General features: G+C 72.3%; 46 protein-coding genes and 1 pseudogene. 31 read left to right on the forward strand and 16 right to left on the reverse strand.

Annotation, left to right across the window (positions count from 1 at the left end):
- Nucleotides 1–104 precede the first annotated feature (104 nt).
- The 7 genes from AB0J04_RS28230 (at nt 105) to AB0J04_RS28260 (ending at nt 6030) form a co-directional block, all read left to right on the forward strand.
- Entirely contained in the window at nt 105–566 is a 462-nt protein-coding gene (locus AB0J04_RS28230; protein WP_363171372.1) for a hypothetical protein, read from the forward strand.
- 56 nt (nt 567–622) lie between these two features.
- A complete protein-coding gene (locus AB0J04_RS28235) occupies nt 623–1012 on the forward strand; it encodes a hypothetical protein (protein ID WP_363171373.1) in 390 nt (129 codons plus the stop codon).
- Between the two features lie 170 nt (nt 1013–1182).
- Entirely contained in the window at nt 1183–1782 is a 600-nt protein-coding gene (locus AB0J04_RS28240) for a hypothetical protein (RefSeq protein ID WP_363171374.1), read from the forward strand.
- Between the two features lie 2 nt (nt 1783–1784).
- On the forward strand, nt 1785–3065 hold the full coding sequence (locus AB0J04_RS28245; protein ID WP_363171375.1) for a peptidoglycan-binding domain-containing protein: 1281 nt from the start codon (nt 1785–1787) through the stop codon (nt 3063–3065).
- Entirely contained in the window at nt 3062–3760 is a 699-nt protein-coding gene (locus tag AB0J04_RS28250; protein WP_363171376.1) for an ABC transporter ATP-binding protein, read from the forward strand. Before AB0J04_RS28245 ends, AB0J04_RS28250 begins: the two co-directional genes overlap by 4 nt.
- 143 nt (nt 3761–3903) lie before the next feature.
- On the forward strand, nt 3904–5085 hold the full coding sequence (locus tag AB0J04_RS28255; RefSeq protein WP_363171417.1) for an ABC transporter permease: 1182 nt from the start codon (nt 3904–3906) through the stop codon (nt 5083–5085).
- Nucleotides 5086–5286: 201 nt separating this feature from the next.
- Nucleotides 5287–6030, forward strand: a complete 744-nt coding sequence (locus tag AB0J04_RS28260; RefSeq protein WP_363171377.1) for a flavodoxin family protein — start codon at nt 5287–5289, stop codon at nt 6028–6030.
- A 224-nt stretch (nt 6031–6254) separates the two neighbouring features.
- Here the strand turns inward: AB0J04_RS28260 and AB0J04_RS28265 are convergent, their stop codons facing one another.
- Nucleotides 6255–7616 (reverse strand): DUF3533 domain-containing protein, encoded by a 1362-nt coding sequence (locus AB0J04_RS28265; protein ID WP_363171378.1) that lies wholly within the window; start codon nt 7614–7616, stop codon nt 6255–6257.
- A gap of 158 nt (nt 7617–7774) precedes the next feature.
- Here AB0J04_RS28265 and AB0J04_RS28270 point away from each other — a divergent pair, with 158 nt between their 5' ends.
- Complete coding sequence (locus AB0J04_RS28270) at nt 7775–8752, forward strand: TAXI family TRAP transporter solute-binding subunit (RefSeq protein WP_363171379.1); 978 nt, start codon at nt 7775–7777, stop codon at nt 8750–8752.
- Between the two features lie 23 nt (nt 8753–8775).
- Here the strand turns inward: AB0J04_RS28270 and AB0J04_RS28275 are convergent, their stop codons facing one another.
- From AB0J04_RS28275 to AB0J04_RS28290, 4 genes are read right to left on the reverse strand one after another with little or no spacing between them, the layout of a single operon-like run.
- The gene (locus AB0J04_RS28275) at nt 8776–9234 is read right to left on the reverse strand and encodes a MarR family transcriptional regulator (protein ID WP_363171380.1); all 459 of its coding nucleotides are present in this window, start codon (nt 9232–9234) and stop codon (nt 8776–8778) included.
- Nucleotides 9235–9293: 59 nt separating this feature from the next.
- Nucleotides 9294–11840, reverse strand: coding sequence for an FtsX-like permease family protein (locus AB0J04_RS28280; protein ID WP_363171381.1), 2547 nt, complete (start codon nt 11838–11840; stop codon nt 9294–9296).
- A 5-nt stretch (nt 11841–11845) separates the two neighbouring features.
- Nucleotides 11846–12601 (reverse strand): ABC transporter ATP-binding protein, encoded by a 756-nt coding sequence (locus AB0J04_RS28285; protein ID WP_363171382.1) that lies wholly within the window; start codon nt 12599–12601, stop codon nt 11846–11848.
- A 29-nt stretch (nt 12602–12630) separates the two neighbouring features.
- Nucleotides 12631–12870, reverse strand: coding sequence for a hypothetical protein (locus tag AB0J04_RS28290; protein ID WP_363171383.1), 240 nt, complete (start codon nt 12868–12870; stop codon nt 12631–12633).
- 246 nt (nt 12871–13116) lie between these two features.
- Here AB0J04_RS28290 and AB0J04_RS28295 point away from each other — a divergent pair, with 246 nt between their 5' ends.
- From AB0J04_RS28295 to AB0J04_RS28305, 3 genes are all read left to right on the forward strand, one after another.
- The gene (locus AB0J04_RS28295) at nt 13117–14394 is read left to right on the forward strand and encodes a sensor domain-containing protein (RefSeq protein WP_363171384.1); all 1278 of its coding nucleotides are present in this window, start codon (nt 13117–13119) and stop codon (nt 14392–14394) included.
- 57 nt (nt 14395–14451) lie between these two features.
- Nucleotides 14452–15111: a response regulator transcription factor gene (locus AB0J04_RS28300; RefSeq protein WP_363171385.1), complete on the forward strand. Its 660-nt coding sequence runs from the start codon at nt 14452–14454 to the stop codon at nt 15109–15111.
- A gap of 189 nt (nt 15112–15300) precedes the next feature.
- Nucleotides 15301–16524, forward strand: coding sequence for a serine hydrolase domain-containing protein (locus AB0J04_RS28305; protein ID WP_363171386.1), 1224 nt, complete (start codon nt 15301–15303; stop codon nt 16522–16524).
- A 28-nt stretch (nt 16525–16552) separates the two neighbouring features.
- Here the strand turns inward: AB0J04_RS28305 and AB0J04_RS28310 are convergent.
- Together AB0J04_RS28310 and AB0J04_RS28315 are read right to left on the reverse strand one after the other, a co-directional pair.
- Nucleotides 16553–17110 (reverse strand): annotated as a pseudogene (locus tag AB0J04_RS28310) (DNA alkylation repair protein); the annotation flags it as partial.
- Nucleotides 17111–17181: 71 nt separating this feature from the next.
- A complete protein-coding gene (locus AB0J04_RS28315) occupies nt 17182–18315 on the reverse strand; it encodes a mucin-1 (protein WP_363171387.1) in 1134 nt (377 codons plus the stop codon).
- Nucleotides 18316–18368: 53 nt separating this feature from the next.
- Between AB0J04_RS28315 and AB0J04_RS28320 the strand changes: the two genes are divergently transcribed.
- A complete protein-coding gene (locus AB0J04_RS28320; protein ID WP_363171388.1) occupies nt 18369–18506 on the forward strand; it encodes a hypothetical protein in 138 nt (45 codons plus the stop codon).
- 1 nt (nt 18507) lies between these two features.
- The gene (locus tag AB0J04_RS28325) at nt 18508–19368 is read left to right on the forward strand and encodes a carbohydrate ABC transporter permease (RefSeq protein ID WP_363171389.1); all 861 of its coding nucleotides are present in this window, start codon (nt 18508–18510) and stop codon (nt 19366–19368) included.
- Between the two features lie 13 nt (nt 19369–19381).
- Here AB0J04_RS28325 and AB0J04_RS28330 read toward each other — a convergent pair whose 3' ends face one another.
- The 7 genes from AB0J04_RS28330 to AB0J04_RS28360 form a co-directional block, all read right to left on the reverse strand.
- Nucleotides 19382–19759, reverse strand: a complete 378-nt coding sequence (locus AB0J04_RS28330) for a hypothetical protein (protein WP_363171390.1) — start codon at nt 19757–19759, stop codon at nt 19382–19384.
- A 164-nt stretch (nt 19760–19923) separates the two neighbouring features.
- Nucleotides 19924–21435 (reverse strand): glycoside hydrolase family 6 protein, encoded by a 1512-nt coding sequence (locus AB0J04_RS28335; RefSeq protein ID WP_363171391.1) that lies wholly within the window; start codon nt 21433–21435, stop codon nt 19924–19926.
- A 243-nt stretch (nt 21436–21678) separates the two neighbouring features.
- Nucleotides 21679–22887: an ABC transporter substrate-binding protein gene (locus tag AB0J04_RS28340; protein ID WP_363171392.1), complete on the reverse strand. Its 1209-nt coding sequence runs from the start codon at nt 22885–22887 to the stop codon at nt 21679–21681.
- Between the two features lie 64 nt (nt 22888–22951).
- Nucleotides 22952–25501: an ATP-binding cassette domain-containing protein gene (locus AB0J04_RS28345; RefSeq protein ID WP_363171393.1), complete on the reverse strand. Its 2550-nt coding sequence runs from the start codon at nt 25499–25501 to the stop codon at nt 22952–22954.
- A 12-nt stretch (nt 25502–25513) separates the two neighbouring features.
- Nucleotides 25514–26383, reverse strand: coding sequence for a branched-chain amino acid ABC transporter permease (locus AB0J04_RS28350; protein ID WP_363171394.1), 870 nt, complete (start codon nt 26381–26383; stop codon nt 25514–25516).
- A gap of 172 nt (nt 26384–26555) precedes the next feature.
- On the reverse strand, nt 26556–27947 hold the full coding sequence (locus AB0J04_RS28355) for an FAD-dependent oxidoreductase (RefSeq protein WP_363171396.1): 1392 nt from the start codon (nt 27945–27947) through the stop codon (nt 26556–26558).
- A 123-nt stretch (nt 27948–28070) separates the two neighbouring features.
- Nucleotides 28071–29144 (reverse strand): NAD(P)-dependent alcohol dehydrogenase, encoded by a 1074-nt coding sequence (locus tag AB0J04_RS28360; protein ID WP_363171397.1) that lies wholly within the window; start codon nt 29142–29144, stop codon nt 28071–28073.
- Between the two features lie 61 nt (nt 29145–29205).
- On the opposite strand from AB0J04_RS28360, the gene AB0J04_RS28365 reads away from it, so the two are divergent.
- The 17 genes from AB0J04_RS28365 (at nt 29206) to AB0J04_RS28445 (ending at nt 44029) form a co-directional block, all read left to right on the forward strand.
- Complete coding sequence (locus tag AB0J04_RS28365) at nt 29206–30000, forward strand: SDR family NAD(P)-dependent oxidoreductase (protein ID WP_363171398.1); 795 nt, start codon at nt 29206–29208, stop codon at nt 29998–30000.
- Nucleotides 30001–30112: 112 nt separating this feature from the next.
- Nucleotides 30113–31246: an acyl-CoA dehydrogenase family protein gene (locus AB0J04_RS28370; protein WP_363171399.1), complete on the forward strand. Its 1134-nt coding sequence runs from the start codon at nt 30113–30115 to the stop codon at nt 31244–31246.
- A gap of 110 nt (nt 31247–31356) precedes the next feature.
- Nucleotides 31357–32145 (forward strand): enoyl-CoA hydratase/isomerase family protein, encoded by a 789-nt coding sequence (locus AB0J04_RS28375; protein ID WP_363171400.1) that lies wholly within the window; start codon nt 31357–31359, stop codon nt 32143–32145.
- Nucleotides 32130–32501, forward strand: a complete 372-nt coding sequence (locus AB0J04_RS28380) for an OB-fold domain-containing protein (protein ID WP_363171401.1) — start codon at nt 32130–32132, stop codon at nt 32499–32501. Before AB0J04_RS28375 ends, AB0J04_RS28380 begins: the two co-directional genes overlap by 16 nt.
- Nucleotides 32498–33646, forward strand: coding sequence for a thiolase family protein (locus AB0J04_RS28385; protein ID WP_363171402.1), 1149 nt, complete (start codon nt 32498–32500; stop codon nt 33644–33646). Before AB0J04_RS28380 ends, AB0J04_RS28385 begins: the two co-directional genes overlap by 4 nt.
- A 21-nt stretch (nt 33647–33667) precedes the next feature.
- The gene (locus tag AB0J04_RS28390; protein ID WP_363171403.1) at nt 33668–34879 is read left to right on the forward strand and encodes an acyl-CoA dehydrogenase family protein; all 1212 of its coding nucleotides are present in this window, start codon (nt 33668–33670) and stop codon (nt 34877–34879) included.
- Nucleotides 34876–35847 carry a phosphotransferase family protein gene (locus AB0J04_RS28395; RefSeq protein ID WP_363171404.1) on the forward strand — a complete coding sequence of 324 codons (972 nt, stop codon included), beginning with the start codon at nt 34876–34878 and terminating at the stop codon, nt 35845–35847. The genes AB0J04_RS28390 and AB0J04_RS28395 overlap by 4 nt, the downstream gene beginning before the upstream one ends.
- Before the next feature lie 12 nt (nt 35848–35859).
- Nucleotides 35860–37074, forward strand: a complete 1215-nt coding sequence (locus AB0J04_RS28400) for an acyl-CoA dehydrogenase family protein (protein ID WP_363171405.1) — start codon at nt 35860–35862, stop codon at nt 37072–37074.
- Nucleotides 37071–37892 (forward strand): SDR family oxidoreductase, encoded by an 822-nt coding sequence (locus AB0J04_RS28405; protein ID WP_363171406.1) that lies wholly within the window; start codon nt 37071–37073, stop codon nt 37890–37892. Before AB0J04_RS28400 ends, AB0J04_RS28405 begins: the two co-directional genes overlap by 4 nt.
- Nucleotides 37889–38695 (forward strand): SDR family oxidoreductase, encoded by an 807-nt coding sequence (locus tag AB0J04_RS28410; RefSeq protein WP_363171407.1) that lies wholly within the window; start codon nt 37889–37891, stop codon nt 38693–38695. Before AB0J04_RS28405 ends, AB0J04_RS28410 begins: the two co-directional genes overlap by 4 nt.
- Nucleotides 38692–39522, forward strand: a complete 831-nt coding sequence (locus AB0J04_RS28415) for an enoyl-CoA hydratase-related protein (protein ID WP_363171408.1) — start codon at nt 38692–38694, stop codon at nt 39520–39522. Before AB0J04_RS28410 ends, AB0J04_RS28415 begins: the two co-directional genes overlap by 4 nt.
- Before the next feature lie 75 nt (nt 39523–39597).
- Nucleotides 39598–40224: a TetR/AcrR family transcriptional regulator gene (locus AB0J04_RS28420; RefSeq protein WP_363171409.1), complete on the forward strand. Its 627-nt coding sequence runs from the start codon at nt 39598–39600 to the stop codon at nt 40222–40224.
- Between the two features lie 97 nt (nt 40225–40321).
- The gene (locus AB0J04_RS28425) at nt 40322–40672 is read left to right on the forward strand and encodes a nuclear transport factor 2 family protein (RefSeq protein ID WP_363171410.1); all 351 of its coding nucleotides are present in this window, start codon (nt 40322–40324) and stop codon (nt 40670–40672) included.
- A complete protein-coding gene (locus tag AB0J04_RS28430) occupies nt 40669–41049 on the forward strand; it encodes a nuclear transport factor 2 family protein (RefSeq protein ID WP_363171411.1) in 381 nt (126 codons plus the stop codon). Before AB0J04_RS28425 ends, AB0J04_RS28430 begins: the two co-directional genes overlap by 4 nt.
- Nucleotides 41050–41074: 25 nt before the next feature.
- Nucleotides 41075–41395, forward strand: a complete 321-nt coding sequence (locus AB0J04_RS28435; protein WP_363171412.1) for an EthD family reductase — start codon at nt 41075–41077, stop codon at nt 41393–41395.
- A gap of 49 nt (nt 41396–41444) precedes the next feature.
- Nucleotides 41445–42977 carry a class I adenylate-forming enzyme family protein gene (locus AB0J04_RS28440; RefSeq protein ID WP_363171413.1) on the forward strand — a complete coding sequence of 511 codons (1533 nt, stop codon included), beginning with the start codon at nt 41445–41447 and terminating at the stop codon, nt 42975–42977.
- Entirely contained in the window at nt 42974–44029 is a 1056-nt protein-coding gene (locus AB0J04_RS28445; RefSeq protein ID WP_363171414.1) for an MBL fold metallo-hydrolase, read from the forward strand. Before AB0J04_RS28440 ends, AB0J04_RS28445 begins: the two co-directional genes overlap by 4 nt.
- A 99-nt stretch (nt 44030–44128) precedes the next feature.
- Here the strand turns inward: AB0J04_RS28445 and AB0J04_RS28450 are convergent, their stop codons facing one another.
- Together AB0J04_RS28450 and AB0J04_RS28455 are read right to left on the reverse strand one after the other, a co-directional pair.
- Nucleotides 44129–44878: a glucose 1-dehydrogenase gene (locus AB0J04_RS28450; protein WP_363171415.1), complete on the reverse strand. Its 750-nt coding sequence runs from the start codon at nt 44876–44878 to the stop codon at nt 44129–44131.
- 86 nt (nt 44879–44964) lie between these two features.
- On the reverse strand, nt 44965–45765 hold the full coding sequence (locus AB0J04_RS28455; protein ID WP_363171418.1) for an SDR family NAD(P)-dependent oxidoreductase: 801 nt from the start codon (nt 45763–45765) through the stop codon (nt 44965–44967).
- A gap of 274 nt (nt 45766–46039) precedes the next feature.
- On the opposite strand from AB0J04_RS28455, the gene AB0J04_RS28460 reads away from it, so the two are divergent.
- Nucleotides 46040–46654: a hypothetical protein gene (locus tag AB0J04_RS28460; protein ID WP_363171416.1), complete on the forward strand. Its 615-nt coding sequence runs from the start codon at nt 46040–46042 to the stop codon at nt 46652–46654.
- The last annotated feature ends 140 nt before the right edge of the window (nt 46655–46794 follow it).

Raw genomic sequence — 46794 nt, forward strand, 5'->3', positions numbered from 1 at the left:
AGTACGTCCAGTACGAGGACTTCCGGCCGGCACACCGAGAGCACGCACCAGACGCCGCTCCTTGACGGGCAAACGTTGCCTGCCGCGGCACTAGCCTGTGGCGCATGCACCAGCCCCGAAGGCGCGACCGGCGCTTGAGTCGCCGTACGCAGGCGGAGCCGACCCGGCGCCAGGCTGCCCGGCTCACGCTCGCGGGGGCCGATGTGATGCTGGTCGGCTACTTCTCCGCGAAGGAGAAGGACTTCGCGACGCTCATGGCGTCAGCGGCCACGGAACTGGGGGCGCGCGGCGCTCGGGTCGTCGGGCAGATCGTGCAGCGACGGGGCGTTTCGGACGGCGGGGCCCAGAAGATGGGCCTGCCCTTTTCCTCACGGACTCTGCTGAGCTACGGAAAGGTTCGCGAGGTGGCCGAGGGATGCGAGCAGGCCGACGCCGACGCGGCAGTCTTCGTCGCCTCTTTGACCGAGCGCCAGCGGCGCGCGCTGACAGCGCTGCTGGGCTGCCCCGCTGTGAGTCTTTCCGACGTCCTGGCCGCCGATCCGTACGCAAAGATGTCCACGATTTGATCGACGGCGGACGCGAAGCGCTGTCACGATGACCGGCGATCGGAATGGAGTCGCTGATGCTGTGGGGCGTGTTCATCCTGGCGGGCTTGCTTGCGCTGGCCGTTCGGTATGTCTGGCTGGCGGTACGCGTGTGGAGGGAACCGGAGCGTGCCCCGGACGCCGCGCTGTCGCTGAGCACACGCATCGGGATCGGGGGAGGGTGGGCCCTGACGCGTGGGGTCGTGGTCCTGGCCGCCCACTGGGTCTTCATGGCGATCGCCGTGATCGCGGCGACCGTCGGAGAGGGAGCCTCCGGCGACGGCAGGCCGGCCGAGCCCTGGATGGTGATCGCGCTGTCGGGAGCTGCCGGAGTCCTGTCGTGCTGGCTGCTGATGGTCCCGATAGCGATTTTCAACAGGCCCCGATTCCTGGTGGTCCCCTACCTGCGCGACCGGCGGCGGCTCTGAGAGGGCGCTGACGGTCCGGGCCCGGTTCCGGGGCGCCTTCGCGACGGGGCCGACGGCCGACAGCCGCATGATCGGCTGACAGGTTCTTCAAAGGTTCTTCATCATCTCCGCTCTACGGTCGGCCTGCCCGTCGCGTTCGCCGACGGTTCGACAGGAGAGTGGGAGAACCAATGACGACTGATCGGGTATTGCCGGCCGTGGTGGCCTCGATCGTCGCCTTCGCGCTGGCCGGCTGCGGCAGCGGCGACGGTGACTCAAAGGTGCCGACGGCCGGCGGTGGGAGCTCGTCCGCCTCGGCCACGACGACGGGCGAGCAGGGCGGCGGCGACGAAGTGGCCGCGTACGTGAAGGCACAGCGGGACTGGGTGCGGTGTCTGCGGGACAACGGCGTCGACGCGCCGGACCCGGACGAGAAGGGCCAGGTCGACTTCGGCGGCGGCGACGGAGCGCGGGCGCTGAAGAAGGATCCGAAATTCCTCGACGCGTCGCAGAAGTGCGCCGACAAGCAGGCCACTGTTCCCGAGAGCATCGAGGACGCCAACCGGCCCGAGCTCACCGCCGCGCAGATCAAGGTCGCGCGGGACTTCGCCGCCTGTATGCAGAAGAACGGCGCCCCCGACTACCCGGACCCCGGCCCCGACGGCTACCAGAGGAATGACAACTCGGGCATCCCCGAGTGGGACCAGAGCTCGGCCGGTGCGCAGCGCGCGACGCGCGTCTGCGCGCCGATCTCCGGCAACCCGACGAACCAGCCCCCGGCCAAGGGCTGAAGATGACGGAGACAGTGACGCGGGTCGACGACGCGGACGGGACGACTCCCGCGCCGCCTCCGCCTCCGTCGCGCCGCAGACGCAGGCGGCGCACGGTGCTGATCGCCTCGGCCGTCGTCGTCGTGGCGGCGGTCGCCGTGGTCGGCGCGCTCGGGCTCGGCGGCGGCGAGGACGAGGGGGCGAGTGTTCTGCCCCGGACAGGGGCCGTCGTATCGGTGACGCGGGAGACGCTGACCGAACGCACCACGGTGGAAGGCAAGTTGGGCTACGGCACGGAACTGCCGCTGCCGGTCAAGGCGACCGGGACCGTGACCTGGCTGCCCGAGCAGGGCGCGACGGTGGAGCGCGGCGACGAGTTGCTCCGGGTCGACGACCGGCCGGTGATCCTGATGTACGGATCGCTGCCGATGTACCGGAGCCTGGGGCCGGCCCCCCAGGAGGACGAGCAGGACGCGGCGGACGACCAGGACGCGGGCGGGCGGCAGCCGAGCGCCGGGGACGGCAAGTCCCCGAGCTCCTCCGGTTCACCGGCGCCGGAGGGTGCCGGAACCGGCGGGGACACCGATGTCTCCCAGACGTCGAGCGAACTGTGGGGCATGGATGTCATGCAGTTCGAAACCAATCTGGCCGCCCTGGGACACACTGGTTTCACGGTGGACGAGCGATTCACCGACGGCACCGCAGCGGCGGTCAGACGCTGGCAGAAGTCGCTCGGACTGGCCGAGACGGGCACGGTCGGGGTGGGCGACGTCATCTACTCCGCCGGAAAGGCAAGGATCGGCTCGGCCGGCGCCCGGCTCGGGTCGGCGGCCGGGGAGAACACCCTCGCGTACACCGGTACCTCCCGGAAGGTGATCGTCGACGCCTCCGCAGCGGACGCCTCGTGGGCCGTACGCGGGTCCGCCGTCACGGTCGAACTGCCCGACGGCACACCCGTGAAGGGCAGGGTGGCGTCGGTGGGCAAGCAGGCGACCACGCCGGAGGGAGGGGAGGGCGGCTCGGGCAGGACCGCCACGATTCCCGTGACCATCACCATGGAGGACCAGAAGACCATAGGCCGGTTGGAGAGCGGCCCGGTGACGGTCGAGTACGTGGGCAACGAGGCCAAGGACGTACTGGCCGTCCCGGTCGCCGCGCTGGTCGCCCTCGCCGAGGGCGGGCACGGCCTGGAGACCGCGGACGGCCGGTTCGTCGCCGTGCGGACCGGACTCTTCGCCGACGGCGACGTGGAGGTCAGCGGTCCCACGGTCCGCGAGGGCATGAAGGTGAGGATCCCGGAGTGACGGCGGTCGTGGAGTTCGACGCGGTCTCCAAGGCCTACCCCGGAGGCGTGGTGGCGGTACGGGACGTGAGTCTGCGCATCGGACGGGGCGAACTGGTCGCGATCGTCGGTCCGTCCGGCTCCGGGAAGTCGAGCATGCTCCACCTCATGGGCAGCCTCGACCACCCCTCCGCCGGTCGGGTCCTGGTCGACGGCCACGACGTGGCGAGCCTGTCGGACCGGGAGGTCTCCGCGCTGCGGGCCACCCGGATCGGCTTCGTCTTCCAGCAGTTCCACCTCTCGGTCGGCGTGTGCGTACTGGACTCGGTGGCGGACGGCCTGCTCTACGCGGGCGTGCCGATACGCCGCCGCCGTGCCAAGGCGGCGGCCGCGCTGGCCCGGGTCGGGCTCAGCCACCGTGTGCACCACCTGCCGCACCAGCTCTCCGGCGGCGAGCGCCAGCGCGTCGCGGTCGCCCGGGCGGTGGTCGGGGGACCCTCGGTGTTGCTGGCGGACGAGCCGACCGGAAACCTCGACTCGGCGTCGGGCACGACCGTCCTCACCCTGCTGCGGGAGTTGAACGCCGCCGGCACGACCGTCGTCGTCATCACCCATGACCGTGACATCGCGGCCGGGCTGCCGCGCCGCATCGAGATGCACGACGGCCGTCTGGTCGCCGACACGGCACAGAGCACGACGATCGGGGCGCCTCGGTGACGGACCGCACGACGAACTCCTCCGGGCAGGCCCCGGACCCTCGTCCCACGGCGGCCGGGGCCCCGGATTCGGAGACCCTGGAGTTCCGCGCCCGGGCGCCCACGTCCTCGGACACCACCGCTCCGGTCCCGGAGCCGGCGCGGCTGCGCGCCGCGCGGCTCCGTCCCGTGGACGTCGTACGGCTCGGCGGCACCGGCCTGCGGACTCGTCCGCTGCGGGTCTTCCTCTCCGCGCTCGGCATCGCCATCGGTGTCGCCGCGATGATCGCGGTGGTCGGCATCTCCGGCTCCGGGCGGGCGGAGGTCGACCGTCGGCTCGACGCCCTCGGCACGAATCTCCTGCGGGTCGCCCCGGGCCGGACCCTCGCCGGCGACGAGGCCGAGCTTCCCCCGGAGTCCGTGGCGATGATCCGCCGTGTTCCCCCGGTGCGACAGGTCGCCGCCACCGGCGAGACCGGGGCGAACGTCTACCGCAACGAACGCATCGCCGTCGGCCGCACCGGCTCCCTGCACGTCCTGGCGGCCGGCGCCGATCTGCTGCCGGCCGTCGGCGGACAGGTCGGCAAGGGGCGCTGGCTGGACACAGCGACGCAGGAGTACCCGGCGGTGGTCCTCGGCTCGACCGCCGCCCGGCGGCTCGACGTGTACACCCCCGGCACGCGGGTCTGGCTCGGCGAACGCTGGTTCTCGCTGATCGGCGTCCTCGATCCGGTACCGCTCGCACCGGAGATCGACAGCGCCGCTCTGGTCGGCTGGTCGGCGGCCGAGAGGTATCTCCGCTTCGACGGCCACCCCTCGACGGTGTACGTCCGCGCCGAGGACAGCCAGGTCACGTCCGTACGGTCGGTGCTGGCGGCCACGGCGTACCCCGAGAAGCCCGGCGAGGTGCAGGTCTCCCGCCCCTCGGACGCTCTCGCTGCCCGCGAGGCCGCTGAGTCGGCGCTGACCGGCCTGCTGCTCGGCCTCGGCGGTGTGGCACTCCTGGTCGGCGGGGTCGGGGTCGGCAACACCATGGTCATCTCGGTCCTGGAACGCCGCTCCGAGATCGGCCTGCGCCGTGCCCTGGGCGCGACGCGGGGGCAGATCCGCACGCAGTTCGTCACGGAGTCCCTGCTGCTGTCGCTGATCGGCGGGCTCGGCGGAACGGCGCTCGGCACGCTGATCACGGCCGGATACGCCCTCAGCCGCGACTGGCCGACGGTCGTCCCGGCGTGGGCGAGCGCGGCGGGCATCGGTTCGACGCTCGTCATCGGCATGATCGCCGGCCTGTATCCGGCGGTCCGGGCCAGCAGGCTGTCACCGACGGAGGCACTGTCCGGCACCTGAGCCGACCGGAACCAGTGACCTTTCGTACGGTGACAAAGCGGCCGGCAACTCCCGCCCAGGTCCGGCCCCTTCTTCAGGATCCTGGATACGGCCGCCCGAGTCGGTCCGCATCGCTGAGGAGAGTCGGGCGGGGACAAACGGAGATCCGCGCGAGACGCTGCCGGTGAGCCTTCCCGTCCCGCCTCATGTGAGGAGCCCGCCATGGCAGCATCGCCGTCCGCCGTCCGCCCCGCCGACGACGCCTACCGCTTCGACGACCTGACCGCCCTGTTCGTCAACTGCACCCTGAAGCCGTCGCCGCAGCAGAGCCACACCCAGGGACTGGTCGACAAGAGCCGCGCGATCATGGAAGCGCGCGGCGTCGCCACGGACGAGTTCCGGGCCGTCGACCACGACATCGCGACCGGCGTCTACCCGGACATGACCGAGCACGGCTTCGCCACCGACGCCTGGCCGGCCCTGTACGAGCGGGTGATGGCCGCGGACATCCTCGTGCTGGCCGGGCCCATCTGGCTGGGCGACAACAGCTCGGTGACGAAGAAGGTGGTCGAACGGCTCTACGGCTGTTCCGGTCTCCTCAACTCCCAGGGCCAGTACGCCTATTACGGCCGTGTCGGCGGCTGCCTGATCACCGGCAACGAGGACGGCGTCAAGCACTGCGCGATGAACGTCCTCTACAGCCTCCAGCACCTCGGCTACACGATCCCGCCGCAGGCCGACGCCGGCTGGATCGGCCCCGCGGGCCCCGGACCGTCGTACCTCGACCCCGGCTCGGGCGGCCCGGAGAACGACTTCACCAACCGCAACACCGCCTTCATGACCTGGAACCTGATGCACACGGCGGCCCTCCTCAAGCGCGCGGGCGGCTTCCCGGCCCACGGCAACCAGCGCTCCGAGTGGGACGCGGGCTGCCGCCTCGACGCCCCGAATCCCGACTACCGCTGATCGACACCGGGCAGCCGGTTCCGGGGCGTGACACCTCGGAGCAGGGCGAAGTCGCCGTGACGCCGAGGGCGGCGCAGCCGGATGCCGTCTCCGTGGCCGCGCCGCCCGTTGGCCCTCGCGAGGGCCGGACGCGGCCGCCGGTGGTGCCGTCCCCTGCTCCTGGCGGCCGTCCCGTGCTCCATGCGGCACGGGAGACTGTGGTGCTGTGGTGCTGGGTGCTGTGGTTACGCGGTCGCCGTGGCCTCGGCGTGCTCCGCGTCGTTCTCGCGGTGGAGGAAGTGCCGCAGCCGGGTGAGGGCGTGCGGGTGGATGCGGTGCCAGCCCTTGTGGTCGTAGAGCCAGGTCACGCCGAAGCCGACGACGAGGGCGGTCAGGGTTCCGACGCCCACCGTGGTCCAGGCGCGGTCGAGTCCCGCGGCGCCCTGCGCGTCGAAGTAGATGATGGCGCGGACACCGTCGGTGAAAGCTCGCTGTGGTTCGAACATGGCGAGGAACCGCCAGAACGGGGGCATCGCGTTCAGCGGGATCGCGCCGCCCGAGGTGGGGATGGAGGCCGCGATGAAGAAGATCACGCCGATGAGGACGCCAGGACCGCCCAGCACGGCCAGCATGGCCAGGGCGCCGATGCCCACCGCTGCGATCGCCGCGGTGCTGAACAGCCACAGCGTCAGCGAATTCGGCAGGTCGAGATGGAGGGCCCACGTGGACATCGCCAGGATCGTGGCGGACAGGATCGGGGCGACGCCGACCATGATCAGGCACTTGGCCAGCAGGGTCTGGCGTCGGTTGATGCGCTGGGGAGCGACGACGTGTCGCTTGGGCCCGAGTTCGTTCGGGCTGTAACCGAGGCTGCCGTCGAGCGCCGCGTGCAGGAGGTTCGCGCCGAGGAAGCCGGAGAGCATCAGCAGGATCGCGTAGAAGAACGCGGTCATGCCCATCCCGGTGCGCTCACCCAGGGGTGCTCCCGGCGCCGAGGCGATGGTGATCGGGTCCTTCAGCAGGGCCTGATTGGCGGCGGGCACCTCGGCTCCGGCCTTCAGGCCCTGCTGCAGGGCCCCCTCGGCGGCACCCGAGGACGCGGCCTGGACCGAGTTCGTGGCGATCTTCTCGCCGATCGAGGCCGCCATGGCCCCCGAACCGTGGTTGGTCAGGATCGTGACCTCGGGCTTCTCGGGGTGAGTGCCCATGAGGCTGAGCATCTTGGCGCTGTAGTCCGACGGCAGGACGATCGCCGAGAACAGCTCGTTCCGTCCGATCGCCTTCTTCGCGGCCTCCAGGGAAGTGAACGTCTTCCACTCCACCTGCTTGTGGGGCTTCTGCGGTCGAGCGGCTATGCCCTCCACGACCTTGTTGCCGATGTTCACGGGCGGGGCCTGTCCCTTGGCGGCCCCCCTGTCCAGGCTGACCAGACCGATGGGGGCGTCCCGCAGGTCGGCGCCGGGGTTCGCGATGCTGCCGTTGAAGAGCAGCGTGATGAGGGTGAGAGCGATCGTGAGCAGCACGGCCGGCGGCAGCCACAGCTTGGGTGTGCGCAGCAGGCGGACGGCGGTGACGTGCGCCGAGTGGTCGGTGGGCGTGGAAGGCATGTGTCGGTTCCTGATTTCCTGGTCTCCCGATGAGTCTAAAACTATAGCTCTAACACTAGATCGCACCACCGGTTCGACGGCAAGCTTTACGGTGAGTGAATCTAGTCATATAGGTATATGTGTAGATTTATCTCTCGTGCATCAGGACAGGAGTCGTCATGAGTTCATCCGCCACGCCCGGGGACCGGCCTGCCGAGCCGAAGATCGAGCGCTCTCTCACGCTGCATCTTCGCGGTGACGGGGGCGCGGCCGACCTGCATCGGGTCTGCGGCTGGATCGCCGAGGAGCTGGCGGACCGCTGTGGGCCGCGCACCCGGATCGCCACCTGGAACGGCCCCGGCCGCAGCGACGCCGTCCGGGCCGTGGGCAGGGGCGAGGTGCAGGTGGCCCTGGCCGCCCCCGCCGCCTTCACGGTCGTGGCGCTGGAGGGGAGCGGTGTCTACGCGGACGAGTCCTACCCCGACCTGCGGGCCGTGGGGGTGGTGCCCCGGCGCAACCGTCTGGTGGTGGCCGTGCACAGGGACCTCGGAATCGCCGCCTTCGCCGAACTGCGCGAGCGCAAGCCGGCCCTGCGGCTCGCCACCTCCCTCAACGACGGCGAACACCACGTGGGCCTGGCCGCGCACGAGGTGTTGACCCGCTCGGGGGTCGACGTCATCGGATGGGGCGGCGAACTGCTCGAGAACGAGCGGCCGTTCGAGTCGCTGGCCCATGTGAAGGAAGGCCGGGCGAACGCCGTCGTCCAGGAGACGGTCATGCTGCCGCAGCGGCAGGAGATCGGCCGCGACCTGAACTTCCTCGAGATCGAGGAGGACGTCCTGACCGGTCTCTACGAGGACTTCTGCTGGCCGGCGGCGACCATGGCGGACGACTGCCTCCCCGGCCGGGGAGGCTTGCGCACCCTCGACCTCTCCGACTTCCTGGTGCTCACCCGCGCCGATCTCGCAGGCGACGTCGCCTACGCCGTCGCATGGATCCTGGGGGAGCGGCGGCACGTGCTCGACGGTCGGCACCACCACCCGGACCCGGAGCGCGGCCCGGTCACCGGTCCCGTCGACCCCGCCGCCATGGGCCGGACCCCCGTCCCCCTGCACACCGGAGCCGCCCGCTACTACCGGGCGCTGCCCGCGTCATGACGCGGGCGCCCCGACGCGCCGCCTCACTTCTGCGGAGAGGCGAGCGTCTGCGCGAGTTCCCACAGGTCGGGGATCGCGTCGATGATGCGCTGGGAAGCCTCCGGCGGCAGCTGCTCCAGAACCTCGGTGATCGCCTCGTTGAGGCTCTCGTTCACCTCGCTGATCGCCGTGTGCATCTTGTCTGTGGGATGCAGCTCCACATAACGCTTGTCCTGGGTGTTGGTACGGCGTTCGAGGTAGCCGTCCCGGGCGAGTTGAGTGACGAGTGTGCTGACGTTGTTGGGCTGCATGCGCAGTGTGGTCGCGACCCCGCGGACGCTGATGCCCGGCTGGCTCTCGACCAGCCGCAGCACTTCGACCTGGGCGAGCGGGCGCCTTGTCTCGCCGATGGGAGGCGCCTGTCGCTGGTTCAGAACCCGGTGCAGCGTCCAGATCACTCGGATCAGCTGCACGGGGTGTTCCTGCCTGGGAAGCTCGCTCACCCCCTCAGGCTACTTCTAGCCCTAGAGCTTTCGCTGTGCGCGGCACCGCGACTTCACGGCTACTGACGGTCGGCGAGGGCGTGGACCGGTGCGGTGCGCAGCGCCCGGCGGGTGGGGAGCTCGACGGTCAGGAAGGCCAGGGCGACGATCGTGAGGACCAGGGCGGGCAGCAGCCAGACCGGGCCCGCGGGCCAGGGGCGGCCCAGGAACCCCACGCCCAGCAGGGCGAGCGGAACCGCCGACAGCGCCAGGCCGGCGCCGAGCGCGGCGGCCGCGATCATCGCGGCCTCGCGGCGCATCATCACGCGGACCTGGCGCGGCGTGGTGCCGTTGAGGCGGAGGGTGGCCAGTTCGGTGCGGCGCTGAGTCGTGGCGGCGACGATCTTGTTGGCGATGCTGAGGAGCAGATAGCCGAGGAGCACGACGATGAGGGCCAGGTTCATCCAGACCTCGGGCGGGGCGTCGCTCAGTCCGCCGTCGGCGGTGTCGGCGGCGGGCCCGACGGCCAGGCCCGGCCGGGACGCGGCGAGGGCGGCGAGGCCGCGGCTCGCCGCGGCGCTGCCGTCGGTGCGGACCAGGATGCTCTGGTCGAGACCCGTGGTCGTATGACCGGCGGCGACGTCCCTGGAGAGCACGACCGAACCGAAGCCGAGGCCGCGGCCGTACACCGCGGCGACCCGGGCGGTGACGCGGGTGCCGTCGCCGAGGACCAGGGTCACCGAGCGGCCCGGTTCCGCGCCGCGCGAGGCGGCGACGTCCGAGCTGACGGCGATCGTGTCGCCGGTGAGCCCGGTCAGGCTGCCGGACTCCACGTCCAGGTCGAGGACGTTCGCCGCGTCCGGGGTCAGGATCATCGCCGAGCCGGACTCCACCTGCTCGTCGCCGAACATCCGGTAGGGCCACACCACCGTCGTCGAACTGACCGGAGCCGCGGCCCGCACGCCCTCGGTCCGGCGAACGGCGGTCAGCGCGTCGGCGGGCAGGCCGCCGAGGCCCGGTGCGGTCAGCCGCTGCTGGGCGAGGGTGCCGTCGCGGGTCTGCTGCGCGGTGGCGGTCAGCACGGTGGTCTGCGCGAGGGTGTACGTCAGCACGAACACCACGGCCATGGCGAGGGTGCTGATGATGCCCGCGAGGCGCAGCGCGTAGCCGCGCACGTTGGACACGGCCAGCCAAGTCGGCGCGGAACCACCGGACTTCAGCCCCCGGGCCAGCGTGTCGCCGATGCCCCGGACGAGGGCGGGTCCGGCCATCGCCAGGCCGATCGCCCCGAGGATGCCCGCGATCGAGGTGGCGGAGGCGCCGATGAGCGTGCGGGAGAAGAGCGGCGCGGTGGACAGGGTGGTCGCGGCGACGATGGTCAACAGGCCCGCCCCGGTGCGGAACTTCGACGGGTTGCGGGGTTCGCTGCGCGACTCCGCGACCGCCTCGGTGGCCGGCAGGCGCGAGGTGCGCCAGGCCGCGCCGCGCGCCGACGCCTGCACGGCGATGCCCAGGAGGAGGACCGTGGCGAGCGCGGGCAGCGGGCTGAGGCTCAGCGGCAGGCCGTCCGGCAGGACCCCGCGGTCCGCCAACCGGCTCCGGAACTCGCCCGCCAGCAGATAGCCGACGGCGATGCCGGGTGCGGCGGCCACGACCGCGATGACGGAGGCCTGGGCGGCGGCGAGCCGGCGGATCTGCTTCGGGGTCGCCCCGACCGCCCGCATCAGGGCCAGGTCACGCCGCTGCCCGGAGATCGACACCGCCAGCGCGCTCGCCGTCACGAACCCGGTGATGAGCAGGATGATCCCGGACAGCGAACCGGCCAGGAGGATGAGCAGGGAGCGCGCCGCGCCCGCGCCGACCGCCGCGAGGTCGCCCCGGTCGTCGCCGGTGGCGACCACCAGCCCCATGCCGGTCACCTGCCCCCGGATGTCGGCGGCGACCGCGTCGGCGTCCGCTCCCGGCTCGATCCGCAGGGCGATCAGATCGACGGTCCCCGAGCGGGGCGGGCCGTCCCGACCGGACAGCTGTGCGGCCGTCGCGTCGGCGAAGAAGATCCCGGCGCCCGGAGCGTCGACCACCGCCGACACGCGGTGGACGGCGGCGGGCCGGCCGGCCGCCACGACCTTGACGCGGTCGCCCACCCCGACGCCCGCGGCGGCGGCCGTCGCGCTGTCCACGGCGATCTCGTCCACGCCCGCCGGCCGGCTGCCGTCGACCCGCGGGTCCCGCAGCAGCCCGGTCGACGACCAGCCGTGGCCCGCCGTCCCGGGGTCCTCGGTCGGGACGACGGCCCCCCGGCCGTCGACCAGCGCGGCGGGGAAGCCGATGTCCCCGACCGCCGTGGCGACACCCGGCCGCCCCGCCAACGCGTCGACCAGCTTCGCCGGGACGCGGCCGCGCTCCGGGAGGGCGATCGGCAGGTCGGCTGCGTGGCGGTAGTTCTGGTCGGCCGAGACGACGACGTCCGCGTCGGCCAGCCGCCCGGCCGGAAGGTGGGAACGCAGCCCGGACTCGGCCAGCACTCCGGTGGCGGTGATCAGGGCCGCGCCGCCGAGCACCGCGCAGGCCACGGCCAGCAGCGCGGCGATGCGCTGCCCGGCCATCCGTATCGCGAGAGTGAACATCGTTGCTACACCCTTCCGAGGGCGACGAGACGGCTCGCCAGATCGGGGGCCGTGGGCCGGTCGAGGGTCTCGACCACCCGGCCGTCGGCCATCACCAGCGCCCGGTGCGCCTGAGCGGCGGCCGCCGGATCGTGGGTGACCATCACGACCGTCTGGCCCAGTTCGTCGACGATCTCCCGCAGCAGGCCCAGCACCTCGTGCGCGCTGTGCAGATCCAGCGCGCCGGTCGGCTCGTCCGCGAACACGACGGCCGGTCGGGCCACCAACGCCCGTACGATGGCGGCCCGTTGCTGCTGACCGCCGGAGAGCTCGGCCGGCCGGTGCGCGAGCCGTCCCGCCAGCCCGACCCGGTCGATCAGCGCCCGCAGCCACTCCTGGTCGGGCGCCCGGCCCGCAAGCCGCAGCGGCAGCGTGATGTTGTCCGCGATGCTGAGCGAGGGGACCAGGTTGTACGACTGGAAGACGAACCCGATGTGCTCGCGGCGCAGTTCGGTACGGCGCGTCTCGTTCAGCCCGGCGATCTCGCGGCCGGCGATCCGGATGCTGCCCGAGGTGGGGGAGTCCAGTCCGGCGGCGCAGTGCATCAGGGTGCTCTTGCCCGACCCGGACGGCCCCATCACCGCCAGGAACGTGCCGCGCCGGACGGTGAGAGTCACGTCGTCGAGGGCGCGGACGTCCCCCGGATACGTCTTGCTGACCTGCGTCAGCGCGATGGCGGGCGGCGGCTGGTGCGCCGTCCCCGGGGCCGTCCCCTCAGACATCGGGCGGCCGGCGCCCGCGACAGCCGCGTTCATCGACGGCCCCGCAGCCGCTGCGCGACGAGCCCGGCGACGCAGAGCACGGTGACCGCGCCGATCGCCACGTGGATCTGGGTCGAGGCGGCGGCGTACGAGGCGACGGTGTTGCCGACCGCGCTGATCACCAGCACCGCCCACAGCAGGACACGCACCACGTCCGCGCCGGTCACGCCGGGTGCGGGCGCCTCAGAGGAGTGGGGGGTGGTGAGGTGGTAGGGGTCGGTGTACGTCATCGGGTGTTCCTCCGCCGCAGTCTTCGGGGATCCGGGACCGCCTGTCCGGCCGGCCCCGCTGTCATGCCCGAACGCTATGGATCAGCGGCCCTCGCGGCCGACCCCGCCTGCCGCCCGGTTCGGGGTACAGCAGGCTGTACCTCCGGGGTCCGCACGCGGGTTCCGCAGTGCGGGGCCGCGTCGAAGTGGGATCCGGTCCGGCGGCGAACTCGGCCGCACTCTAAGGTCGTTGGCGAAAGGGGGCCGATGAGGACCCAGCGAGAAGAGACGACCGACCGGCGGACCGGGATCAAAGCCGTCGCCCGCCAGACCGTCGGCGCCGCCGTCGCCGCGCTCGAACAGCTCGCCGGCGCCCTCGGCACCGCCCTGCCGGCGTCGGCCCTGCTGGCCGCTCTGGCGCTCGCCGCGGTGCTGTCGCCGCTCGGCGTGGGGCTGCTCCTGGCGCCCGCCGTACTGCGTGCCCTGCACGCCCTCGCCGCGCGGGAACGCGGCCGGCTCGGCCGCTCCGGCCCCGAGGTCATCGCCCCCGGTCCGGCGCCGATCCGGCTGCGGCTCGCACTGGTCGACCCCACCACCCGGCGGGAGCTGCGCTGGCTGGCGCGCCACGCGACGCTGGGGCTCCTGCTGAGCCTGATCGCCGTCGTGCTTCCGCTCTTCGCGCTCCGCGACCTCCTCTATCCGCTGTACTGGCAGCTGATACCGCAGGACACGGCCCCGGCTTCCTGGCCGGCCGGGAACGCGGCCGCGCACTCCTGGCCCGCCGCCCTCGCGGTGGCCCTGACGAGCCTGGCCTGGATCGCCGTCCTCGTGGGCCTCACCCCCGGCATGGCCCGGTTGCAGGCGGGGCCCGGACGCCGGCTGCTCGCGGCCGGCCCCGACACGGACCTGTCCCTGCGCGTCGCGGAGCTCACCGCCACCCGGGCCGCCGCCCTGGACGCCCACGCGGCCGAACTGCGCCGCATCGAGCGCTCGCTGCACGACGGCACCCAGAACCGGATCGTCAGCGTCACCGTGCTGGTCGGCGCCGCCCGCCGCATGGTGACCCGCGACCCGGCCGGCGCCGAGGAACTCCTCGAACGCGCCCAGAGCGCCGCCGAACAGGCGCTGGCCGAACTGCGCTCGGTCTCCCGGAGCATCCTGCCGCCCGTACTGGACGACCGCGGTCTCGAAGGCGCACTGAGCGGACTGGCCGCCGACTGCCCGGTGCCCTGCCGCATCGACGTCGAGGCGCCCGAGCGCCGTGCCGCCTCCGTGGAGGCCACGGCCTACTTCGTCGTGGCCGAGGCGCTGACCAACGTCGCCAAGCACAGCCAGGCCGCGCACGCCACCGTCACGGTCCGCAGCCGCGGCGGCCGGCTGCGGGTGCGGATCACCGACGACGGCCGCGGCGGCGCGGACGAGGGCGGCGGCTCCGGACTCACCGGCATCCGCCGCCGGATCGCGGCACACGACGGCACCCTCTTTGTGAGCAGCCCGCCAGGCGGCCCCACCGTCGTCGCGGTGGAACTGCCCTGCGGATCCTGACCCACGCTCAACACCGCCCGCCCGTACGGGCCTTGACGATTCCCAAGGTGAACTTTCATGCGGATAGTGATTGCCGAGGACGACCCGCTGCTGCGCGAGGGGCTGGCCCTGCTGCTGCGCGCCGAGGGCCTCGACGTCGTGGCCACCGCCGGGACCGCCGACGCGGCCCTGGAGGCCATCGACGAGCACAAGCCCGACGTGGCCATCTTCGACGTCCGGATGCCGCCGACCCACACCGACGAGGGGATCGTCGCCGCGGTCGAGGCCAGACGCCGCCGGCCCGACCTGGCGGTCCTGGTGCTGTCCGCGTACGTCGAGCAGTCCTTCGCGACCGAACTGCTCGGCAGCGGCGTGGGCCGTCTCGGATACCTCCTGAAGGAACGGGTCGGCCGGGTCGAGGAGTTCCTCGACGCGCTGCGGCGCGTGGCGGACGGCGGCACCGCCATCGACCCCGAGGTCGTCGCCCAGTTGTTCACCCGCAGCCGCCGGGACAGCAGGCTGGAGCGGCTCAGCCCCCGGGAGCAGGACGTACTCGCCCTGATGGCCGAGGGGTTGGGCAACAGCGCCGTCGCCGAACGGCTCGTCGTCACGGACGGCGCCGTCCACAAGCACATCCGCAGCATCTTCGCCAAGCTCGACCTGTCGCCCACCGACCAGGTCGACCGGCGGGTGGCCGCGGTGCTGCGCTACCTGGAGGACGTGCAGCGCCGGAACTGACGGCACGTCAACTGTCGGGCCGGGTGAGTGCGGGAGGTACAGCTGGCTGTACCGGGGTACGGGGGGCAGCACCACCGGGAACAGGCCCGCTGGCCTGATCGTCCGTCACAGGCGGAGTCCCTAGCGTGGTGGTCGCACCGCGAGGGCGGTGCGAAGACCGCGTCACCCACCGCAAGGAGCCAGCGCCTGATGAACGCCACGACCACCGCCAGGACCCGGATCGCCTCCCGCATAGTGGCCGCGAGCGTGGTGGCCGCGCTGGCCGGCACCGCCACCATGACGGGCGCGGCAGCGCACGAGTCGGCGTCCGCGACGAAGTCGACACCTCTCGACCAGCCCGCGCAGGGCGGGAAACTGCAGGACGCGGTGGACGCGATCATGAAGACCGGCACCGTCGGCGTCGTGGCCGAGTCGACGGACCCGCGCGGCCACCGCTACGCCACCGCCGGGGTGACCGACACCGCCACCGGGGCCCCGGTGCGCCCCGGCGACCGGTTCCGCATGGCCAGCGCCACCAAGACCTTCGTCGCCACCGTGGTGCTGCAACTGGTCGGCGAGGGACGGCTGTCGCTGGACGACACCGTCGAGAAGTGGCTGCCGGGAGTCGTCTCCGGCAACGGCAACGACGGCAGCAAGGTCACCGTACGCCAGTTGCTCCAGCACACCAGCGGGCTGTTCAACTACACGGCGGACTTCCCCCTGCTCGCCGACGTGGACGGCTTCCAGGCCAACCGGTACAAGACCTGGACCGACGAACAGCTCGTCGCCATCGCGATGAGGCACAAGCCGGACTTCGAGCCCGGCACCAAGTGGTCGTACTCGAACACGGGCTACATCCTCGCCGGAATGATCATCGAGCGGGTCACCGGCGACACCTGGCAGCAGGAGGTGACCCGGCGCATCGTCCGGCCGCTGGGCATGCGCCACACCACCGCGCCGACCACGGACATCAGGATCCCCGGCCGCCATCTGCACGGCTACTCCGACTTCGGCGGCTCCGGCGAGACGATCGACACCACCGAGTTCAACCCCACTGCCGGGGGCGCGGCCGGCGCCATGATCGGCACGACCGCCGACCTGACCCGCTTCTACGCGGCCCTTCTGGGCGGCCGGCTGCTGCACCCGGCCGAGCTGGCCGAGATGAAGACGACCGTGCCAACCCCCGACCTGGACGTCGTATGGCCCGGCGCGGGCTACGGTCTCGGCCTGCTGCGGGTCCCCCTCAGCTGCGGCGGCTCCTACTACAGCCACCCCGGCGACCTCCCCGGCTACACCACCCGCGACGGCATCAGCGAGGACGGCCGCAAGATCGTGGTCCTGAACACCACCGGCGACGGTGCCCGCGACCTCTCCACCGAGCAGGCCCAGAACGCCCTCGTCGACCGGGAACTCTGCGCCCCGCGCAAGCAGTGACCGAGGATCGGGCCCGAGGGCGCGCCGATCAGGCCACCGGCTGGTCGTGCCGCCGGCGCACCATCTCGGTGATCCAGGTGGGCGCGAACGGCGACGTGCAGCCCGGGGACGTCGGGTAGTCCTTGAGCACCTCGAGGCGCTCACCGATGTCGATCGCGCGGGTGCGGTGCTCGGGGTGCTCGATCCCGATCTGAGCCAGGCAGTGGTTCATCGCCCACTGGAGGCGGTCCGGGGCATCCTTCAGCTCCGCCTCGATGACGTCGAGGAGCCCCGCGAGGTCCAGGCCCGCGGGCTTCTTCGCCACCCGCTCGGTGGTCAGCGCCCAGCCGGCGCTCGCGACCACCGGATCGGGATCGGCGAACCAGACCGGACGCAGCTCTTCGGCGTGCGGGCTCTTCTTCACCACGTGGTTCACGAGCCAGTCGTGCACCTTCGGCGTGCGCGCCCGGCGCAGCATGCCGTCCAGCTCGTCACGCTCGAACGCCTTGGGCCGGCAGATCAGGAGCGCCAGCAGCTTCGCCGCGGTGTCGTCCGTCGCCCAGAGCCCGCGGGCCAGGTCCTGCTGCGTCTTCAGCCGCTTCGCGAGCGTCGCCCAGGCGCTGATCCGCTCCGGCCAGGATCCGGCGCTGGCCGCTCCCGCGAAAGCGTGAACCGAGGTCAGCGGCTGCGGAGGGGGAGATCCGGGTTGCCCGGCCAGACGGCGGACGCGTCGTCGCGGTGGGGGTCGGGCAGGCGGACGGGGCGGACGGGGACGGGGCGTTCGCGTCCGTCCGCGACGGCCGTCCACGGGGCCGGGTGGCCGGAGTAGCTCGCGGTGGACAGGACGAATACCCCGTCGGCGTACACCTCGACGTACTCGCCGACGGTGAGGATGCGCAGGGCGGCCGCGGGTTCGGCCAGCACCGCCCGGCCGAGCGGGGCGCCGTCGAGCCCGGTGACCACGAGTTCCCTGCCGTCGCAGCCGACCACGAGGGCGGGGCTGCCGCCACCGGGTGCGTCGGTGCGCAGGGTGACCTCGACGCGTCCGGACACGCCGATGTCGCCGACCGCGTGCAGAGCGGCCTCGTCGCTCTCCTCGCCGAGCCAGGCGTCCAGGCCCGGCCACCACTCCAGACGCGGCGCCGCGCCCGCGGGCGTGACCAGCAGTTTCGGCTGCGCGAGCATGCCGCGGCAGCGGTCGCCCGCGTCGGTGAGGCCGACGCGGCGCGGGGTGGTGTGCAGGACGACGCGGGAGCCGTCGAGCGCGGCGATGACGCGGGGGGCGTAGGCGCCGGACGGGCCGAGGGGGCCGCGGCGGGTCCAGGGGCCGCGCAGGCCGGGCGCGGTCCAGGCCTCGAAGCCCCGGCTCGCGCCGATGGAGCCGAGCAGCAGCCAGCTGCCGTCGTCGAGGCGTTCCAGGACCGGGCACTCCAGTTCGTCGACGTCGCCGGGCGAGACGAGCGGCGGATGGACGGTCCAGTGCTCCAGGTCGTCGGAGGTGGCCCAGGCGACACCGCCGCTGACCTCCACCGGCAGGGAGGCGTCACTGGCGCAGACGACCATCACCCAGCCGTCCGACTCGTCGTCGCGGACGACGAACGGGTCGCGCCAGCCTATGCGTTCGCCGGTCCGGTACCAGCGCGGGTCCGCCTCGGCGACCGGCCCGGCGCCGTGGCGGCGCCAGCCGGTGCCGTCGGTGCGGTCGGAGTACGCGAGGCCGACGGACTGGAGGGGCCAGCCCTCGGGGGTGAGGCCCACGACGCCGGTGTAGAACATCGCCATCCCCGCGCCGCCGTGCCGGAAGGGGTGCATGGTCCAGACGGCCTGCTGGCGGCGGCCTCGACGAGGACGCCACCCGCACCGTGATGTACCAGGCCGTCACCACCGCCTTCGACCAGAACAACATCGGCCAGGCGTCCGCGATCACCGTCGTCTTCTTCCTGGTCGTCGTGGTCCTGACCCTCGTCCAGCGCCGAGTCGTCCGCCCCGGAAACGAGGACTGACATGAGTACGAGCATGAGCGCGGGGACGACCCGTCCGCGACTGCGCCGGTTCCTCGACTACGCCGTGCTGAGCGTGCTGGCGTTCGTCTTCGCGCTGCCGGTGATCTACCTGTTCCTGGGCAGCCTCAAGCCCTCCGACGAGGTACTGAACGGCCTGTCCGGCTTCCTCCCCACCCACCTGTCCTTCGACAACTACTCCGCCGTGTTCGACGCCCTCGACTCCGACAGCACCGGCTACTTCTGGCGCTTCATGGGTGTCTCGCTGCTGCTGGCGTTCGTCGTGGTGACCGGCGGACTGTTCGTCAACTCGATGGCGGCGTACGGACTTTCGCGGCTGAAGTGGTGTGGACGGGAGGCGGTCTTCCCCCTCGTCCTGCTGCTGATGCTGGTGCCGTTCGAGTCGGTCGCCGTGCCGCTGTTCTACCTGTTCAACGACCAGCGGAACACGCTCCTCATCCAGGCGCTCCCGTTCATCGCCAACGCCTTCTCCATCTACCAGCTCCACACGTTCTTCCGCACGATCCCGCCGAGCATCGAGGAAGCCGCCCGCATCGACGGCGCCGGACCGTGGCGCACCTTCTTCGCCGTCATCGTGCCCATGTCGAAGCCGGCGTTCGCGTCGGTCGCGATCCTCACCTTCCTCACCCAGTGGGGCTCCTTCCTGTGGCCGGTCCTGATGGTCTCCGACCCCTCGGTCCGCCCGCTCCCGATGGAGATGAGCGTCTTCCAGGGACAACTGCCCCCGGACTGGGGTCAGATCCTCGCCTTCGGCGTCCTTCTGGTCCTGCCCGTGCTCGTGGTGTTCGCGTTCTTCCAGCGCTGGTTCGTCCAGGGCGTGGCCAGCTCCGCGGTCAAGGGATGACAGGCGTCTGGCCCTAACCGGCGGAGCAGAGGCCGTTGATCGGGCAGAACATCACCCAGGTGAAGTTGTAGCCGGTCCGGACGGTCACGGGATTCGGCGTGGGACCGTCGTTGACGACGGATCCCGGGTCGGGGGTGGCGGTGAAGGCGACCGTGGTGCCGACCTCGAAGGTCGCGGTGCAGGGGCCGCTCGGGTAAGGCTGTGGCTGGTCCTCCGCGTACGGGTCCCATGCCGACGTATGGCAGTTGATCCCGGCAGGCCGGCTGGTGACGGTCCCGCCGCCCCAGCCGTCGGTGACCCACGGACAGCTCGGCGGTGGACTGAGCCTGAGCCGGCGCTGCGGAGGCGATCGCGGCGGCCGTGGCGAGTGCGGTGACGACTCCCGCCGCACGCCGGGCGCCGATTCTGTTCTTCCTCATGGGAGGCTCCTCGGATCGGACCGGATCGACCCCTTCGACCAGCCTATTCGCCTCCCCCGGGACCTGCTGCAGGAGGGCGTTCGGCGCGGCGGCCCCTCCGGACCGCCGCCGCGCCGCGCCGCCGTCGTGGGCGTGTTCAGTCGCCGTCGATCAGTGCCTCCGCCAGTTCCGGGGAGAACCGGCCGGCCGACGGCGAGCCCGTGGGGCAGTGGGCCGGGTCGTCGCCGTCCGAGTCGCCCGGGTTCTTGATCCACAGCAGGTACTCGGCGCCGCCCTCACCGGCCCGGGAGGTCGCACCGAGTCTGCGCCCGGCCGGGTTGCAGAAGCCGACGTGGCCGCTGCTCGGCGCACCGGGGATCACATAACCGCCGTTGCCGTTGCGGGAGGTGTCCACCACCCACCGTACGGTGACGCCGAAGTCGGCCTGGAGCCGGGCGGCCAGCCGGCCGGCGTAGTCGTTGGAGACGGCGGTCGAGTCGAAGTTGGAGACGTTGACCGAGACCCCGCCGGCGAGCGCCGCGCCGGAGCGGTTGAGCAGCTCGGCCATCTTCGCCAGGCCGATCCCCTGGGCGCCGGTGGTGGTGTCTCCGAGGGTCCAGGCGGCGTTGCCCGCGTCCAGATAGGTCCGCACGAACCCGCCCTGTTCCCGCAGCCGTTGGTTGGCGTACCAGAGCATGTCGAAACGTGCCTCCGCGCCGCCCTGCATACAGGCGTCGTCGGCGGCCTGGGCCACCGCGTCGGGCTCCAGGACCACGATCGCGGGGCGGCCGCCGATGCCACGCGCGAACTTCGACATCCACGCCTTGTACAGCTCGGGGGAGCCGGCCCCGCCCGAGGAGGCTCCGCCGCAGTCACGGCCGGGGATGTCATAGGCGACCAGCACGGGCAGCCGGCCCTGTGCGGCGGCCGCGCCGACGTAGTCGCTCACCTCCGCCTCTATGGCGGTCGCGCCGTTGCCGTCGGCGTCCCAGTCGCCGTACCACTTCACCGTGTTGTGGTCGGCGATCGCCGTCTCGATCTTGGCGACGCGACCGTCCTGCGCGTTGTCCCGCACCCAGGTCGCCGCGTTGTTCGCCGGGTCGGTGTAGAAGCCCTCGCGGGCGGTGGAGGTGGTGAGCGAGACGTTGTCCAGCACGATGTCGGTGGCGAGCGGCTGACCGCCGAGCTGGAAGGTGATCTGCCCGGTGGCCTGCACGGTGGAGGTGAACGTCCACTGGAAGTGCCGGCTGGTGGTACCGAGGGCGACGGTCCGGTCCAGCGGTGCGGTGTAGGGGTCGACGCCCAGCTGCACGGTGGTCCGGATGTTCGCCGCTGCCGAGGACCGGGCGTCGAAGGACAGGGTGTACGCGACGCCCTGGCGCAGCTCGACGCCGTCCTGCCCGATCACCGCGTCCCACGGGTCGGCCGTCCCGGTGCCGACGGAGGCCAGCAGCGCTCCGCCGGAGGGCGCGACGGAGGCGTTCGGGGAGTTCCACCAGTCGGCGGTGTCGGTGGTGAAGGTCCCGTTCCGCGCCAGTTCCCCGTAGACGGCGTGGGCCTCGGCGGCCCGGGCCGCCGGCGCCGGACCCGCCGGCGGCACGGCGGCCGCCAGCAGGGCGGCGGTCAGGAAGGGAGCGGCGGCCGTGAACGGCCGTGGTGTCACACGCATGGTCAGAATCCCTCTGCAACCCTCTGTGTCTCGGCTCGCCGAAGCCGACCGAACACGGCGGAGGGAGCACCGGACGGTCCCCCCCGTGCACTTGGTCGTCTCCAGGCTCACGGCCCACTCTGGAAGCACTGGGTGATCGCGGTCAACTCGGGGACGACCGTGAGTCAACTGGAGCTTTCGGCAGAGGCGTTGGCGGCCGGCCGGACAGCGAGGGAGCCTTCTGACGCCGAACGGCGAGCACCCTCAGTCGCGGGCCGGGGGCGTGTAGAAGTCGCCGACGGATGTCCAGACGCCGTTCTTCACGACCACGCGCTGCACGCTGCGCGTGCCGAGATGGTCGCTCGCGCTGAACCTCATCACCGGCGACACCCCGGGATCCACCGCGGACGCCTTCTGGTACGCCGCCGTGAGGGCCTGGGACGTGACCGGCCCCTTGACGGTCTTCGCGATCTCGGCGAACACCTTCGCGTTGCTCCAGCCCCACAGGGCGAGGAAGCCCGCGTCCTGGCCGGGCTCGTACTTGGCCATCGCGGTCCGGAACTCCTTCACCGCGGGGTCCGGGTCCGAGGGCGCCTTCACCAGCTGGACCGCCTTGAGGCCCTCGGCCGCGTCCTCGGCCAGGGCGACCGTCGACTCGGCGGCCACCGGCGCGTAGGCGTAGGTGGGCAGGGAGAGCCCCTGGAGCTTGGCCTCCTTGAGGAAGGCGGCCGCCTCGGGGGAGGTGAGGATCAGGATCACCGCCTGGGTCTTCGCGGCCTTCACCTTGCTGATCACCGGTGTGTAGTCGGTCGTCTGGTACTTGACCGGCAGCCGCTCCACCTCGACCGACGGGTCGACCTTCTTCGCGACGGGCTCCACCTGCTTGGCCACGTTCACGAACGCGGCCGGGTCGCTGTGCACGACGAGGATCTTCTTCGCGCCGTCCTGCACCGCCCACGCGGCGATCGCCGAGGCCTGGTCCTCGTAGAGGGTCTGGGTGCCGAACAGGCCGGCGCGCGGCGGCTTGTACCAGGACTCGGAGCCGCCCACCTCGTTGAGGATCGGCACCTTGGACTGGTTGAGGACGAACGGGAAGGCCGCCTCCGCCTGCGAGGTGCCGTTCGCGTTGACGATGGCCACGACCTTGTCCTGACCGACCAGTTCGCGTGCGATCTGCACCGTCTGCTGGGGGTCGGCCGCGTTGTCCTTGACGGTCCACTTCACCTTGCGGCCGTTGATGCCCCCCGACGCGTTGAGCATCTTGAAGTACGCGTCGGCGCCCGCCCGCTCGGCCACGCCGTACGTGGCGGTCGCGCCGGTGAGCGGGAGCCACGCGCCGATGTGGATCTCGGAAGAGCTGCCGCCGGCTTCTGCGGAGTCCTCACCGGCACACGCGTTGGCGGTCAGCGCCACCACGGCCAGCAGGGCCGTCGCTCCCGCTGCTCGGCGGAATCTTCTTATTGTCCGGAACACGGTCCACCTCGTTCACCACGGGAGATCACAACAGGAGTGCACATCACGAGCTCACAACAGGAGTTCAGTTCACTGGGGAGGGCCGGGCGGAGGCCGCCGCGGTCGGGGCGGCCGTCAGGCCGCCGCTGAAGTACGCCGCTTCCGCCCGGGCCGCGAACGCGGGGTCGTCCGGCCGCCCGTGGGCCGCGACGACGCCCTCGTGCAGTACGGCCACCTCGTGGCAGACGGACATGGCCCGGCTGAGCAGTTGTTCGAGCAGTACGACGGTCAGGCCGTCGTGGGCGAGCCTGGCCAGCCGGTCGTACACCTCGTCGACGAGCGCGGGCGCCAGCCCCAGCGCAGGTTCGTCGACGATGAGGACGTCCGGCCCGACGATCAGGGCCCGGGCGATCGCGAGCATCTGCTGCTCGCCGCCGGACAGCCCGCCGGCGGACGCGGACATCCGGTCGCGCAGCCGTGGCGGCAGCCATTCGACGGTCTCCTCCAGCCGTTCGCGCAGCGGCGCACCGGTGATGCCCGCCGCGTACGCCGCGACTTCGAGGTTCTCGCGCAGGGACAGCGTCTTGAACAGGGCCCGCCCCTCGGGCGCCAGGCTGGTGCGGATCACGCCGCCCGCCTCCCGGTCGCCGTGGGCCGGTTCGAGCGACCCGTGCAGGATGCCGGCCAGCGTGCTCTTGCCCGCTCCGTTGGCTCCGGCGATGCCCAGCACGAGCCCCTGGCGGACGTCGAGGTCGACGTCCCGCAGGGCGACCACGCCGCCGTACGCGTGGCCGACGCCGCGCAGGCGGATCATGCTCCGGTCGCCCACGCGCTCGGGCGGCCGTGTCCTGCCCTCGACCGTCCCCAGGTACGACGACCGCACCTTCGGGTCGTCCAGAACGGTGTCCGGGGCGCCCTCGCCGATCGTGCGGCCGAAGTCGAAGGCGAGCACGCGGTGGGCGACGGAGAAGAGGTCGTCGAGGACGTGGTCGATGACGACCACGGCGGTTCCGTCGGCCTGAAGCCTCCTGATGTGCCCGGCCAGCAGGGCCCGTTCACTCGAGTCCAGGCCGCCGAACGGCTCGTCCAGGACCAGCAGTTTCGGTTCCCCGGCCATCGCACGGGCGAGGTCGAGACGCTTCTGCAGGCCGAACGGCAGCTCACCGGGGCGGCGGTCGGCCATGTCCGCGAGACCCACGGAGTGCAGCAGCCGCGCGACATCGGCCCGGTCCCGGGCGGTGATCCGGCGGCGGGTGCACAACACGTTCTCCGCGACGGTGAGTTCGGAGAAGACCTCCGCGTGCTGGAACGTGCGGCCGATGCCCAGCCGCCGCCGTGCGGTCGCCCTGGCCCTGAGCAGCGGCCGTCCGGCGAAGTCGGCGGTCCCGCTCACCCGACCGTTTCCGGTCAGCCCGGACAGCGCGTTCAACAGGGTCGTCTTTCCGGCCCCGTTGGGCCCGATGACCGCCAGGATCTCGTTCTGCCGCAGGGACAGCGAGGCGTCCTCCAGGGCCTTGAGACCTCCGTAGGCGACCGACACGTGCTCCAGGTGCAGCAGAACGGGCCCGTCGTCCGTGGACTCGGACGGTGACCGGGGCGACTCGACCGGCGTGCGGTCCGCCGACGCTTCGACGGGCGACGGCGACGGGACTTCCGCGTCCGGCGCTCGCAGCACCCGCCGCAGGACGATCCGCGCGGGCCTGGCGAGGAACGGCACGACGCCACCCGGCAGGAGGAGCAGCACCGCGATGAGCACGAGCCCCTGCACGACCGGCTGGGGCAGTCCGACGGCGGACGACAGCGAAGGGTTCCACGTGAGATAGACGCCGCCGGCCACCGCGCCGACGATGGTGCCGACCCCGCCGAGCACGCACGCCGCGATCAGCGAGATGCCCAAGGTCAGCGAGAACGGGTCCGGGCTGACGAACCCGGTGAGCAGCCCGAGCAGCACCCCCGCGAAGCAGGTGGCCGCCCCGCTCACCGCGAACGACAGCGCCGACTGCGCCTCCGGCGCGATGCCGATCGTACGGGCGGCCAGGGGGTGCGACTTGGCGGCGACCAGGCGCATCCGCAGCCCCGAGGCGGCGGCCGGCACGGCCAGCGCCAGCACCACGGCGGCCGCTCCGACCGCGAGGTACTGGGCGTCGGCGCCGCCGCCCGCGAGGGTGCCGAGGCCCAGCGCGCTGCGCAACTGGATCACCGGTACGCCCTGGTCGCCGCCGGTCACGCTGCTCCAGCGGTTGATCAGCTCCAGGGTGACCGTGGTGAACGCGAGGGTCAGCAGGGCGATGTAGAGCACCGAGAACCTGGCGCCCGCGTACCCCAGGAAGGCGCCGAGGGCGGCCCCGGTGGCGACGGCGCAGACGACCACCGTCTCCAGGGACCAGTCGTGGCCGCTGCCGTACGCGGCGAAGTAGGCGCCGATGGCGAAGAAGGCGGGGTGGCCCACCGACCAGATGCCGGACCAGCCGGCGAGCAGGCCGACCGACAGCACGACGATCGTGTACACGGCCGCGAGCCCCACCGAGTACATCTGGTACGCGGGGATCGCGCCGGCGGCCATGAACGCCGTCAGCACCGCGCCGGCGGCCGGGCCCAGGGCGGCCCGCGCCAGGAGGGAACGGTTGAAGACCATGGATGCGACCCCTCAGACCCGTTGGAAGGTGCGGGTGCCGAACATGCCCTGCGGACGGATCAGCAGTACCAGCACGGTGAACGAGAACACGAACGTGTCCCGGAAGCTCGCGGAGGCGTAGTTCGCCGCCAGGTTGTCCAGGACGCCGATGGTCAGCCCGCCGAGGACGGCTCCGTACATGCTGGTCAGGCCGCCCAGGAAGATGCCCGCGAAGGCCCGGAACAGGGGCGCGACGAGCGCGGTGGGCACCAGGCCGGAGCGCGGTGCGTACAGACAGGCGGCGAGTGCGGCCAGGCCCAGACCGAGCGCCCAGGAGATCCGGGCCAGGCGCTGCGCGCTCAGCCCGACGACGCGGGCGGTGTCCGCGGACTCGGCCACGGCGCGCATGGCCGAGCCGAGCGTGGTGCGGGAGAACAGATAGCCCACCAGCGCCATCGCGACGGCGGCGACGGCGATCGTGACCAGGCTCTGGACCGGCACCGCGGCGCCCGACCAGCGCACCGACCCGTCCACCAGGTCGGGGAAGGCCCTGGGCTGGTCGCCCCAGATCGATCCGGCCACGCTCTCCGCGATCAGGGACACGCCCATCGTCACGACGAGTGCGGAGAACAGCTGCCCCTGTCCCAACGGCCGGATCACCGTCTCACGCACGACCAGGCCCGCCGCGACGGTGATCGCGACCGCGGCGAGGATGCCGACCACGGTGGCCACGCCGCGGTCGTGGAGCGAGACCGCCACGTACAGGCCCAGGGTCGCGAGCGAGGCCATCGCGAAGTTCACGACGTCCGTGGCCCGATAGATGATCACCAGCCCGAGACCCATCAGGCCGTACACGGCTCCACTGGCCACACCACTGACCAGGACAAGCAGGAACTGACTCACAGTCCCTCCCTCGGGGAAGAGCGCGTTCGCGCCACGCATGCGGAAAGCATGATCACCTCACGAACCATCGAGTTAAAGTGAACTCAATTCAGTAAGCTAGACACTGGGATGCCGGACGGGCAAGCCTCGTGCACGGGATTTGTGCCGAGCGGCAGCCGAAGCCGGCCGGAGCTCAGCGTGCGAGGGCCGTCGGCGACCCGGCGAGGGCGGTCCGCGCCGCCGTCAGAGCGAAGACCAACGCGGGGGCGAGGCCGCCGGCGTAGGCCCGACGGTAGAGGCCCCCGGCGTCCGCGCCGGCCGCGAGGAGGCCGGGAACCGGGCGTCGGCCGTCCGGGTCGGGGGTCGTCGAGAGAACGTGCGTCGCGGCGTCGATCAGCAGGCCCCCGAAGGTGAACGTGATCGCCGGGGTCGCCTCGACGACATAGAACGGCGGCTCGTCGAGCGGCCGACGGTCGAGCAGTCGGCCCGGTGTCGGCCCGCCGTTCGCGTCGGCCGTGCCGGTCGCGCCGGCGCCGCCCACGCAGTCGTTGAACTCCTGGATGCGGTCGCGGATCGCGGCGCCGGGATAGCCCCATTCCTCGGGCATCGAGGCGAAGTCCTCCAGGCTGTCGGCCACCGCGCTGCGGGCGCCGGCGCGATGGCAGAGCTGGAACTTGTCCACGCCGGGGATGCCCTCCACGTACGAGGCGCTGATCCACTCGCGGTGCACCCGCGCGTCGGCGACCAGCAGCCCGCGGGCCTGCGGCCGTTCCAGCAGCGCCATGGTGGTCAGATGGTCCCCGATCGTCTCGTCGACGAAGCGCTCGCCCGTCGTGTCGAACAGCAGGGCGTGCTCGCTGTAGTAGAGCGCCAGTTCGACGAACCGCGCGGGGTCGGCGAGCGGGACTCCGGCCGGCATCAGGTGGCCGTAGAACCCCGCGTCCTTCTCCCCGAAGGCCGCGCCCGCGGCGCGCCCGAGGACGAGGCCGTCCCCCCGGCTGTGCGGGTTGGCCCGCAGCCCGATGTCCGCGGCCTGAGGATGGACGAGCTCGGCGCGCAGGCTCGGATCCCCCTGGAAACCGCCGGTCGCGAGCAGGGTCCAGATGGCCTCGATCCGGCGCACGGATCCGTCCGGCAGGAGGCAGTCCGCGCCTTTGACCACGCCGTTCTCCGTCACGAGGGAGCGGGTCCAGGTGCCGGTCAGCACGTCCTGGCCCCGGTCGCGGATCAATCGCTCGCACGTGTCGAGGTAGTGGTTCGTGTCCACCTGGTGCCCGCGGCCGAACCCGAGCACGGGCACCGGCGGCCGGCATTCCACGCCGAGCGACCGGATCCAGCTCACGCCGTCGGCGAACCCGTCCACCAGGGCGGCGGCCAGCTCCGGGTCGCCGTCCGGGTTGACCCGGCGCATCTCCTCGAAGGTCGGGGTCGTCCATACGAAACCGGCGAAGCGCGCGGAGCCGCCGGTGCGCTCCGCCTTCTCCACCAGCACCACCGAGCCGCCCTCGGCGGCCACTCGGGCGGCGGCCGTCAGGCCGGCCATGCCGCCGCCTATCACCAGCAGATCCACTGTCTCCGCATTCATAGCGGGTCACACCGCCTTCGCGTCGCCGAGTAGTGCGACAAAACGCTAATTGAACTCACTTCTGGAGTCGAGGGGCCGGTCGGCAGTGGGTGCGACAGTACGGGTTTCAGTCGGACGGACGGTTCAGTCGGGGAACAGCACCGCGCGCCCCCGGACCCCGCCGGAGCGGAGCCTGTCGACGGCCTCCGTCGCGTTCGACAGCGCGAACCGTTCGACGCCCGCCTTCAGCACCCCCTCGCACGCCAGGGCGACCACGGCTTCCAGTTCGGGCCGGGTCCCCCAGAAGGGCAACGAGACCCGCGCTCCGGGAGGGAGCGCTCCGGGTTTGCGGACCGTCAGCTCCCCGCCGCCGCTGCCCACCACCGCCAGTTCCCCGCCCGCCCGCAGTACGTCCACCGCCAGCTCCAGGCTGGAACGACTGCCGACGAAGTCCAGCACGGCCGCCGCGCCCACTCCGCCCGTCCGGCCGCGCAGGACCGCCGCCGTGTCGGGCCGCGGCAGCGTGCCGAAGTGCGCCCCGCACTCGTCGGCCAGGGCGAGGGCCTCCTCCCGCACGTCCACCGCCAGAACCTGCGCGGTCGTCGTGGCGCGCAGGATCTGGACGGCCAGATGCCCCAGCCCGCCGACGCCGACGACCACGACGCCGGCGCCCGGCTCCTGGCCCAGCGTGCGCCGGACCGCGGCCACGGCGTGGTACGCGGTGAGCCCGGCGTCGGACAGGGGCGCCGCCTGGGCGGCGGCCAGGTCGCCCACCGGGACCAGCAGCCGTCCGGACGGAACGAGCAGCAGGTCGGCCATCCCGCCGTCGCGTCCGAGTCCCGCCCCGGTGCCGGCGCGGTCCGCGTCCAGGGCGGCGCGCCGGTCGCAGTAGTTGTCCGCGCCGATCGCGCAGCGCGCGCAGCCTCCGCAGCCCCAGGGGCCGTGGACGACCACCCGCTCGCCCACCGCGGGCCCCCCGGCCAGCGGGCCGCGTTCCACCACCCGGCCCGCGACCTCGTGCCCGAGGGTGAACGGAAGCCGGTAGGGGAGATCGCCCGGCCGCGCGTCGATGACATGGAGGTCCGAACGGCAGAGGCCGGCCGCCTCCACCCGGATCAGCACCTCTTCGCCCGTGGGGGTGGGCCGCGGCACCTCGGTGAGGATCGGCGGACCGCCCCAGCGGGTCAACCGGACCGCTCGCGTCCTGTCTGTTGACATACGTGAGACAGTAACAAAAATGAAGTCAGTTCAGTAACTGACCGTGGGGTGGTGACCGTGCATGGACGGTGAGCACACGAGGCGCTTCGGCGGGCGGATCGCGCTCGTCACCGGCGCGGGATCCGGCATCGGTGCGGCGGTGGTCCGGCGACTCGGCGCGCAAGGCGCCGAGGTCTTCGCCGCGGACGTCGACGGCCCGGCGGCGGAGGCCCTCGCGAAGCAGGTGCCGGGGGCGCACTCCCTCGCCGTCGACGTGGCCGACCCGGCGCAGGTCGACGGGGCCTTCGACGAGGTCGTACGACGGCACGGGCGGCTCGACGTCGTGGTCCACGCGGCCGGCGTCGACGACCCCACCGCCAAGGAGTGGATCGCCGAGGCCCTGGTGGCGGACCGGCCGCCGGACGTGACGGGGCGGCTCGGCGACGACGCCTGGGGGCGCGTCATGCGCGTCAACCTGGACGGCGCCTTCCACGTCCTGCGTGCCGCCCTGCGGGTCATGACCCCGCACCGGTCCGGAGCCGTCGTCACCGTCGGCTCCTCCTCGGTCTTCGACGCCCCGGCCGGCTATCCGCACTACGCGGCCTCGAAGGCCGGCGTCCATGCGCTGAGCCAGTCGGTCGCCAAGGAGGCGATCGCGTTCGGCGTCCGCGTCAACACGGTCGCGCCGGGGCCGACGGAGACGGGCATGGCCGCCCGGACCCCCGCGGCGCTGCGCAGGGGTTTCGCCGATCCGCGGGTGCGCCCCTACGCGACGCCGGAGGAGATCGCCGACATCGCGCTGTTCCTGGCCGGTGACGAGGCCGCGAACCTCGTGGGGGCGGTGCTGCTGGCCAACGGCGGACGGTTCACGGTGTGAAGGGTCCCTGGCGTGTGTCGGCTGCGGGCTGTCCGCGGCTGGTCGCGCCCCGCGGCGGAGCCGCGGATCGATACAGCCCCGCGCCCCTGGGGTGCGACCGAGGGAGGTTCGGATGTTCCGGCTCGATGCCGATCCCGTGCTGTTGCTGGAGTCCGACGAGCGGCGCGAACTGCGCACGGTCCTGAGGGACCTGCTGGCCGAAAGCTGTGGGCCCGAAGAGGTTCGCGAGCAGGCCGGGAGTCCGCGCGGATACGACCAGGCGCTGTGGGGCCGGCTCGCCGGCGAGATCGGAGTGCACGGGCTCGCCGTGCCCGAGGAGTACGGCGGCGCCGGCTACACCTTCGCCGAACTCGCCGTGGCGCTGGAGGAGACCGGGCGCGTGCTGTGCCCCGCACCCCTGCTGGCCAGTGTCGTCCTCGCCGGGCAGGCCCTGCTGGACAGTGGCGACCGGCGGGCCTGCGCGCGCTGGCTGCCGGGCATCGCCACCGGTGCGCTCACGGCGACGGTCGCCGGATTCCTGCACCCCGCCGACGTGACGGCCGAGCACGGTCCCGACGGCTGGGTGCTGCGCGGAGCCGCCGATTTCGTGCCCGACGGAGCGGGCGCCGACCTGCTGCTGGTCGAGGCCCGCGCACCGGACGGGAAGCGGCTGTTCGCCTGCGAGCCGGACGGCGCGACCTGCGACCGTACGGGTCGCCGGGTCCTCGACCCCACACGCCGCCAGGCGCTCGTCCGCTTCCGCGGAGCCCCGGCCGAGCCGGTCGGCGAGCCCGGGCGGGCGGCGGAGGTCGTCGATGCCGTCCTCGACGCCGGGCGGGTGGCTCTGGCGGCCGAGCACGTCGGCGGCAGCGCGCAGGCCCTGGACGCCGTACTCGCCCATGTGTCCCGGCGAACTCAGTTCGGCCGGGCCATCGGCTCGTTCCAGGCGGTCAAGCACCGGCTGGCCGACCTGCTCGTCGAGGTCGAGGGCGCGAGGTCGGCCTCGGCGTACGCGAGCGCCTGCCTCGCCGCGCGGGCGGGAGGGCTGCCGGTGGCGGCGAGCGCGGCGGCGGTGGCCTGCACCGGCGCCTACCGGCTGGCCACCACGGAATACGTCCAGCTCCACGGTGGGATCGGCTTCACCTGGGAACATCCGGCACACCTTTATGTGCGCCGGGCTCGGGCCGACGAAGCGCTGTTCGGCACGGCGGACGACCATCGCCTGCGGCTGGCCGGCCTGCTCGGCTTCGCCGGCCGCACCGACTGACCGGTCGCCGCCTGCCGGTCGTGTGGAGCAGCGACCCCGTCCCGGTCCATTGACACGGGCAACCACTGCCCGCAGAATCGAACTCAATTCAGTTCAGTTTGGAGGAGCTCATGGCAGTCGAAGACGAGATCCAGTTCGAGCGGGACGGACATGTCGCGCGGGTCTGGCTGAACCGGCCGCACAAGAAGAACTGCGTGACCGTGCCGATCCTGAACCGGCTGGACGAGATCATCACCGAGGTCGACGCCGACCCCGAGCTGCGCGTGCTGGTACTGCGCGGGCGCGGCAACACCTTCTGCTCCGGGTTCGACCTGGACAGCCTCAAGGCCGACTTCGTCGGCAGGTCCAACGCGATCGACGTCGCCGTCCTGTCGGCGAAGGTCTGCGACCGGCTCTACTCGATGAGGACGCCGTCCATCGCCGTCCTCGAAGGCCATGTCACCGCGGGCGGCTTCGAGCTGATGATCTCCTGCGACTTCGCCATCGCCGCGGACGACGCCCTGATCGGCGACTTCCACATCCGGCGCGCGCTGTTCGGCGGCGCCGGACCGATCTACCGGGTGCCGCGCATGATCGGCGTCCGCAAGACCAAGGAACTGATGCTCACCGGCAAGCTGCTCACCGGGGTCGAGGCCGCCGAGTTCGGCCTCATCAATTCCTCCGCGCCCGCGGACAAGCTCGACGCCACCGTCGACGAGTTCGCCGACCAGCTCATCGACAAGAGCCCGTTCACCATGTGGATCACCAAGATGACCATCGACCGCAGCCTCGACGCCGACATCCAGTCGCTGATGGTCATGGAGCACCTCGCGGTCGGCGTGATGCTCAACTCCGAGGACGCGGCGGAGGGCGTGGCGGCGTTCCTGGAGAAGCGGGAGCCGCAGTGGAAGGGCCGCTGACCGGCGGGCCGGAGACCGGGAGCCGCCTGCGCGGCTCCCGGTGCGCCGGCTGTGCGGTGGCCGCCTACCCCGCCCAGCAGGCGTGTCCGCGCTGCGGCGGACCGGCCGAGCCGGTCCTGCTCTCGGCGACCGGCGCCCTGTGGACCTGGACCGCACAGCGGTACCCGCCCAAGTCGCCGCCGTACGTCCCGCCCGCCGCCGGATTCGCGCCGTTCACCGTCGGATACGTCGAACTGCCGGAAGGCGTCCGCGTGTTGGCCGCTCTCGACATCCGGCCCGAGGACGCCGAGATCGGCATGCCGGTGACGATCACGGCGGGGGACGGCGTCCCCAGGGCCACGGGAGCCGCCGTATGAGCAACGAGGAAGTGCTCGTCTGCGGCGTTGGGATCACCTCCTTCGCCCGTACGGACGCGAGCGGCCGCAGCCTGGCCGTCCAGGCCGTACGGACCGCCCTGGCCGACGCGGGACTGCCGTGGTCCCGGGTGCGGGCCGCACACGGCGGCAGCGATTCCGCGGGCAACGCCGACACGCTCGTCGCCGAACTCGGCCTGACGGGGGTGCCGTTCACCAATGTCCGCAACGGCTGCGCGACCGGCGGCAGCGCGCTCGTCGCGGCCACCCACGCGATCCGATCCGGAGCGGCGGACGTGGCCCTCGCCGTCGGCTTCGACAAACACCCGCGGGGCGCCTTCGACCCGCGGCCCGCCGACTGGGGGCTCGACGAGGCCTACGGCCGCGACGGGCTGATGGTGACCACCCAGTTCTTCGCCATGAAGATCCAGCGGTACATGTACGACCACGGCATCAGCGCCCGCACCCTCGCGCTGGTCGCCGAGAAGGCGTACGCCAACGGAACTCTCACCCCGCACGCCTGGCGCCGCAAACCGCTCGACGCGGACGAGGTCCTGGCGTCCGGCATGGTCAACGACCCCCTGACCCGGTACATGTTCTGCTCGCCCGGCCAGGGCGCGGTCGCCCTGATCCTGTGCAACCGCGCGGTGGCCCGCGAGATCGGAGCGACGCCGGTCGCGCTGCGCGCGGCGGTCGTCCGGACCCGCCGGTTCGGCTCCTTCGAGGTGTTCAGCCCGTGGGCGCCGCCGGGAACGCCGACGAGCGTGACCGCGGACGCGGCGCAACACGCCTTCGAGGAAGCCGGTTTGGGGCCGCGCGACATCGACGTGTGCCAGTTGCAGGACACCGAGAGCGGCGCCGAGGTGATGCACATGGCCGAGTGCGGATTCTGTGAGCACGGCGAGCAGGAGTCGCTCATCCCGTTCGGGGCGACCCGCATCGACGGCCTGCTGCCGGTCAACACCGACGGCGGATGCATCGCCAACGGCGAGCCCATCGGCGCCTCCGGACTGCGGCAGGTCCACGAGGTCGTACAGCAGTTGCGCGGCCGGGCCGGCGACCGGCAGGTGCCGGGGGACCCGTCGACCGGCTTCACCCATGTGTACGGCGCGCCGGGCGTCAGCGCCTGCACCGTGCTGACCCGTTGAGAGTCCGTCGAGAGGAGGATCATGGACGGCATACCCGCCCCGGAGGAGTTCCGCGCCGAGGCCCGGCGCTGGCTGAAGAGCGTGGCGACAGCGCGCGCCGCACACCATGAGTGGGGTCGCGGCGACGATTCGGTGGCCGTCTTCGAGAACTGGACCGAGGCCGAGGAACGCGCCCACACGGACCGCGCACGGGACTGGGAGCGCACCCGCTACGACCGGGGCTGGGGCGCACTCGCCTGGCCACCGGAGTACGGCGGCCGTGAACTGCCCGCCCACTACGAACAGTTGTACCGGTCCGAGGAGTCCGGCTTCGACGTGCCGAGGCGCACCGAGATCTTCCCGGTCACCCGGCAACTCGTCGCCCCCGCCATCCGCATCTGGGGGACGGAGGAGCAGCAGCGGCGCTGGCTGCGCCCCATGCTCCGCACCGACGAACTCGCCTGTCAGCTGTTCTCGGAGACGGAGGCCGGCTCCGATCTCGCCGCCGTCCGCACCCGGGCCGTGCGCGAAGGCGACGGCTGGATCCTCGACGGCCACAAGATCTGGACCTCCGGGGCCCGGGTCGCCACCTGGGGCGTGGCCGTCTGCCGCACCGATCCCGACGTGCCCAAACACGCGGGCATCACGGTCTTCCTGGTCCGCATGGACGCGCCGGGCGTCACCGTACGGCCCATCCGGCAGATGACCGGCGGCGCCAGCTTCAACGAGGTCTATCTGGACGACGTCCATGTGCCCGACACCGACCGGCTCGGCCCCGTCGGCGAGGGCTGGCGGGTCACCCTCGCCGTGCTCGCCGCCGAACGCCTCGACTCCGGCGGGCTCGGCCTGGACAACGCCGACCGCGCCCTCGACCTCGCCCGGCACCTGCCCCGCCCGCTCACCGACGGGGAGCGGCAGCAGGCGGCCGACCTGTTCGTCCGCGCCCTCGTCCAGCGGCTCACCGGTCTGCGGGTGATGTCGGCGCTGGCGGCCGGCCGCGCACCGGGCGCCGAGGCCTCGGTCGGCAAGCTGCACGCCACCGCGACCATGCGCGCCACCACCGACCTCGTCCAGCAACTCCTCGGACCGCGCCTCGCCGCCGACACGGGGGAGTGGGGCACCTTCGCCTGGACCGAGCAGCTGCTCGGCGCTCCCGGCTACCGCATCGCCGGCGGCAGCGACGAGATCCAGCGCAACATCCTCGCCGAGCGCGTGCTGCGACTGCCCAAGGAGCCGAAGGGAGCGGGAAGTTGAGCACCACCACCGAAGTCGCCGAACTCGCCCGCCGGGTCCGCGAACAACTGGCCGAACGACACCCGGGCGCTCCCCTCGGCGACCTGCGCACCCTGCCCGGCGGCCACTCGGGGCTCACCTACTCCATCACGGCGGGACCGGTCTCCTACGTCGTGAAGGCCGTGCCACCGGGCCGGCGGCCCATCGGGCGCGACGACGTGCTGCGCCAGGCCCGGATCCTGCGCGCACTCGACGGCTCACCGGTGCCCGTCCCGGGCGTCGTCGCCGTCGACGAGACCCAACCGGCCTGGTTCGCCATGGAGTTCGTCGACGGCGAGGCGATCGAGCCCGTCCTCGACGAACACCGGCTCGACCCGGGACGGTGCCGGAGCAGGATGCTGGTACTGGCCGACGTACTGCGCGACCTGCACGCCACGAAGAGCCCGGAGACCGCTGAACCCCTGGACCCGGCAGGGGAGTTGGACAGATGGAGCCGCACCGTGCGCGCGGTCCCGCCCGAACTCCGGTCCGGGGCCGAGGACGTGTTGGCCGCCCTGGCCGCACACCTGCCCGAACCGGTCGCCCCCACCCTCACCCACGGCGACTTCCGCCTCGGCAACGCCCTGTTCGAGGGCGACCGACCGGCCGCCGTCGTCGACTGGGAGATCTGGGGCTACGGCGATCCGCGCATCGACCTCGCATGGTTCCTGCTCTTCGCCGACCACCGCAACTTCCCCCGGCTCGGCCGTGCCGTCCCCGGCCTGCCCACCGAGGAGGAGCTGCTCACCGCCTACCTCGACGGACACCCCGAACCCCCCGCCTTCGACTGGTTCCGCGCCCTGGCCCGCACCAAGATGGCCGCGATCATGGGCCACAACCTGCGCCGGCACCGCGAAGGCCGGCACCACGACCCCGACCAGGAGCGGCTGCCGCCGACCATCGCGGCGATGATCCGCGCGGCCCACGACCTCCTCGCCCGACGGCCCTGAAGGAGCGCCACCATGGATTTCGCACTCTCCCCGAGGGCCGACGAACTCCGCTCGCGCATGGCCGCGTTCATGGAGGAGTACGTCCTGCCCGCCGAGTCCGTCTACGACCGGCAGCTCGCCGAGGCGGAAGATCCCCATGAACTGCCCCCGATCATGCGCGAGTTGAAGGAGAAGGCGCGAGCCGAGGGCCTGTGGAACCTCTTCCTCGCGCACGGCGACCGGGGCGCCGGCCTCACCAACCTCGAATACGCGCCGCTCGCCGAGCTGGCCGGACGGTCGGTGATCGGCCCGGAGGTGTTCAACTGCTCCGCCCCCGACACCGGCAACATGGAGCTGCTCGCCCTGTTCGGCACCCTCGAGCAGCAGGACCGCTGGCTGCGACCCCTGCTCGCCGCCGAGATCCGGTCCTGCTTCGCCATGACCGAGCCCGAGGTGGCCAGCTCCGACGCGCGCAACATCCGCACCCGGATCACCCGGGACGGAGACGAGTACGTCGTCGACGGCCACAAGTGGTACACGTCCGGGATCCTCGACCCGGACTGCCGACTGATCATCCTGATGGGGGTCACCGACCCGGACGCACCGACGTACCGGCAGCAGAGCATGCTGCTGATCCCGCGCGACACCCCCGGCATCACGATCCTCCGCGATCTGCCGATGTTCGGCTACACCGACCGCTGCGGCCACGGCGACGTGCTCTTCGAGAACGTTCGGGTGCCGGCTTCGGCGCTGCTGGGCGGCGAGGGCGAGGGATTCGCCCTGGCCCAGGGGCGGTTGGGGCCCGGGCGCATGCACTACGCCATGCGGGCCGTCGGATTCGCCGAACGGGCACTGGAGTTGATGTGCCGCCGCACCCTGACCCGCACCGCGTTCGGCGGCCCGCTCGCCGAACGGGGCGTCGTGCGCGAATGGATCGCCCGCAGCCGCATCGAGATCGAGCAACTTCGCCTGCTGGTCCTCAAGTCGGCCTGGCTGATGGACACCTCGGGCAACGCGGCCGCCCGCACCGAGGTCGCCGCGATCAAGGTGGCTGCGCTGGAGGTGGCCCACCGGGTGGTCGACCGGGCCGTCCAGGCGCACGGCGCCGCGGGGGTCAGCGACGACACCGTACTGGCGCGGCTGTACGCCATCACCCGGGCGCTGCGCATCGCGGACGGTCCGGACGAGGTCCATCTGCGGACGGTCGCACGGCGTGAACTGGCCAAGTACCCGGAGGAGTCGGCGTGAACGCACAGGTAGGGAACGGACAGGCGCGGAACGAACGGGCGCGGAACGAACCGGTGCTGGACGGCCGCGTCGCCGTGATCACCGGCGGCTCCCGGGGCATCGGCCTCGGCATCGCCAAGGCGTACCGGGAGGCGGGCGCCCATGTCGTCATCGCCGCCCGGAAGGCGGAGGGACTGGCGGCCGCGCGCGAGGAACTCCTGCGGGTCAAGGGCGACGGCGAGATCCACGAGGTGGTCGCCAACGCCGGGGAGCCCGAGGACGCCGAACGCTGCGCCGAGGAGACCGTGGCCCGCCTCGGCAGGCTCGACGTCCTGGTCAACAACGCGGCCACCAACCCCTACATGGGCGATCTCCTCGACCTCGACCTGCCGCGCGCGGAGAAGACCGTACGGGTCAACCAGTACGGCATGATCGCCTGGACCCGGTGCGCCTGGCGGGCGTGGATGCGCGAGCACGGGGGAGCGGTCGTCAACATCGCCTCCGTGGGCGGACTCATCGTCGACCCCCACATCGGCTGGTACAACGCCACCAAGGCGGCCATGCTGCACATGACCCGCCAACTCGCCTACGAACTCGGCCCGATGGCCCGTGTGAACGCGATCGCGCCCGGACTGATCAAGACCGAGCTGGCCCGGGCCGTCTGGGAGCCGAGGGAGCCGATCCTCACCGCGAAACTGCCGCTGCGCAGACTCGGGACGGTGGAGGACGTGGCCCGCGCGGCCCTCTTCCTGGCGTCCGAGGCGTCGTCCTGGATGACGGGACAGACGCTGGTGCTCGACGGTGGCGCGACCGTGCTGCCGATCGGGGTGGAGGCATGACCCCGGTGGTGACCCCCGTGGCGGAGCTGTTCTCGCTGTACGGGCGGACCGCCGTGGTCACCGGGGCGTCGTCCGGGCTCGGCGCCCGGTTCGCCACGGTGCTCGCGTCGGCCGGCGCCACCGTGCTCGCCGCCGCCCGGCGACTGGACAGGCTCAAGGAACTCGCCGACGGCGACCCGCGCATCCGCCCCGTCGTCTGCGACGTCTCGCGGGCGGAGGACCGGGTGCGGCTCATGGAGACGGCGCTCGACGAGACCGGCCGGATCGACGTCCTCGTCAACAACGCGGGCGCGCCCGGCGCCGCACGCGCCGAGGACGAGAGCGCCGACGATTTCGCCGGGGTACTGGACGTGAACCTGGTGGCGCCGTTCCATCTGGCGCGGCTGCTGGCCGAGGCGCCGTCGTCGGTTCGTACGCAGCCGGTTCGTACGCAGCCGGTTCGTACGCGATCGGTGGTGAACGTCTCGTCCGTCCTCGGGCTGGTCTCCGGCGCCCCACTGGGAGGTGCGGCCTACGCGGCGTCCAAGGCCGGGCTCCTCGGGCTGACCCGGGAGCTGGCGGGGCAGTGGGGAAGGTCGGGAGTGCGGGTCAACGCGCTCGCGCCCGGCTGGTTCCGCTCGGAGATGACCGACGAGCTGTTCGCCGACGAGCGCTCCCGGCGCTGGGTCGAGCGCGGCACGATGCTGGGGCGCGGCGGCGACCCGGGCGAGCTGGACGGGGCGCTGCTCTACCTGGCCTCGGACGCGTCCTCGTACTGCACCGGGCACGTGCTCACCGTGGACGGCGGGTGGACGGCGCGATGAGGGTCACGGTCGAGGTCGACGGCGACGGGCTGGCCCGGGTCGAGATGTGCCGCGGGGCGGGCAACGCCGTCGACCTGGCGATGGCCCGGGCGTTGCTGGAGGCCGCCCGGGAGTGCGAGGAGGCTCGGGTGCGGGCGGTGCTGCTCACCGGGCGGGGGCGGTCCTTCTGCGTCGGCGGTGATCTGAAGGAGTTCGCCGCGCTGCCCGCGGAACGGCTGGCCGGGCATCTCACCGACGTCACCGACGCGCTCCACGGGGCGCTGCGGATCCTCGCCGGGCTGGACGCTCCGCTGGTGGTCGCCGTGCGGGGGGCCGTCGCGGGCGCCGGGCTGGGGCTCGTGGCGGCGGCGGACGTGAGCCTCGCGGCGACCGACGCCGGCTTCACGGCCGCGTACACCGCGATCGGGTACACGCCGGACGCCGGGGTCAGCTGGTCCCTGCCCCGGCTCGTCGGACCGCGGCGGGCCGTGGACCTGCTGTTGACCAACCGGCGCGTCCCGGCCGCCGAGGCACTGCAGATGGGCCTGGTGGGCCGGGTCGTCGCGCCGGAGCGGCTGAACGAGGAAGCCGAGCAGGCGGCGGGCGCGCTGGCACGCGGGGCGACAGCGGCGTACGGGGCGACCCGGCGGCTGGTCGGGCGGGCGCTCGTTGACGACCTCGACGAACACCTCGACGCGGAGGCCGGTCGACTGGCCGCCGCCGCAGTCTCCGCTGAGGGCCGGGAAGGCGTGGCGGCGTTCCTCGCCGGACGCCGGCCCGACTTCGCGGGACCCCGCTCCTCGCAGACGGAAGGCCTGCGAGGGACCCGGACGATCTTCGATTCGTAGCCGACCTGAACTTGGGTCTACTCTCGGACGACCGGGGCGGTGATCGGTGCCGACCGTGGAGGAGAGGGAGAGACGATGGCAAGGGCGCGGATCGTGGATCCGGAGGAGGGGCCCAGGTCGAAGCGCAGCGCGATCCTCGTGGCTGCCGTGGAACGGTTCGGGGAGGACGGCTACGAGAACACCAAGTGGTCCGAGGTGGCCGACCGGGTCGGCATCGGCCAGACCGCGCTGTACCACTACTTCGAGTCCAAGGCCCACTGCCTGCTCACCATCATGCGGCTGGAACTGCAGCGCTCCCACGACCAGTTCGTCGAGGCCACGGGCGGTGTGTCGGAACCGGTGGAGGAGCTGCGCGGGGCGGTCCGGGCCGCGTTCGCGGTGACCGACCAGGAGATCCGCCAGATGCGCATCCTCCAGGCCAACATGTCTTTGCTGGCCACCCCGCGGAAGTCCAAGCGGGAGGAGACCGAGCGGGTCGCGGCCCGCCAGCTGGTCCAGATGGTCGAGCGGGACTGGACGAGCCTGCTGATGCGCGGCATGGCGAAGGGCGCCTTCCCGGTCCGTGACGCGCACACGCTGGGCCTCGCCGTGCTCGGCATGATCGTCAGCGTCTGGCGGTGGTACCGCCCGACCGGGGCGATCCCCCTGACGGAGATCGGTGACTCGATCGAGGGATGCGTGGTGCGGATGGTCGCGCAATAGGCTCCGCCCCGCCTCTTGCCGGGGCGGGGCAGTCGTCTTACAGTCAAACTGAACTGAACTCAGGTTGTTTGATGGCGCCGAGGGAGAGCGATCGGCAATGGTGCTTCGCGAATACATGGCCAGAATGGACGGCCAGGACCCGGAAAAGGCCCTGGAACTTCTGGAACCCGGATTCCGGTTCCTCATCGCCCTCCCGGGCGGACAACACAGCGGCACGTCCCGCGCGGACTTCGCCGACTACATCGCCGGACGCAACGCCGCGGACCGCAGGCACGAGATCGTGCGGTACACCGTCGACGGCGACGTCGAGACGGCGTACGGCTTCGTCGTCGACCAGGGCGTGACCACCGGCGCGTTCCTGTCCGCCGTACAGGTCTCGCCCGCCGGGCTGATGGCCCGCTACCAGTCCTTCTTCACCCCCGACTTCGACCTCGTGGACCGGCCGTGAGCGCGCCCGCCACGTCCGCCGCCCCTTTCCTGACCACCTGGTTCGGGATCCTGGACAGCGACGACGCCGACCGCATCCTCGACCTGATCAGCGACGACTTCTCCTTCTCCATCCTGTTCTCCACCGGGGGCGACGCCGGCACCGACTTCCACGGCGGCCGGGCCGAGATGGAGGGCTACCTCGCCCAGCGCGAGGTGGGCGTCCGCACCCACCACCTGCTCACCGCGTCCACCGTCGGCCGGGACGAGCTGTACCTCGGCGAGGTGCGCCGGTCGGGCGTACCGGAGGCGACCTTCGTGGCGTCGGCGCGGCTCGACGCCGAAGGCCGGGTACGCCGCCTGCTGATCGGGCGCTCGCCCGCGGTCCTGTTCACCTGAGCGGACCCGATCCTGAGGAGGCGTGATGTACAACCTCGTCCTGCTGGCGGCCCGGCCGCCCGAGTGGCCCCACGAACGGTTCATCGCCTGGTGGCGCGGCGAACACGCCGAACTCACCCGGCGGCTGCCCGGGCTCAGGTCCTGGCGGCACACCGACCTCGACGCGGCCCTCGAACCGCGCTCCGAGGGCTGGGACGGCCTGTCCGTCCTGAGCTTCGACACCGCCGAGGACCTGCGCAAGGCGCTGGAGAGCCCGGAGTGGGCGGCGGCCGTCGCCCAGGTCGGCGACATGCGCGGCCGCCGGATCGCCGTCATGGGCGGCGAACTGGAGATGTACGGCGGCTGAGTACAGGAGAGGTTCGGCACACAGGCTTCGCGAAGAGGCGAGGAAACGGATGCGACAGACAGTGCGGGAGTTCTACTACCGGTCCGAACAGGCCGACTTCACAGCCGTCGTCGACGATCACGGACGCCACGGCGCACGCGATCTCCTACAGCGGGCCGTCGACCTGGCCGAGGCGATGACCCCGGAGGGCACGGCGGGCGGCACCGTGCTCCTCCAGGCCGACAACTCGTGGCGCACCGTCGCGGCGACCCTGGCCGTCGGACTGACCGGCGGAGTCCTGGCCCTGGTCAACCGGCACACGACCCGTGCCGAGTTCGCCGCCGCCATGGAGGACATCAGGCCGGACGTCCTGATCGCCGAACCGTCCGCCATGCAGGAGTGGGGCGCCGCCCCGGCCCTGCCGGACGCCCTGACGTCCGAGGCCCTGGACGGCTGGACGGTCCGCGCCGGCCGGGGCCCGCGCGATGTCTCCCGCTGGTCCGGCGGCACCGTCATCGGCCTCACCTCCGGCTCCACCGGGCGCCCCAAGGGCGTCGTCCAGTCCGAGAGCGCCCTGCGGTACGCGTGCTCGTGCACCATCGACGTCAACGGCCTGCGCGACGGGGACGCGGTGGCGGCCGTCGTCCCGCTCTCCTCGACCGCCGCCTACTGCTTCGGCGTCTGCCTCGCGCTCATGCTGGGCGGCCCGCTCGTCCTGACCGGCCGCTGGGACCGTGAGGAGGCGCTCGCCCGGATGGCCGCCCATGACGTCCGGTGGACCATGTGCGTGCCGACCATGGCTCTCCAGATGGGCTCCGCCGCGGCCGGCTCGCAGGCCCTCGACGGGGTCCGCTCGATCACCGTCGGCGGCGGCCCCATGGACCGCGGCGCCCTCGCCCGCGCCGAACGCTCGCTCGGGACGAAGATCCTGCGCGTCTTCGGCATGTCCGAGTGCCTCGGACACACCTCCCCCCGGCCCGACGACCCCGAGGAGATCCGCCTGGGTCGCGACGGACGGCCCTTCCCCGGCACCGACCTCAGGGCGGTCGCGGCCGACGGCGCCGTACTCGGACCCGGGGCGACCGGCCGGGCCCAGGTCCGCGGCCCGTCCCTCTTCCTCGGCTACGCCCGCGACGGCGAGGTCGAACCGCCGGCCCTCACCCCGGACGGCTTCTTCCCCACCGGCGACCTGCTGGTGACCGGCGCGGACGGCACCGTCACCGTCATGGGCCGCGAGAAGGACGTCATCATCCGCGGCGGACGCAACCTCGACATCACCGAGATCGAACGCGCCGTCGCCGCGCATCCGGCGGTGGCCCGCGTCTGCGTGACCCCGGTACCGGATCCGCTCCTCGGCGAACGCGCCGCCGTGCTCGTCGTGGTCGAGGACGGCAGCGCTGCACTCGGCCTCGACGAGCTCACCGCACACCTCGCCCGCACCGGCCTGTCCAAGTCCAAGTGGCCCGAATTCGCGTTCACCGTAGGCGAGTTGCCGCAGACGACCGTCGGCAAACTCGACCGGTCGGGAGCCCGCAGGCTCGCCCACGACCTGCACTCCGGGCTCACCGCACACCCCGAACAGCACCGGCAAGGAGATGCATGACCACCCCCACGACCCGCACCCCCCGTTTCGACCGCGGCAGTTGGGCGCAACCCGGACCCGAGACCGTACGGCCCGGCGTCCACCGCATCCCGCTCCCGCTGCCGGACGACGGACTGCGGGCCGTCAACGTCTACGCCCTGGAGGGCCTGACGGAGGGGCTCGTCCTGATCGACGGCGGGTGGTCGATCCCCGAGTCCCGCAAGGCACTTGAGGACGCCTTGAACGAACTCGGCCACGACCTGGGCGAGATCACCCACGTCCTGGTGACCCACATCCACCGCGACCACTACACCCAGGCCGTCGAACTGCGCAGGCTGCTGGGCTCCCAGGTCTACCTCGGCGCGGGCGAGCGGCCCGGTCTGGAGCTCCTGGGCGAGGTGCGCACGGACGAGCCGACCGGTTCGCTCGCGACACTGCGCCGCGCCGGGGCCCACGAACTCGCCGAGCGCGTCGCCGCGATGTACGACGGTGGCTTCGACGCCACCGTCTGGGAGGCCCCCGACCGCTGGCTGAAGGCGGAGGAACTCCGCTTCGGGGACACGCGGTTGACGGTCGTCCCGACACCCGGACACACCCAGGGGCACGTCGTCTACCTCGATCGGGCGCGGGGGCTGCTGTTCTCAGGGGATCACGTGCTGCCGCACATCACCCCGTCCATCGGCTTCGAACTCGGCGGCCCTGCCCTGCCGTTGGGCGACTACCTGGACTCGCTGCACCTGATGACCACGCTCGCCGACGCGAGCCTGCTGCCCGCGCACGGTCCGGTCGGCGACAGCGTGCACGCACGGGTCGGGGAGCTCCTGACGCACCACGACGACCGGCTCGCCGAGACGCTGGCCGCCCTCGGCGGCCGTGCGCGCACCGCACATGAGGTGGCGGGGGAGTTGGGGTGGACCCGGCGCAGGGTCGCCTTCGCGGACCTCGGGCCCTTCGACCAGATGCTCGCCGTCAACGAGACGGCCGCGCATCTGGACGTGCTGGTGGCCCGCGGACGGGCCGGGTCCACGCAGACCGACGGAGTCAACCGGTACACGGCCACGGCGGCCGGTTAGGGCTCCGGGCCGAAGCCCGAGCCCGCGCAGCCCGCAGTCTGGGCCCGCAGTTCGCAGTCTGGCCCGAAGCCGGCAGTCCGAGCCCGAAGCCCGGCGCCCTCAGCGCGCCGTCCAGCCTCCGTCGACGTACAGCTCGGACCCGGTCATGAAGCTCGCGTCGTCGGAGGCGAGGAAGGCCACGGCGGCCGCCACCTCCTCGGGCGTGCCGAGCCGGCCGAGCGGCGTGCCCTCGACCATCGCGGTCAACCGGGGCGTGTCGCGCCACAGTTCGCGCGACCGGGGCGTCTCGACGAAGCCGGGGTGCAGCGAGTTCACCCGGACCCCGCGCCTGGCCCAGTGCAGTGCGGCGTTCTTGGTCATCAGGCGCACGGCGCCCTTGGCCGCGTGGTACGAGAACTGGGCGCCGAAGCCGCCGACCGTGCCGAAGATCGACGCGACGTTGACGATCGAGCCGCCGCCGGAGCGCTCGATGGACGGACCGCCGTGCTTCATGCCGAGCCAGACACCGGTCTGGGTCACGCCCAGGACCTGGTCCCAGGACTCCATGGTCTCGGTCTCCACGGTGTGCATCGTGGCGATGCCGGCGTTGTTGACCAGCACGGACAGTTCGCCCAGCGCAGACGTCGCCGTGCCGACGACCTCGCGCCAGGCCTCCTCGTCCGAGACGTCCAGGGCCAGCCCCAGGGCCCCGCCCCCGACCTCCTCGGCGAGCTTCTCGCAGCGATCGGCGTCGAGGTCGGTCACCACGACCGCCGCGCCCTCGGCCGCGAGCCGTCGTACGACGGCGTCGCCGATGCCGCCGGTGGCACCGGTCACCAGCGCGGTCTTCCCGGCCAGCCTGGATTGCATGGGTCTCTCCTTTTGACGGCGTGACGGCGTGACGGCGTGACGGCATAGGGCGCGACGGCATGGGGCGTGACGGACTTCGGTGGTCCTCAGTCCCGTACGCCGAGCCAGGCGAGCGCGCCGCCGTCGACCACGTACGACGATCCGGTGATGAACGCGGCGTCGTCGGAGGCCAGGAAACACGCCAGCCTCGCGACCTCCTCCGGGCGGCCGAGCCGCTCCACCAACTGCGGTGCGGTCAGCTCGTGTTCCATGGCGGCGCGGTCGCCGGCGGCGGCGAAGAAGTCCTGGGCGAGCGGAGTGTCGATGACACCGGGACAGAAGCAGTTGCAGCGCACCGGGGCCAGGTCGACGGCGGTGACCTTGGTCAGATGGATGACGCCGGCCTTGGTGACTCCGTAGGCGGGGGCGTTGGGGAAGCCGGTGAGGCCGGAGACGGAGGCGGTGTTGACGATGGCCGGTCCGCGCCACGAGCGCCGCAGGTACGGTGCGGCGAACTTGGTCGTCAGCCACACCGCCTTGAGGTTGACCTCGTAGACCGCGTCCCAGACGTCCTCGGAGAGCGAGTCGACGCCACGGTCCGGTTCGTCCGTGAACGCGGTCTCGATCACTCCGGCGTTGTTGACCAGGACGTCGAGTCCCTCGAAGCGCTCCGCGGTACGCGCGACCATGTCGGCGATGCTGTCGCGCACGCGCAGATCGCACCCGATCGCCTCGGCCTGCGCCCCGGCGGCGCGTACCAGCTCCGCGGTCTCGGCGGCGGTCTTCTCGTTCCGGTCGGCTACGGCCACCGCGGACGCGCCCTGCCGGGCCATTTCCACGGCGATCGCCTGCCCGATGCCCTGCCCCGCACCGGTGACGAGCACGGTCCTGCCGTCCAAGGAACCCATCATGAGTCTGCTCCCGAGTACGCGTCGCGAGACCTGAACTGAACTTGCTTCATTTTATTGGAGTCTAGATTCACGTGGCGCAGGCGACAAGAGTCGGGGCGGAGACCGAACCCGGTTGAAGTGGCGTAGGGGCTGGGTCCGCGCCGTGCCGGATCTCCCGGGAAGCCGCGGGCCGTCCGCCGAACGGGCCAGGCTTTCGGGGCGGTCCGGCATGGCGGCACGTCGACGGAAGGACGCGCCTGGATGCTGACAGCCGGACGAGGCAGGAGAGACCGTGGACGATCCCAGCCCCCAAGAAGCCCGGAGTTCGGCATCCACCGAGGCGGGCCAGGACGCTTCCGGTCGGGCGGGGGTCATCGGCATCGCACTCGCCGCCGTGCTGACGGCCGCGCTCGCGCAGGGTTCGTGGCAGTGGTTCGCCACTTACATCGGGGCGACGCTCTTTGCGGTGATCTTCTCCTTCTACCGGCTGCCGACGTGGACGCCCGGCCTGGGGTCTGCGTACGTGCGGAATCTGACGGCGTATTCGCTGGTCGTCGGCCTGTGTGTGGCGATCGCGGTGGCCCCCGCGTTGCAGCGCTGGGACTGGCTGTTCCCGATGCCGGGCACCCGTGACAGGTGTCCCGCGCTGGGCGCCTACGAGAGCATCCGGACCGAGGCGGAACTCGGGAAGCTGGCCGGTCGCGACGGCGCCGCCTTGGCCCAGGCGCAGGACGTCCACCGCCATGACGCCGTCGCCGACTGCCTGTCCGCCACGACGACCCTGTGGCTGCCGGCCTACGCGGCCGGAGCGGCCGTGCTGGTGGCTCTGGGCGCGTGGTGCGTGGATCGGGCCAGGGCGAGGCGGGCGGCGGCCGTGGCGGGCCGGAATCCTCCGCCACAGGGCTGACAAAGGTTGAAAGGACGGCTTGGAAGCATATGCGTTCCTAAATATGGGCGGTTTCCACTGATCGTTGCGAATCAGCAGTAGGCCAGTTCTCCTGACCAGCGTCTCATGGCCTCGGCCGGTGTGCGGTCTCCGAGGACGAG

The organism is Streptomyces sp. NPDC050263, from assembly GCF_040655955.1.
In the GTDB taxonomy this organism is placed as follows: Bacteria; Actinomycetota; Actinomycetes; order Streptomycetales; family Streptomycetaceae; genus Streptomyces.

What these genes read in the sequence shown, in the direction of transcription:
- AB0J04_RS28230 (WP_363171372.1), top strand. Translation starts at nt 105, where the DNA reads ATGCACCAGCCCCGAAGGCGCGACCGGCGCTTGAGTCGCCGTACGCAG.
- AB0J04_RS28235 (WP_363171373.1), top strand. Translation starts at nt 623, where the DNA reads ATGCTGTGGGGCGTGTTCATCCTGGCGGGCTTGCTTGCGCTGGCCGTT.
- AB0J04_RS28240 (WP_363171374.1), top strand. Translation starts at nt 1,183, where the DNA reads ATGACGACTGATCGGGTATTGCCGGCCGTGGTGGCCTCGATCGTCGCC.
- AB0J04_RS28245 (WP_363171375.1), top strand. Translation starts at nt 1,785, where the DNA reads ATGACGGAGACAGTGACGCGGGTCGACGACGCGGACGGGACGACTCCC.
- AB0J04_RS28260 (WP_363171377.1), top strand. Translation starts at nt 5,287, where the DNA reads ATGGCAGCATCGCCGTCCGCCGTCCGCCCCGCCGACGACGCCTACCGC.
- AB0J04_RS28265 (WP_363171378.1), bottom strand. Translation starts at nt 7,616, where the DNA reads ATGCCTTCCACGCCCACCGACCACTCGGCGCACGTCACCGCCGTCCGC.
- AB0J04_RS28270 (WP_363171379.1), top strand. Translation starts at nt 7,775, where the DNA reads ATGAGTTCATCCGCCACGCCCGGGGACCGGCCTGCCGAGCCGAAGATC.
- AB0J04_RS28280 (WP_363171381.1), bottom strand. Translation starts at nt 11,840, where the DNA reads ATGTTCACTCTCGCGATACGGATGGCCGGGCAGCGCATCGCCGCGCTG.
- AB0J04_RS28285 (WP_363171382.1), bottom strand. Translation starts at nt 12,601, where the DNA reads ATGTCTGAGGGGACGGCCCCGGGGACGGCGCACCAGCCGCCGCCCGCC.
- AB0J04_RS28290 (WP_363171383.1), bottom strand. Translation starts at nt 12,870, where the DNA reads ATGACGTACACCGACCCCTACCACCTCACCACCCCCCACTCCTCTGAG.
- AB0J04_RS28295 (WP_363171384.1), top strand. Translation starts at nt 13,117, where the DNA reads ATGAGGACCCAGCGAGAAGAGACGACCGACCGGCGGACCGGGATCAAA.
- AB0J04_RS28300 (WP_363171385.1), top strand. Translation starts at nt 14,452, where the DNA reads ATGCGGATAGTGATTGCCGAGGACGACCCGCTGCTGCGCGAGGGGCTG.
- AB0J04_RS28305 (WP_363171386.1), top strand. Translation starts at nt 15,301, where the DNA reads ATGAACGCCACGACCACCGCCAGGACCCGGATCGCCTCCCGCATAGTG.
- AB0J04_RS28315 (WP_363171387.1), bottom strand. Translation starts at nt 18,315, where the DNA reads ATGCACCCCTTCCGGCACGGCGGCGCGGGGATGGCGATGTTCTACACC.
- AB0J04_RS28320 (WP_363171388.1), top strand. Translation starts at nt 18,369, where the DNA reads ATGTACCAGGCCGTCACCACCGCCTTCGACCAGAACAACATCGGCCAG.
- AB0J04_RS28325 (WP_363171389.1), top strand. Translation starts at nt 18,508, where the DNA reads ATGAGTACGAGCATGAGCGCGGGGACGACCCGTCCGCGACTGCGCCGG.
- AB0J04_RS28335 (WP_363171391.1), bottom strand. Translation starts at nt 21,435, where the DNA reads ATGCGTGTGACACCACGGCCGTTCACGGCCGCCGCTCCCTTCCTGACC.
- AB0J04_RS28345 (WP_363171393.1), bottom strand. Translation starts at nt 25,501, where the DNA reads ATGGTCTTCAACCGTTCCCTCCTGGCGCGGGCCGCCCTGGGCCCGGCC.
- AB0J04_RS28355 (WP_363171396.1), bottom strand. Translation starts at nt 27,947, where the DNA reads ATGAATGCGGAGACAGTGGATCTGCTGGTGATAGGCGGCGGCATGGCC.
- AB0J04_RS28360 (WP_363171397.1), bottom strand. Translation starts at nt 29,144, where the DNA reads ATGTCAACAGACAGGACGCGAGCGGTCCGGTTGACCCGCTGGGGCGGT.
- AB0J04_RS28365 (WP_363171398.1), top strand. Translation starts at nt 29,206, where the DNA reads ATGGACGGTGAGCACACGAGGCGCTTCGGCGGGCGGATCGCGCTCGTC.
- AB0J04_RS28370 (WP_363171399.1), top strand. Translation starts at nt 30,113, where the DNA reads ATGTTCCGGCTCGATGCCGATCCCGTGCTGTTGCTGGAGTCCGACGAG.
- AB0J04_RS28375 (WP_363171400.1), top strand. Translation starts at nt 31,357, where the DNA reads ATGGCAGTCGAAGACGAGATCCAGTTCGAGCGGGACGGACATGTCGCG.
- AB0J04_RS28385 (WP_363171402.1), top strand. Translation starts at nt 32,498, where the DNA reads ATGAGCAACGAGGAAGTGCTCGTCTGCGGCGTTGGGATCACCTCCTTC.
- AB0J04_RS28390 (WP_363171403.1), top strand. Translation starts at nt 33,668, where the DNA reads ATGGACGGCATACCCGCCCCGGAGGAGTTCCGCGCCGAGGCCCGGCGC.
- AB0J04_RS28400 (WP_363171405.1), top strand. Translation starts at nt 35,860, where the DNA reads ATGGATTTCGCACTCTCCCCGAGGGCCGACGAACTCCGCTCGCGCATG.
- AB0J04_RS28410 (WP_363171407.1), top strand. Translation starts at nt 37,889, where the DNA reads ATGACCCCGGTGGTGACCCCCGTGGCGGAGCTGTTCTCGCTGTACGGG.
- AB0J04_RS28415 (WP_363171408.1), top strand. Translation starts at nt 38,692, where the DNA reads ATGAGGGTCACGGTCGAGGTCGACGGCGACGGGCTGGCCCGGGTCGAG.
- AB0J04_RS28420 (WP_363171409.1), top strand. Translation starts at nt 39,598, where the DNA reads ATGGCAAGGGCGCGGATCGTGGATCCGGAGGAGGGGCCCAGGTCGAAG.
- AB0J04_RS28425 (WP_363171410.1), top strand. Translation starts at nt 40,322, where the DNA reads ATGGTGCTTCGCGAATACATGGCCAGAATGGACGGCCAGGACCCGGAA.
- AB0J04_RS28435 (WP_363171412.1), top strand. Translation starts at nt 41,075, where the DNA reads ATGTACAACCTCGTCCTGCTGGCGGCCCGGCCGCCCGAGTGGCCCCAC.
- AB0J04_RS28440 (WP_363171413.1), top strand. Translation starts at nt 41,445, where the DNA reads ATGCGACAGACAGTGCGGGAGTTCTACTACCGGTCCGAACAGGCCGAC.
- AB0J04_RS28445 (WP_363171414.1), top strand. Translation starts at nt 42,974, where the DNA reads ATGACCACCCCCACGACCCGCACCCCCCGTTTCGACCGCGGCAGTTGG.
- AB0J04_RS28450 (WP_363171415.1), bottom strand. Translation starts at nt 44,878, where the DNA reads ATGCAATCCAGGCTGGCCGGGAAGACCGCGCTGGTGACCGGTGCCACC.
- AB0J04_RS28455 (WP_363171418.1), bottom strand. Translation starts at nt 45,765, where the DNA reads ATGGGTTCCTTGGACGGCAGGACCGTGCTCGTCACCGGTGCGGGGCAG.